Genomic DNA, 56,326 nt, shown 5'->3' on the forward strand with positions numbered 1-56,326 from the left:
CCCCGGCGCCCGACCTGCTACAACGGACAACATTGCTACCCAACCAATGTTGCATCAGATGACAATATTTCCTCATTGCTGAGCGCCTTGATCCGGTCCGGGCGGAACCCCGACCAGTGCTCGCCGTCGGCCACGACGACCGGGGCCTGCAGGTAACCGAGCGCCAGCACGTACTCACGAGCTTCGTCGTCGATGCTGATGTCGACCTTCTCGTAAGCGATGCCCGCCTTGTCCAGCGCCTTGTAGGTGGCGTTGCACTGCACACATGCCGGCTTGGTGTACACGGTGACGGTCATCTCGGTACGACTCCTCTTCGAAGGCCTGGAAGCTGAACTGAACATGGCTGGCAACTGACGGGGTATCGCTTTCCGCTGATATATCCCCATCCGGATCAGCGGCCCGGCAATCCCTGAAATTCCCGCATCTCCGGTCGCCCTGGGCCACCCCGTCAGAACGTCCGAGAATCCTCGTCCGACTGACTTTCCGACCCCGGCCGACCCTCGATGTGTTGGGGCCTGTCGGTCCGTCAAACACTACACCTAGTGGGCGACAAACCGAACAGATACAAGATGTTCTGAACAACATTCGTGAAATTCCCAGGTCGTAAGGCCGATACCGAGACACGCTCTCGGCGTGTCGCACATCACACCCGGGGGCGTGTCGCGCTTCAACTACCGGTTTAGCACCAGCCACCGACAAGTTGCGGCGACGCGCCGTCGGGCCGTGCCCAGCGAAAGTCCGCAGCTACGCCGATTCCCGCGTGCGGGACCCCACAGCTGTGGTACACACGTGACGGACGTGACAAATGCGACTATCGCCCCCGCGCGGCCCGTACCGCCCAGACCCCCGCCGTCAGCACGGCCACCGCTTCGGCGACCACACTGAGGAGTGCATACGGTACCGGCTCCCAGCCCGTCTCCACGAATCCGAACAACCCGACCGTCCGCGACAGCGCGAACGCCGCCAGCGCCCCCGCCGACAGCAGGCCCGACGCCCAGCCGAACCAGACTGGAGCACCCACCGCCAGCAGCACCCCGACAGCACAGAACACCGACGCCTGCACCAGGAAGCCGGTCCCGACCGACGGGATGTGCCCATACCCGTGGACGTAGAGGTACGCGTGCAGCAGGCCGCTCGCGAGCATGGCCGCCGCGATCACCAGACGGTAGACCAGAGTCACAGCAGGGTCCGTTCCTTGAGCGCGAGGTTGTGCTGGCCGGTCTGGTAGGTGACCTCACGGATACCGAGCGCGTCGTGCAGTTTGCCGGCCGGCAGCGTCAGCGGTTTCGGCGCGGGACCGTCACCGGGATGCGGCAGCGGATACGCCGTGGTGGTCCCACTGTGGAAGGTGACGTTGCCTTCGGTCTTGGAAAACACCTGGTGCACATGGCCGTTGAGGCAGGTCACCGACGCGAACCGCTTCAAATAGCTCAGGGCCTGCGCGGAGTCGTCGGTCCCCCAGCCCCAGTCGGGGTACATAGCGAACAGCGGGATGTGGCTGAACACCACGATCGGCGTATCGCTCGACAGCGAGGCGACGTCCTTCTCCACGAACTCGAGTTGATCGACACCGAGATGGCCGAGCTTCTTGAGGTTCAGCGTGTTCACCAGCGCGATGACGTGCACCCCGGCGATATCGAAGCTGTACCAACCGTCGCCGCGGGTACCGGCCCCGAAAGCCTGGCGGTATTTGGCGCCGGCGTCGTCAGCCGAATCATGTTCCCCCGGAACGGTGAACACGTGCGGGGTATGCAGCCCCGTCAGCATCTGCCGGACCTGATCGAACTGTTCTGGCGTGGCCAGATGCGTCAGATCGCCGGTGTGGATGACGAAATCCGGCGTGTAGCCCAGGTTGTTGACGGTGTCGATGGCATGGGTGAACGAGCCGGCCACATCCGTGTTGGCAGCCCCGGTGAAGCCGATGTGGCTGTCACTGACCTGGGCGAAGCGCAGAGTGGGCTGTGGCGCAGGGCCGGACGAGGAGGTGCCCGCGACGTGCGACAACACTTCCCCACCGACCACGGACAGCCCGACGGCGGCGCCGAACCACGCCGTGTGCCGGAGCAATTGGCGACGGTTCATCTGCTGCGGGTCGCCTTGTGAGTCACTCATTTGACCACCACCGTCCCGTGCATGAAGGGGTGGACGCCGCACACGTAGGCGTAGGTACCGGGCATCGCAAAGACATAGCTGAATGTCGCTCCGGAACCCATTGTCGGAGAACGGAACTGCCCACCTTCGGCGACGACGTTGTGCGGGTCCTCGTCGTGGTTGGTCCAGGTCACCGTCGTCCCGGCCGGCACGGTCAGCTCCGCCGGGGCAAAGGCGAAGCTGTCGATGTTGACCGCGTTCGGACCGGCCGGAGCGGGCGCGGGGTGGCCGGATTCCGGTGGCGCCATGGTCATCGAACCCATCGGGCCCATCGCGGGTCCAGAGCCGGCACCAGGGCCGCTCATCCCGGGCGTCCCACTGACATCGGAGCTGAAAACAGGTGTGGGGGCGGCTTTTTGCTGCGGCGCCGTCGAAGTGCATGCGGCCAGCACCAGGGCGGTGCAGGAGAGTGCCACCAGGGATCGTCGCGACACGACGGGAACCTCCGTAGTCGTCGGGCGGGGTGCGCTGCGCACCCTCACCAACAGATACGGCGGCGGGTTACACGCCTCAGACCGGCCGACTCGGAGGAACCGGCGCGAACACCTCGATCACGCCGCCCACCTCACGAATATCGAGCTTCGGCAAGGATTTTGGCGCAATCGGCAACTGATGGGTCAGGACGTGACCGTCGGTGGCGAACGACGTGGAGTGGCACGGGCAGCGCAGCCGGTCGTCGGGTCCGTCGAACCAGAGCCGACAGCCCTGGTGCGTGCAGACACCCGAGATGCCCTGCACATTCCCGTCCACCCTGCGCACGAACCCCACGACCGAGCCCAGGTCGAACGGATGCACCGCGCCCTCCGACACGTCGGAACTGTCGGCCACCTTCTGCCAGCTGCCCGCGGACGGGACGAGTTCACCGCTCGCGGTGTCCTGCTTCGCCGGTTCGCTCCGGCCACTCATCAGCGCCCGGTCAACGGCCACGGCCGCGACTGCGGCGCTGGCCGCCGCCGAGGTCCCGACGATGACCTGACGGCGATTGGCGCGCAGCCACCCGGGCTGCGCCGCCGGTTCGTCGCCGTCGAACTGCCGGGCGAGCCTGCTCTGCAGGTCGGCGAAGAATTCCGGACGCGGCTCGTCGGCACCGGGCCGGGCCGCCTGCAGGTCGATCGCCGTGCGCATCTGCGCGGCGTCGAAGTCGTCGGGCTTGAACCCGGACGGTTTGCGCCCACGCAGCAGATCGTCGAGGTACCGACGCAACCCGCGCGCGTTCATGGCTCGCCCTTCTCGTTGATCTGTGCAGCCAACCGTAATGCCCGGTGCTGCAACACCTTTGCGTTGGCGACGCTGACGCCGAGCTCTGCCGCGGACTCTTTGATGGACCGAGTCTGGAGAAATCGCAGCTCCAGTATGCGTCGATAGTTGTCCGGCAGGGCCGCCAACACCGCGGCGACACGGTCCGGGGCGGTACTGATGGACTGTTCGGCTTCCGGCGGCGCCTCGATATCGAGGTCGATGCAGGTGATCTCCCGCCCCATCGTCTCGCGCCAATGCGCGGCAAGCACCGTGCGTGCAGTGCTCCGCAGGTACGACCGCACCTCTGCGGCACTCGCCGTCAACCGCAGCGGCCGCAGCGCGGCGAGGAACACCTCGGCAGTGAGGTCCTCGGCGTCCGCCTGGTTACCGACCCTCGCGTAGATCGTGCGATAGACCCACTTCGCGTTGTCCTGGTAGACGGACTCCCAGTCGGGATACCGGGAATCCGACGAGACCACGCGCAGCGGGGGTCGGTGCACAGGATCACGCTGTGCAGACACATTGGCCCCGTCTCATCGGTGCGGCCCGGCACGCCCCGGGTCCACTTCGAGAAGTAGATAGCCATCGGGGTTACACGCTGTCGTCGCGGGTGCCATCACGACCCGCCGTCGTCCGCCTGGTCCAGCAGCTGGTCACCGAACAGACTGCACAGCAGCAGCGCGACCTCCACGTCCAGACGGTCGTCCTCGATGGGCCGGCCCCGGCGTTCGATCGCCCGCTGGACCCGGTACTTCACCGAGTTGGTGTGCAGATGCAGCTCCTCGGCTGCGGCCTTGTTGCTACCACCGGCCTTCAGGAAGGCCTGCAGCGTTTCCCGCAGGCGCTGGTCGCTGTCGGTCGAACAGGCCAGTGGGCCAAGCACTTCGGTCGCCCACGCCGACAGCGCATCGACATTCGCACCCAACAGCGCCGCGAGCGCGACCCCGCGGTGGCCGAACGCGGTGAACCGGCGCTGCGGGCCCGACGCCACCGCCACGGTGCGGGCGTCTTCGGCCTGCCGGTACGAGAGCCGAAACCCCGCGACACCGGACTGCGGGGTACCGACGGCCACGTACGGGCCGTCGGCCGGCACCAGGCCGCCCAGCCAGGTCACCGCCTCGTCCACGACCGCCACGGGCACCGCGACCCAGGCCCATGCCGTGGCACGATCCACCGAGATGAACAGCGGAGAATCCGCAGCGCCGATCGATGCGGCGAACTGCCGGACCAGGCGCTCCATCTCGGCCAACCGGTCCGCGGAGTCGTCGCACCACAGCACCACCGCGAGATGAGTGCGCTGCAGTGGGTATCGGATTGCCAGGGTCGCGGCGTCGACGTCAACGTCGCCACCGGCGAGCAGCTCGCGAATCTCAGTGATGCGCACGCTGTTTCGGTTCTCCAGCCAGCTTTCCCGCGCCTGCTGGTACACCTCGACGACTTCTTGGGAGATCCTGTCGATGTAGTTGAACGAGATTGTCGACATTACGTCGAAGACGTCCAGCCCCAGTCCCGGACCGAGGTCCGCGGCCCTGATCTCCTCGAGCACCTCTTTCAGTACCGCCTGATGGCCCAGCCGGTAGGACCGGATCAGCACATTGGCCGAGATGTCCCGCTGGGCCAGCCGGCGCGCGTGTTCGAGCGCGGCCGCGGGGGCATGCAACAGGTCGATCGAGATGCCGTGCCGGACCGCGGCAAAGAACGCATCGATGTTCGCCGTGACCGAATCGTCCAGGACCTGCTGAAGTTGCTCTTCACCGCGCAGTTCGGCGATGTCTGACACCAGCTGCTCTGAGACCGAGCGCGTGATGTCGGTGAGCCGAGCGTCGAGCCGCGTACCGATTCCGGCCACCGCTTGCGTCAACGCGTCATTCGCTCCGCCCCGGTCCGCGCCGCCGGCCACGTCAGCTGCCTGTTTTCCCGGCCACGCCCAAACCGTAGTTCGTTGCCAGTCCTTTTGTGCCCGAAGGACGCGAGCCGACGGGTATTTGAGCGTGCGCACCCGCCACCCGGCACATAGCCCAGGGCCGTCGCCATCCGTTAGCCGATGGCGACGGCCCTGATGGTCATCCGAGCTCTGGTCAGCCGACCTCGGCGGCCAGCTTCGCGATGACGCCACGCACGCCGTCGACCACCTCGGCAGCCTCGCGCGGATGCTTGCCGTCCAACGCCGACGCCGGCAGGGACAGCTTGACGTCCACGACGTCCGCTCCGGCGATGCCGAACGACTTGCGGCTCTCGTCGTGCGCCCAGACACCGCCGTACTGGCCGAGCGCGGTACCGATGACCGCCAGCGGCTTGCCGACGACAGCACCGGCGCCGTACGGGCGCGACAGCCAGTCGATCGCGTTCTTCAGGACAGCTGGGATGGTGCCGTTGTACTCGGGGGTCACGGCCAGGATGGCGTCGGCGTCATCGGCGATCCGGCGCAGCGCCACGACCGCTTCGGATACCGACTCGTTGTCCAGGTCTTCGTTGTAGAAGGGCAGCTCGCCCAGTCCGTCCGCCACGCGTACCGTCACGCCTTCAGGCGCCGATTCGACCGCCACCTCGGCCAGCTGGCGGTTCAGCGAGGCCGCACGCAGGCTGCCGACCAGGACCAGGACCTTGGTTTCTGCCATATTCTTTCCCCTTAGCTCGTGTGTGGCCGGCTCCGACGAACCGATCCTCGCATGAGTCAACCGGACCATGGTCCGATTAATTCCGTCTGAGCTAAAGTTTTTTTCATGAGCGACGGGCTGGCGCAGCTACGGCCGACAAAGCTGCCCATGGCGGGCCTGCCGATGACGCCCGCGGCGCCGGTCGAACGCGGCGATGCGGCGCGCAACCGGCTGCTGCTTCTCGACGCGGCTCGCCGCCTCATCGCCGAGCACGGCGCCGACGCCGTCACCATGGACGACATCGCGGCCGAGGCCGGTGTGGGCAAGGGCACCTTGTTCCGCCGGTTCGGCAGCCGCGCCGGCCTCATGCTCGTGCTTCTCGACGAGGACGAGCAGGTTGAGCAGAACGCCATGATGTTCGGCCCACCTCCCCTGGGTCCAGGCGCACCGCCGCTGGAGCGGCTACTCGCCTACGGCCGCGACCGGCTCCAGTTCGCCTGGCAGCACCGCGCCCTGCTGTCCGACGCGGGGCGCGATCCGCAGAGCCGCTTCGGGGCCGCTGCCGCCGTCCACCGCACCCACGTCCGGATGCTGCTGCACTCGGCGGGCACCACGGGGAATCTGGACGCCCAGACCGATGCCCTGCTGGCCCTTCTCGACGCCGACTACGTCAGCCACCAGCACGACGATCTGGGCCAGAGCCTGCAGGCGCAGGGTGATGCGTGGGAAAGCGTGGCGCACAAGCTTTGTGGGACCTGACGTGAGCGGGTGTCTGAGATGACCAGAGAGCCCTGGGTCCTGCACGTCGACCTCGACCAGTTTCTGGCTTCCGTCGAACTGCGCCGTCACCCCGAGTTGGTCGGGCAGCCGGTCATCGTCGGTGGCAGCGGCGACCCCACCGAACCCCGCAAGGTGGTCACGTGCGCCTCCTACGAGGCACGGGAATTCGGCGTCCACGCCGGGATGCCGCTGCGCACCGCCGCCCGAAAATGCCCCGAGGCCGTCTTCCTGCCCTCCGACGCGGCCGCGTACGACGAAGCCTCCGAGCAGGTGATGGGCCTGCTCCGCGACCTCGGGCATCCGGTCGAGGTATGGGGCTGGGACGAGGCGTACGTCGGTGCCGCCGTGGACGACCCGTTCGAGCTGGCCGAGAAGATTCGGACCGTGATCGCCGCCGAGACCGGGCTATCGTGCAGCGTCGGCATCAGTGACAACAAGCAGCGGGCCAAGGTCGCGACCGGATTCGGTAAACCGGCCGGGGTTTTCGCGCTCACCGCCGAGAACTGGATGACAGTCATGGGCGACCGGCCGGTCGACGCGCTCTGGGGCGTGGGCCCCAAGACCACGAAAAAGCTTGCGGAACTGGATATCACCACCGTCGCAGAGCTGGCCCGAACCGATGCCGAACTGCTCACCTCGACCTTCGGCCCGACCACCGGATTGTGGATTCTGTTGCTGGCCAAGGGCGGCGGCGACAGCAACGTGACGGCCGAACCGTGGGTGCCGCGGTCGCGCAGCCATGTGGTGACGTTCCCGGAAGATCTCACCGACACCGCCGAGATGGAAGAAGCGGTCGTCGATCTGGCGCGGCGGACCCTGGCTGAGATCGTCGGGCAGGGCCGGATCGTCACCAGGGTGGCCGTGACCCTGCGCACCAAGACGTTCTTCACCCGCACCAAGATTCGCAAGTTGCCGGTGGCCGGTACCGACCTGGAGGCCATCACCAGGACCGCGATCGATCTGCTGCACGACTTCGAACTGGACCGGCCGGTGCGACTGCTCGGGGTACGGCTGGAACTGGAGATGCCACAGTAGTGCTGACCACTATCGCCATCCGGGGCTACCGGTCGCTGCGCGAGATCGTCCTGCCCCTGTCGGAACTGACCGTGGTGACCGGAGCCAACGGCACCGGCAAGTCCTCGGTGTACCGGGCGCTGGGCTTGCTGGCCGACTGCGGGCGCGGTGAGGTCATCGGGTCCCTGGCCCGCGAAGGCGGGTTGCAGTCGGTGCTGTGGGCCGGGCCGGAGAACACCAGTGGCGCCCGCCGGACCGGCGCCACCGAGGGCACCACCCGGACCCGGCCGGTGTCGCTCGAACTCGGCTTTGCGGCAACCGATTTCGGATATTTCATCGATCTCGGCCTGCCGCAGGACCCGGGCCACAACTCGATGTTCGGCCAGGACCCCGAGATCAAGCGGGAGACGGTGTTCGCCGGGCCGACTCTCCGGCCCAGCAGCACCCTGGTGCGTCGCACCCGGACCTACGCCGAGGTGGCCTCCGACTCGGGCCGCGGCTTCGACGAATTGACCCGCGCCTTGCCGAGCTACCGCAGCGTGCTGGCCGAGTACGCCAATCCCGAGGCACTGCCCGAGCTCGCCGTGGTCCGGGATCGGTTGCGCGACTGGCGCTTCTACGACGGCTTCCGGGCCGACCGGGACGCGCCGGCCCGCCGCCGCCAGGTGGGCACCCGGACCCCGGTGCTCAGCGACGACGGCAGCGACCTGGCCGCCGCCGTACAGACGATCCTCGAAGCCGGGTTCGACGATCTGGCGCGCGCGGTCGCGGATGCGTTCGACGGCGCCGAGATATCGGTGAGTTCCGACGGCGGGCTGTTCGAATTGCAGCTGCACCAGCGTGGCATGCTCCGTCCGTTGCGTTCGGCCGAATTGTCCGACGGCACACTGCGATTCCTACTCTGGGGCGCGGCCCTGCTGTCTCCGGAACCGCCTCAGCTGATGGTGCTCAACGAACCGGAGACGTCGCTGCATCCCGACCTGGTGGGCCCACTGGCGGACATGATCGCCGCGGCCGCGCGCAAGACACAGCTCGTCGTGGTCACGCACTCGGCACGGCTGCGCGAGCGGCTGGCCGCGTGCGACGCGAGCGAAGTCGAGCTGGTCAAGCAGTGGGGCGAAACCCAGATCGACGGCCAGACGATGATCAGCGCGCCACCGTGGGACTGGGGAAAGCGCTGAAGCGCAGCAGTTTCGGGTTCAGCGCCGCTTCGGCCGCAAAGCCCGCGTGAACAACACGTTCACCTGGCGCATCGCCACACTGTAGGGCCACCATGCGAGCCGCTTGAACAGGTACAGCGCCCGGATGTCCGGCGAGGTGTAGATCATGAACTTGTTCTTGGCCACGCCCGCGAGAAGTTTGTCCGCGGCCTGCTCCGGCGACACCGCGTGTCCGGCGAACCGGGCCACCCACCGCTGCACCTGTGGATGCTCGCGGTCCACGCCGGCGATGTGAACCGTCTGCACCAGAGGGGTCTTCACCGCGCCGGGCACCACGACCGACACCCCGATGCGATGCCGGGCCAGATCAAAGCGCAGTACCTCGCTGGCGCCGCGCAGGCCGTACTTGCTCGCGCTGTACGCGGCGTGCCACGGCAGCGCGACGATGCCCGCGGCCGACGACACATTGGCCACGCGTCCGCCGCGGCCGGCGGCCACCATGGGCGGCACCATGGTCTCGATGACGTGGATGGGGCCCATCAGGTTGACGTCGACCATCGAGCGCCAGTGCTGATGGGTCAGGGTGCTGACGGTGCCCCACGCCGAGATTCCTGCGATGTTGAGCACCACGTCCATGGCCTCATGCCGGCTTTGGATGTCCGCGGCAAAGGCCGCGACCGCGTCGTAGTCGGAGATGTCCAGCGCGCGGTACTCGGCCACCTCACCACCGAGCGCGCGAGCGTCGGCGACGGCCTGTTCCAGGCCCGCGGCATCACGGTCGGTGAGATACAGGACTGCGCCCTGCTGGGCCAGCTTGAGCGCGGTCGCCCGGCCGATGCCGCTGGCTGCCCCCGTCACGAAACACCGCTTGCCTGCGTAGCCGCTCCACCGCGTCATGGCCCGACCCTACACAGGCCCCGCCTTTAAACAGGGAGTTGGTCGCCGCCCCATAACGCGCTGAGCCACAGTCGCTCCACGACGTCGACGGCGCGTTGCGGGTCCCCACCGCGCCCGATGAAGGCGCTATCGCGCGACAACGTGTAGGCCGTCGTCGACACCAAGGTGCGAACCAGCGTCGGCAGGTCGTCGGAAATCGGGCGCCGGCCGGCGTCCTGCTCGACGAGCCCGACGATCTTGGCGATCACGCCGTCTTCGAAGTCGGCCATCAAGTCACGAATTTCGGCATCCGTGTTCTGCGCGGCGGTGCACGCCGCCATGATCGGGTCGTTGATCGCATAGACGGCGGCGGCGCTGCCCACCATCCGCTTGGCGAAGGCCGCCGGCGTCTCGTCCGGCTCACGCGGCGCGAAGTTGTGGGTGAGCGCGTCGAGTTCCTCCATCGCCTCGGACACGATCCGGGCCAGCACGGAGTACTTGGAGTCGAAGTAGAAGTAGAAACCTGACCGCGCCACACCCGCCCGCGCACTGATGGTGCTGACGGACAGTTCGGCGAACGGCCGCTCCTGCAACAGTTCGCGCACCGCCTCGATGATGGCGTCGCGTTGCTTGTCGCCGCGACTGCGGCCCTTGTCGGCCGTCTCGACTTCAGCACTCATGGCGCACACGATGTCATCGCCGACACGCCAAATCAAAACTTGACACGCGTCAAGTGTGCCAGCCAAGATGACATCTGGTGGTGACTTTCACCACAAACATCGCATTCAGGAGTGGTACATGGCGACCATCAGCACCCCTCGCTACCTGCTCGATCAGGCCTGGCGCCGGCTCAAGCCGACGCCGGTCACGGTGCCCGGAATGGGCATCGTCGAACAGCGACTTCGGGCCAAGCAATGGAATGAATTCATGTTCGCCGAGCCGCCTGCGGGCAGCGGCCTCAAGGCGATCATGGGCGACTCGGGACTACCGGTCATCGGCCACCTGATCGAGACCTTCCGGGGCGGCCCTGACTACATCCTCGAGCAGTACCGCAAACACGGTCCGCTGTACTTCTCCGATTCACCCGCGCTGTCGGCCGTGATGGCGGTCGGGCCGGACGCCACCCAGGCCGTCTTCTCCAACCGCAACAAGGACTTCTCCCAGCGCGCCTGGGATCCGGTCATCGGACCGTTCTTCGAGGGCGGCCTGATGCTGCTCGATTTCGACGAGCACATGTTCCACCGCCGCATCATGCAAGAGGCGTTCACTCGTACCAAGCTGTCCGGCTACGTCTCGCACATCGACTCGGTGGCCAGCTCGGTGCTGGCCAAGGATTGGGTGGCCAACGACGCCCGGTTCCTGTTCCACCCCTCGGTCAAGGAGCTGACCCTGGACATCGCCGCGGAGGTCTTCATGGGCATCCCGGCGGGTACCGACCACAAGCTGGTCACCACCATCAACCAGGCCTTCACCACCACCACCCGGGCCGGCAACGCCATCGTCCGGACCTCGGTACCACCACTGACCTGGTGGCGCGGCATTCAGGCCCGCAAGACGCTGGTCGACTACTTCTCCCGTTCCATCGCCGAGAAGCGCCGCAGCGAGAGCACCGATATGTTCAGCGTGCTGTGTCACGCCCAGGACGAGGACGGCGGGAGCTTCACCGACGACCAGATCGTCAGCCACATGATCTTCCTCATGATGGCCGCGCACGACACCTCGACGTCGACCATGACCACCATGGCGTACCACCTGGCCGCCAACCCCGAGTGGCAGGACAAGCTGCGTGCCGATTCGGCCCGCATCGGCGATGGCCCGCTGGACATCGAAGCGCTGGAGAAGCTCGAGACCTACGATCTGGTGATCAACGAAGCGCTGCGGATGATGACGCCGCTGCCGTTCAACTTCCGCCGCGCCGTGCGGGACACCGAACTGTTGGGCTACTTCATTCCGGCGGGCACCGACGTCGTCACCTGGCCGTCGGTCAACCACCGACTCCCCGAGTTGTGGACAGACCCGGAGAAGTTCGACCCGGACCGTTTCGCCGAACCGCGCAACGAGCACAAGAGGCACCGGTATGCGTTCGCACCGTTCGGCGGTGGTGCACACAAGTGCATCGGCATGGTGTTTGGTCAGCTCGAGATCAAGACCGTGATGCACCGGCTGCTGCGCCGCTACCGGCTGGAGTTGCCGCACCCCGGTTACCAGCCCTGGTACGACTACGGCGGCATGCCGGTACCCGTGGACGGCATGCCGATCGTCTTGCGGCCACTCACCTAGGACGTCGAGAGGCCAGCTGCCGCACGGTTTGTTCGCAAACCTGTGCGGCAGCTGGCCTCTCAGCGTTTACGCGTGCAACCGGTTGGCGCAGGCGATCATCGCCCGCAGCGCCGACTGGACCGAGTCTCGTGCCCAGCCCATGGCCCACTCGGAGCGGACGCCGTCGGTGCCGTAGATGAACGTCGCGATGCCACCCCCGACGGCCGGCAGCTGGTGGAACTTGATCATCTCGACGGCCACGCCACGCTCGTGCAGCATGGCGGTGAGGGCGGCGACGGGGCCTGTCGCCGCTGCCGTGGAGGTCGCGATGCGGTCGCCGACGGCGATGCTGGCCCGATACCGCCGGACGGCGGTGACCCCACGGCGGCGGTCGTCGTCTCCCGCGGCGCCCCAGCTGCCCAGGCGGATCGGCCCACGCTGTTGTCCGTAGTGGTCGATGAAGGTGTCGTGGCACATCGCTTCTGCGTGTTCACGCAGGCCACGAGGCACGGGGCGGTCAAACAGATCCGCAAAACGCGACGTGGTGGAGATGGCGGTGGAGGTGAACATGCGTCGGTCTTTTCTGCTCGAAAGGAGTGACCGACAGGTAGTAGCGTCCGACCCACAGCGAGGGGTCGGTCAGGATCAGACCCCGCTGTGGGTACTGGCTACTACGAGCATGTGAAGCATGGTCGCCGAGGTTAGTCCGCGATCCCGTCTCGGGTCAAGGCGATTTCACCGCACGGTTCAGCAGCCACAGGAACGGCCGGTGGCCGGGGTGTCCATCGCGATGCAGCGGCATGCTGTCCCGGGAAGCCGAATACCAGGCGGCACGGGTGACGTGGGTGAAGTCCAGTTGCCGCCCGCACCGGCCGGCGAGCGCGTGCAGCAGCAGCATCCCGGTGCGCCCGTTGCCTTCCCGGAACGGGTGAATCTGGTTATACCGGGCGTACAGCCGGGACAGTTCCCACGCCAGCCTCGCGTTGTCGTATCCAGCTCCGACGTCCGCCAATGCCGTTGCGGCAAACTCGATTTCGCCAACTCCCCCGGCGACGTCCACCTGCCAGGTGAAGGCGGAGCCCCCGCGGCGAAGGTCGACGGTACGCAGCTTTCCTGCCCACGGGTACACGTCACCGAAGAGCTCCCCGTGCAGTGCGCGAACGTCGAGGCTCGTCTCTGGCGTGCACTGCCGAACGTGCCACAGCACCATGCGGCCCGCCGTCACCTCATATTCCGCGGCCGCCAGATCAGGTCCGTGCTGGATCCCGAAGTTGTTGCGCAGCACCGATGTTCCGGGGATCAGGTACGGCGCTCGGCGCCGGAGGAATCGGCGACGCGCCGGCGCCGCCGGGTACCGCTCGCGACACCGCGCGAGATAGTCACCGAACGCCAATGCTCCGGAAGCCAGGGCACCGAGCTCGACGATGTGGGTGGGCGCGGGGTCCCAGCCTTCGATGCGCTGAGCGGCGAGCGTCTGCTGCACCGCGTGGTGTGCGGCGATCACGGCCGCGGTGGCCTCTGCCATCAGCGGAACGCCGATGTCGAGGCGAGGAACGTCAGTTTGCGGCTGATGCCGGCCACCTCGCGGGCCACGCTGCGCAGCATGGCTCGCTCTTGCGGTGGCAACTCCGACAAGACCACCTGATCGGCGCCCGCGCGCGACGTCCACCGAAATCTCAGCAGCGCGGTGAAACACTCGCGCAAGCTCGAAACATCGTCGGCATCAAGTACATTCGCGGCACCGGCGGTGTCGAGCCGGCTCAGTGTGGACAGGTCGGCGGCGCCGGCCGACAGCGCCGCCCATCGCGCGATCTTCACTATTGGATCGATCGCCGCCAGTTTGAGGTCGACGGTGTCGGATTGGTTGGTCAGCATGCGCAACCGGGAGGGAAACGTTGCGCGCAACGTTGTGGCGTCCTGCAGCAGATACTGGCGGGCCGGATAGTGATCGCCGGCGGCGCGCACCACCTGGGCGCGCAGTAAATCCTCGGCCAAGGTCGAGTCGGCCAGATGGACGGCGCGGGAGTCGGCCAACACACCGGTCATCACCACGCCACGGTCCGCCCGCGGATCGGATGTCCAGTGCGTGATGCCGTCGGACCAGGCATTCGCCGATCGGCAGAACCTGGGCCGGCTGGCCAGTACCCCATTGGCGTCGGCGCGCACCCCGCACCGTTCCAGCACGGCATGCACCACGGCCGCCGCTTCCAGTGCCTCGTCGAGCTCAGTGCCGCCCGTCAACACGATCAGCGTCTCGACATCGGATCCGGCCACCGCCTCACCCCGCGCGACGCTGCCGGAGACGAACCACGACCACGGCAAGTTCGTGGACGTCAGCCGCACGGCCGCTGCCACACCGGATCGCAGAATGTGCGACCACGAGGCGGCGACATCAACAGCCGGCGTGGACGCGCGCGCCGCGGCCCGCACCGCCCGCAGGCCCTGCTCGATGCCCGACCGCAGCGCGCCCTCGCCGTCCGCCGCGTGGATCGCGGCGAGGACGGCGTCTACGCCAAAATCAGCGGAGGGCATGCAGATGTTTCTATCGGACGACAGTTAATTTCGCGATTCGTGCACGATTTTCCGCGCTCAGCGCGGATTCTCGTGCACAAATCGCGAGGTTGTAGGGTGTGCCGCGATGAGCTGGCAGCACGCACTACTTCTGCTCGCCGCCGGTATCGCAGGCGGCCTCACCGGAAGCATCGCGGGTCTGGCTTCCGTCGCGACCTACCCAGCGCTGCTGATGGTCGGGCTGCCGCCGGTGGCGGCGAACGTCACCAACACCGTCGCGCTCACCTTCAACACCATCGGGTCGGTGTGGGGCTCGCTCCCCGAGCTCGACGGCATGGGTCCCTGGCTGCGTCGCGTCCTGCCGGTCGCCGCGCTCGGCGGGGCGGCGGGAGCCGCACTGCTGCTGGCCCTTCCGGCGGAGGGCTTCGAGGTGGTGGTTCCGCTACTGCTCGGGCTGTCGTCCGTCACCATCGCCATCCCCCAACGGCCGGGCGCCGACACCGAACCCGGCCGGGGACGGGAACTGCTGATCGCCGCCGCGATCTTCGTGATCTGTTTGTACGGCGGTTATTTCGGCGCCGCCGCCGGCGTGGTGCTGCTCGCCCTGATGCTGCACAGCGGCAGCGAGTCGATGGCCCACGCGAACGCCGCGAAGAACGTCATCCTCGGTGCGGCCAATGGTGTGGCCGCCGTGGGATTCATCGCGCTCGCGCCGGTGAACTGGATTGCCGTACTGCCACTGGGCATCGGGTGCCTGGTGGGCTCCCGGCTGGGGCCGGTCGTGGTGCGGCACACACCGGCGACGCCGCTGCGCGTGACCATCGCGGTGGCCGGTCTGGCGTTGGCCGTCAAGCTGGGCTGGGATACCTACCGATAGACGAACGGATTGTCGCCCTTGGCAACCCGCACACCGAGGTGGATCAGCTCGGTGGCAGAGCCATGCAGCTTCTCCCCCGCCTCGCGGTCGGCCAATCCTGCCAGGAACCGGGACCAGGTGCCCTCGATGACGATGCCCAATTTGAAGCAGGCCATCGCGATGTACCAATCCAGATGCTCGGTGCGCCGACCACCTGCGGCCAGATAGGCATCCAGCAGTTCGTCCCGTCCCGCGAGGCCACCGGCCTCGGCCAGCGCGGCGCCGACCACGATGGCATTGGGCGCCGTCGGCCAGCACACCAGCATCCAGCCCAGGTCCAGCAGCGGGTCGCCGACGGTGCACATCTCCCAGTCGACGAATGCCGCCAGTTCCGGCCGGTCATGGCGCAGCATCACGTTGTTCAGATGGCAGTCGCCGTGCATGATCCCAGGCTCGCCATCAGGTGGCCGATTGTCGGTCAGCCAGGTCGCCAGTTCCGCTACCCCGTCCAGCGATTCAGGGTCGTAGTTGTCATGCCGATAGCTCTGCAGCAGTCCGGCGAACTGCGGAACCTGTCGCGCCACAAATGATCCCGGCTTGCGGATGGCCGCCAGTGGGCTGCCTTCCCAGGCCACGTTGCCCAGCTGCGCCAGGCTCGCCGCGTACGACACTCCCACGTCGTGCCGCAGTGTGGCTTCGGTGGCGTACGCGGGCGACAACTCCTCGCCTGGATTGAAGCCGTCGACCTCAGCCATCAGGTAGAAAACGACGCCGAGTACCGACGGGTCCTCGCAGCCGGCGATGAACGCGGGATGTGGCACCGAGGTTCCGGCCAGGGTCCGCAGCACGGCGATCTCGCGCTGCATGGTCTTGTCGCTGGTCGGCCGTGGATGAAGCGGCGGTCGGCGCAGTACCACCGGCCGGCCGTCGATGTGCAACCGCACCACGATGTTCTGGGTACCGCCGGTCAGCGGCTCGACGTCGGTGAGGTGCTCACCCAATCCCTCGGCGCGGATCCAGTTCTGGACGATGTCTCGGTCACGGTCGGTCAGGGTCGGCTGCATGATGCAGTGATTCTGGCCCGGAATCGGTCAATCGGGCAGGTAATTCTTACGATCCGTTTTCATTCGGGCTTGCCCACTGATGCGCCCGTACTGTGGCGGTGTGGCACTTCGACTGGACCTGAACCGATCGCTCGCCGGCCTGGCGGCCGCAGCCGTCGCGCTCGGCGTGGCTGCGCTCCTGGCGGTTCCGTTCGGGCCGCACGCCGATTCCCGCACCGCGGTCGGGTCGGTGATCATCGACCTCACCCCGGGACCGGTCAAAGAGTGGGCCATCCAGACCTTCGCCACCAACGACAAGCTGTTCCTGACCGTCGCGGTACTCGTGGCCATCGCGGTGATCGCCATGGCGACAGCACAATTCGAGGATCGGAAGATCGGCAGCGTCGCCCTCGGGCTGGCCGGGGTGCTGGGCAGCGTCGCGGTGCTGTCCCGCACCGGCGCTCGACCCATCGACATCGTCCCGTCGCTCGTCGGCGCGGCGGCGGGCGTCGCAGTACTGCGGCTGCTGGTCTCTGAGCGTCTCGATCCCTCGACGCCGGTCACCAGCCCGGACACCGATGCCGCGGCCGATCCCGGCCGGCGCCGATCGCTGGCGACGCTGGGCTTCCTGGCCGCCGGCACGGTGGCCGGCGTCATCGGGGTGGTGCTGGGCCGCGCGGCGGCGTCGGTCTCGGGCGACCGCAGCGCCTATACCCCGCCGGCCCCCAAGGTTCCCGGCCCGCCGATACCGCCGGATGTGCAACCCGCTGGAGTGGACCTGCCGCCGTTCATCACTCCGGCGGCCGACTTCTACCGGATCGACACGGCGCTCTCCGTCCCCCAGGTGCAGCGGCAGGATTGGCGGCTGCGGATCCACGGCATGGTCGACCGCGAGGTGACCTTCCGGTTCGATGAGCTGGCCCAGTTCGAGGCGGTCGACAAGGTGGTCACGCTGACCTGCGTGTCAAACCCCGTCGGCGGCAACCTGATATCGAACGCCACCTGGACCGGCTATCGCGTGCGCGACCTGCTGGCACGGGCCGGCGTGCACGCTGATGCCGACATGGTGTTGTCCACGTCCGTGGACGGCTTCACCGCGGGCACGCCCGTGGAGGCACTGACCGACAACCGTGATGCCTTGCTTGCTGTCGCCATGAACGGCGATCCGCTGCCCACCGAGCATGGCTACCCGGCGCGGCTGGTGGTGCCCGGTTTGTACGGCTACGTGTCCGCGACCAAATGGCTCGTCGACCTCGAACTCACCAGATTCGATCGGGCCCAGGCCTATTGGACGAAGTTGGGTTGGTCGGCTCACGGCCCGATCAAGACCGAATCACGCATCGACGTGCCCCGCGCCGGAGCCGGCGTGCCGACGGGGACTGCGACTTTCGGTGGCGTCGCCTGGGCACAGCACCGAGGGGTCAAAGCGGTGGAAGTCCGGATCGACGACGGCCCGTGGCGGCCCGCGACGCTGGGCGCCGCGTATTCGAACGACACCTGGCGGTTGTGGAGCTACACCTGGCAGGCCACCGAACCCGGGCGCCACACCATCACCGTCCGGGCCACTGACGGCACCGGCGCGGTTCAGACGGCCGACGTCGCCGGCGCCGTTCCCGATGGGGCGACCGGCTGGCACTCGGTGTCCTTCACCGTCGCCTGAGTCCGAAATACTCGCTTGGCGAGGCGAATCCACATCGCTACGGTGACCGGATGACCGAACCGGCCCAGCAGTGGCGCACCGACCTCCGGGTCCGGCTGACTGCGGCACGCAAGTCGAAGGACGGCATTTCGACCGCGGCGATCCGCAGTGCGCTCAGCGCCATCGACAACGCGGAGACCCCGGACGTGCCGGTGCCCCGGGCCGAAGCCGCAGTCTTGGATGGATTACTCAGCGCCGGCTGAAGATTGTCGGTCCCCCGTGCCAAGCTGGGTTCGTGCTTCTCACCGACGTCGCCGTGGCCTCAGCAGACGTCAGCGCGGTGGCTGCCCGGTCGGCGAAGATCAGCCGCATCGCGGCTCTGCTCGGCGCCGCGGCCGGTGATCCGGCCACTGTCGCCATCGTCGTCGACTGGCTGTCCGGTGAGTTGCCACAGCGGCAGATCGGGGTCGGCTGGGCGACGCTGCGTTCGCTGCCGCCACCGGCCGACAGCCCGACACTGAGTGTCATCAAGGTCGACGCCGCGCTGTCGGCCATCAAGGCCGTCACCGGCCGAGGTTCGGCTGCCACCCGCACCGAACTGCTCCACGACCTGTTCGGGGCCGCCACCGCGGCCGAACAGACGTTCCTGCGCGGACTGCTCAGCGGCGGGCTCCGGCAGGGCGCACTGGCCGGGGTGATGGCGGACGCCGTCGCCAAGGCTGCGGGCCTCCCGGCCGCCGACGTGCGGCGCGCCGCGATGCTCAACGGCGAACTGGCCACAGTGGCGGCCGCCGCGCTGTCCGATGGCGCCGACAGCCTGCAGCGCTTCACCCTGACCGTCGGCAGGCCGGTGAGTCCGATGCTCGCGCAGACAGCCACCGGTGTGGGCGACGCACTCGAAAAGCTGGGTGGCGCGGCAATATTCGAGACGAAGCTCGACGGGGTTCGACTGCAGATTCACCGGGCCGGTTCCGAGGTATCGGTCTTCACCCGCAGCCTGGATGACATCACGGCCCGGGTGCCCGACGTGGTGAACGCGGTGCTGGCCCTGCCCGTCGCCGACCTGATCGCGGATGCCGAAGCCCTCGCCCTACGGGCCGACGGTCGTCCGCACCGGTTCCAGGTCACCTCCTCCCGGATCGGCAAACGCTCCGACGACGGGGCGCAACCGCTTTCGGTGTTCTTCTTCGACATCTTGCACCGCGACGGCACCGACCTGCTGGATCAGTCGGCAGCCCAGCGCCGGAACGCACTCGAGGAGGTCGTTCCCGAGCCGCTCCGGGTACGCCGCTGCGTCACCTCCGATTCGGTTGTCGCCCAACAGTTCCTCGAGCAGACTCTCGCCGCCGGTCACGAAGGCGTGATGGCCAAGCACCCCGCGTCGCCCTACGAGGCGGGCCGGCGCGGCGCCGGCTGGCTGAAGGTCAAACCGGTGCACACCCTGGATCTGGTGGTGCTGGCCGTCGAGTGGGGTTCTGGCCGGCGCACAGGCAAGCTGTCGAACATCCATCTGGGCGCCCGCGACCCGGATACCGGCGGATACGTCATGTTGGGCAAGACCTTCAAAGGGATGACCGACGCGATGCTGGACTGGCAGACCGCACGGTTCACCGAATTGGCCGCCGGCCCGATGGACGCATATGTGGTGCGGCTGCGGCCCGAGCAGGTGGTCGAGATCGCGTTTGACGGCGTCCAGGGCTCGAGCCGCTATCCCGGCAAGATGGCGCTGCGATTCGCTCGGGTGCTGCGCTACCGCGACGACAAGCGGCCGGAGGAGGCCGACACCATCAACACCGTCAGGTCCCTGTACGAACGCTGAGTGTTACCCCGCGATTCGGCGCCACCGGATGACAGGATGTGGGGCATGTCGCCAGCCACCGCACTCCCCGACGAATCCGTCGGGGATGTCACCTATGTGCGTACCGACCCGGACCTACCCCCGGTCGCGATCATCGACCGCTCGCCCATCACTGCCCGGCATCGGGTGATCTTCGGCGTCATCGCAGTCCTCGCCGCCGTGGCGTGGGCCGTCATCGCCTTCGCCCGCGGCGAGACCGTCAACGCGGTGTGGTTCGTCATCGCCGCCATCTGCACCTACGTCATCGGCTACCGGTTCTACGCGCGGCTGATCGAGATGAAGATCGTCAAACCGCGCGACGATCACGCCACCCCGGCAGAGTTTCTCGAGAACGACATCGACTACATGCCGACCGACCGCCGGGTGCTCTTCGGCCATCACTTCGCCGCCATCGCCGGCGCCGGGCCGCTGGTCGGGCCGGTGCTGGCCATGCAGATGGGTTACCTGCCCGGGACCATCTGGATCATCGTCGGCGCGGTCGTCGCCGGCTGCGTGCAGGACTACCTGGTGCTGGTCATCTCGACACGGCGCCGCGGTCGCTCCCTCGGCCAGATGGCGCGTGACGAACTCGGGCCCATCGGCGGCGTCGCCGCCATCGTCGCCGTACTGGTGATCATGGTGATCCTGCTGGCTGTGCTGGCGCTCGTCGTGGTCAACGCACTGGCCGAGAGTCCGTGGGGTGTGTTCTCCATCGCGATGACCATTCCGATCGCCATCTTCATGGGTCTGTACCTGCGGTTCCTGCGGCCCGGCCGGGTGTCCGAGGTGTCCCTGTTCGGTGTCGCACTGCTCCTGCTGACGGTGATCTCCGGCGGCTGGGTCGCCGAAACATCATGGGGCGCAGACTGGTTCACGCTGTCGAAGGTGACGTTGTCGTGGTGCATCATCGGTTACGGACTGGCCGCCTCGGTGCTGCCGGTGTGGTTCCTGCTCGCGCCGCGCGACTACCTGTCGACGTTCATGAAGGTCGGCACCATCTCGCTGCTCGCGGTCGGCATCCTGGTCGCGCAGCCCGCTATGTCTGCTCCCGCGGTGTCCCAGTTCGCCACCCGGGGCGACGGTCCGGTGTTCGCCGGTGCGCTGTTTCCGTTCCTGTTCATCACCATCGCGTGTGGTGCGCTGTCCGGCTTCCATTCCCTGATCTCGTCGGGCACCACACCGAAGCTCCTGGAAAAGGAAGGGCAGACGCGGCTGATCGGCTACGGCGGCATGCTGACCGAGTCGTTCGTCGCCATCATGGCGCTGATCACGGCGGCGATCCTCAACCAGCATCTGTACTTCGTGATCAACTCGCCGGCCACGGCCACGGGCACCAGTGCCTCGACCGCGGCCGCCTATGCCAACGGGCTGGGCCTGTCGGGAGCCCCGATCACCCCCGGCCAGATCACGTCGGCCGCGACGGAAGTCGGTGAGCACTCGGTGATTTCGCGCACCGGCGGCGCACCCACGCTGGCGCTGGGTATGTCCGAAGTCCTGCACCAAGTCTTCGGCGGCTCCAGCATGAAGGCCTTCTGGTACCACTTCGCGATCATGTTCGAGGCGCTGTTCATCCTCACCACCGTGGACGCCGGCACCCGGGTCGCCCGCTTCATGTTGTCCGATGCCCTGGGCAATCTCGGTGGACCGCTGCGCAAGCTGCGCGATCCCAGCTGGCGCATCGGCGCATGGGCCTGCAGCCTGCTCGTCGTCGCGGGTTGGGGCAGCATCCTGCTCATGGGCGTCACCGATCCCCTCGGTGGCATCAATACCCTGTTCCCGTTGTTCGGCATCGCCAACCAATTGCTCGCCGCCATCGCGCTGACCGTCGTCACTGTCGTGGTGATCAAGAAAGGCCTGCTGAAATGGGCCTGGATTCCGGGGCTGCCGCTGTTCTGGGACGCCCTCGTGACGCTCACCGCGTCGTGGCAGAAGATTTTCTCCCGCGACCCCAAGATCGGCTACTGGCAACAGCATTCGCAGTATCTGGCGGCCAAGGCCGCCGGCAAGACGACGTTCGGCTCCGCCAAGAATCCTGACCAGATCGACGCCGTCATCCGGAACACGTTCATCCAGGGCACGCTGTCCATCATCTTCGCGGTACTGGTGGTCATCGTCGTCCTGATGGGCGTCATTGTTGCCGTGCAAGCCGTCCGCGGCGGCGGCCGGCCACTGACCGACGACGAATCGGTGCCGTCACGGCGGTTCGCCCCGCGCGGCCTCTTCCCCACCGACGCCGAGAAGGAGGTGCAGAAACAATGGGACGCGCTGCCGAGGTCGTACGTCAGATCCGTTGGTACTGGTCATCATTGATGGGCGACAACCACTACGCCCGGTACCTGGAACACCACCGTCGCGCCCACGCCGGTGAGCCGGCGGTGAGCGAGCGCGACTACTGGAAGGCCCGGCACCGCGCCGCCGACGTCAATCCCCAGGGCCGCTGCTGCTGAGCCACGGGGCAGGCGATCCTCGCCGGTGCCGGCCAACCGCCCTGCACCCGACCGTCCGCACAGTGGACGCATACGGCTGTTGCATTGGCACAGGGGTGGTACCACAAGAGGCGACCCGCACTCCGTGGTACTAAATAAGTGTATGGACAGTTGTCCAGTTTTTGCCCCGCCAGCCTTAGGAGAAACGTGCTGTTCACGGTTTCCGACGTCACCGACGCCGTCGCTGCAGCCATCCCGGACCGTACCCTCATCATCCAGGGCGACCGCCGCTTCACCTACGCCGAGGTTGTCGCCCGGGCCAACCGCCTCGCCGCCTACCTGCACGCCCAGGGCCTGGGCGTGCACACCGAGCGCGACCAGCTGGCCGGCCACGAAGTCGGCCAGGACCTCGTGGGCATCTACGCCTACAACGGCCCCGAGTTCGTCGAGTCGCTGCTCGGCGCGTTCCGGGCCCGGGTGGCGCCGTTCAACGTCAACTACCGGTACGTCAAGGCCGAGCTGCAGTACCTGCTGAACGACGCCGGCGCCTCGGCTCTGATCTACCACGCCGCTTTCGCGCCGACCCTGGCCGAGGTGCTGCCGGACCTGCCCAACCTCAAGGTGCTGATCCAGATCGGCGACAGCTCGGGCAACGAGCTACTGCCCGGCGCCGTCGACTACGAGACCATCGTGAACACCGAGGTCTCGCCGCCGCCCGTGACGCCGTCTCCCGACGACCTCTACGTGCTGTACACCGGCGGCACCACGGGCATGCCCAAAGGCGTGCTGTGGCGCCAACACGACATCTTCATGGCCTCGTTCGGCGGACGTAACGCGATGACAGGCGAGCCCGCCGAGTCCGCCCAGGAGATCGTCGACCGGGCCTCAGCTGCCGCCGAGATGCGCATGATGATCCTGCCGCCGCTCATGCACGGTGCCGCCCAGTGGGCGGTGATGACCGGCATCAACAACGGCCAGACCATCGTCTTCGCCGAAGACGTCGAAGGTTTCAACGCCAAGGAGATCGTCCAGACCATCGCCCGCGAGAAGATCGCGATTGCGACGGTCGTCGGGGATGCCATGGCCCGGCCTCTGGTCACCGCCATCGAGGAGGCCATGGCCGACGGCAGCCACGACCCGACCTCGCTGGTCGTGGTGGCCAACGGCGGCGCACTGTTCACCCCGGCCGTGAAGGGCCGCCTGGTCGCCGCACTGCCGAACGCCATGGTGATCGACGCTGTCGGTGCATCCGAGACCGGCGCGCAGATGTCGCACGTATCGACCAAGGCCAACGTATCCAGCGGTACCTTCACCGCCGGGACCGCCACCCGGATCGTCTCGGAGGACTTCACCGCACTGCTGGCCCCCGGGCACGAGGGCAACGGCTGGCTGGCCCAGGAAGGCCACGTACCGCTCGGCTACAAGGGCGATGCGGCCAAGACGGCCAAGACATTCCCGGTGATCGACGGTGTCCGGTACGCCGTGCCCGGCGACCGCGCCCGACTGCTGGAGGGCGGCACCGTCGAGCTGCTGGGCCGCGACTCCGTGACCATCAACTCCGGCGGCGAGAAGATCTTCGCCGAAGAGGTCGAGTCCGCCATCGCCTCGCATCCGGCCGTGGTCGACGTGGTCGTCGCAGGCCGACCCAGCGAACGCTGGGGCAATGAGGTGGTCGCAGTAGTGGCTCTCGCCGAAGGCGCCGTTGTCGCTGCCACCGACCTCATCAAGCACGCGGCGGAATCCATCGCGCGCTACAAGCTGCCGAAGGCCATCGTGTTCCGGCCGAGCATCGTGCGCAGCCCCGCAGGCAAGGCCGACTATCGCTGGGCCAAGGAGCAGGCGCTCCAGGACTGAGTTCAGCGAGCCGGAGGTACCTCCTGCGCGCCGGGGAACGTCAGCCTGCAGCCCACTCCTTGGCACGGTCGAGTTCGTCGTTCCCGAAGACCTGGAGCTCGCCCGGGATCATCCAGGCGACGGCGTGCAAGGTGTGCGCCACCCAGGCTTTGTCGGACACCACCGCGATGCGTTTGAACGCCGAGTGGTGTTTGAACAGCGCACCGAACCCGACCTTCAAGTCCTCGGCCAGTCCGCCCGGCCCGTAGCCCTCGTAGTCGGGTGCGATCACCTCGACGATCCGGATCTCGCCATCGACGACGAGGTCGTCCATGGCGGGCTCGAACTCGCGGATGTCGTCACCACTCAGTCGCCCCGAAACGCGAATGCCGGTCACACCGTCGGGCATGTCTGCCAGCTTTTCGATCATGTCGCCAGCGTACGACGACGGCGCGTGAGCCGGAGGTACTCCAGCTCGCGGAAAAAGATCACGCCCCGAACCGGGCCAACGGATCGGCCGTCGCTTCGATCTTGGCGACGAGTCCATCGCGAATCGTCAGGACCACCACCGCGAAAAGCTGCCGGCGGGCGAACGCCAGCAGGACGGGTTGGCCGAGCGGACCGGCTACCACGGTCGTGCCCGGGCCGAGGTACAGCATCAGGTTCTCGGCGACCCGCTGGCGTCCGTGGTTGACGATCGGCGGGATCGGCGGATCGCTCAGCACCGTACCGACGCCCCAGACCGTCGGGTCCAGCACCGCGGCCAATGACTGCACGTCGCCGCCGGCGCAGGCGGTGATGAACTTTTCGGTGACGAGCTGATGTTCGGTCACCTCCACGTCGTCGGCGCGCAGGTCCGTACTCGCCACCTTGGCCCGCGCCCGCCGGGCCAGTTGCCGACAGGTGCCGACGGGCCGGCCGACGGTCTCTGCGATCGAATCGAACGGCACCTGGAACACGTCGTGCAGGATGAACGCGACGCGCTCGCCGGGACTCAGCTGCCGCAGCACCCGCAGCAAGGCGCCCGAGATCTCGTCGTCGAGCGTGATCCGGTCGGCGGGGTCCGGCTCACTGGAAACCAGTGGCGGCATCTGGTCCTGCTCGGTCGGTTGTTCCCGTCGCGCCCGCGCCGACCGCACCACGTCAAGGCACAACCGGCCCGCCACGGTGGTCAGCCAGGCACGGACATCTTCGACCTCACCGGGCGCCGTGCGGGACAGCCGCAGAAACGCTTCCTGCGCAACATCTTCGGCGTCACCGACATCGCCGAGCATCTGGTATGCGAGATTGACCAGATACGGGTGGTGGTGGCGCCAAGCCGCAGTAAATCCAGTGGTTTCTGTCATCAGTTAAAGACGATCCAGGGTGGTGAAAAGTTACCGCACTGCCTCATCCCGCGGATCGTAACTTTCTGGGACGGACTTCCGTCCTTGGTTCATGACCATTCTCATCACTGGGGCCACCGGCAACGTCGGTCGCCCACTCGTCGAACAGTTGCACGCCGCGGGCGCGAAAGTCCGTGCCGTCACCCGTAACCCGTCTCCGCACTTCCCGCCCGGGGTCGAGATCGTCACGTCGGTACGCGACGGCCTGGCCGGTACGGACGCGGTGTTTCTCAACTCCCGCGCCCTCGGGCCGGACCTGGCGTGGACGGTCGAGGCAGCCAGGGATACCGGAGCCAAACTGGTGGCGCTGTCCGCGATGAACGTCGACGAAGACTTCACCCGCCAGCCGTCGCGCCTGCGGGGTGACCGCAACAAGGAGGTCGAACAGCTGGCCATCGACTCCGGGCTGCCGTGGGTGAGTCTGCGGCCGGCATTGTTCGCCACCAACTTCATCGGCATGTGGGCCGGGCAACTGCAGGCCGGCGATGTCGTGGCCGGCCCATTCGCCTCGGCCTCCAGCGCCCCGATCGTCGAGTCGGACATCGCGGCCGTCGCCGCCCACGCACTGCTGACCGACGAGCTGAACGGCCGCAAGATTCCGTTGACGGGACCGCAGTCCCTCACCAATGCCGAGCTGCTGGCCGTCGTCGGCAAGGTGCTGGCGCGCGAGCTGTTCTACCGCGAAATCCCGGTCGAGCAGGTCCGTGAGCGGTTCGTCGCCATCGGCTTCCCCGCCGAGTTCGGCACCGCCTACACCGCGCTCCTGGCCGAGACCGTCGACCGCCCAGCACCGGTGAGCGACGAGGTCGGCCGCATCCTCGGCCGCCCGGCGCAGACGTTCGCCGAGTGGGTGGGCCACCACCGCGAGGCCTTCTCACGCACAGAGGAGACCAGCCATGTCTGAGCCGCGCACATCGAATCCACGCCCGCCGCGCTACCTCAAACCGATGAACAAGGTCGTTGTGGCAGTCGGGAAGCTCGGCATTCCGGTCGGCCCCGCGATGGTGCTGACCGTGCCCGGCCGCAAGACCGGCACGCCGCGCAGCACCCCGATGACACCGTTCGTCGTTCACGGCGCGATGTATGCCGTGGCCGGCTATCCGGGCGCGCACTGGGCCCTCAATGCCCGTGCCGCCGGCACCGGTACGTTGACACGCGGGCGTAAGTCCCGGGCGGTGAAGATCACCGAGCTGACGGTCGACCAAGCGCGGCCGGTGCTGCGTGAGTTCCCCGTGCAGGTGCCCGTCGGCGTCAAGTTCGCGAAGAGCTCCGGCATGGTCACGGACGGCACACCCGACGAATTCGAGTCGCTGGCAGGCAGACTCGCCGTCTTCCGGTTCGACCCGCTGGGCTGATCTGGAGCACTTCGCGAAGTCCGCAAGGCATGATGGGTGCACCGAAGTCGAGAACGGGAGCGCCCATCATGGCACCAGAGCAACCGGCTGCGGCCGAAGAACAGGCCGAGGCGCAGGCTGCGAAACCGGCACGATCCGTGGCCGGCAACGTGATTCGTGGTTCGCTGGGCAACCTGATCGAGTGGTACGACTGGTACACGTACGCCGCGTTCAGCGTCTACTTCGCCAGCGTGTTCTTTCCGTCCGGGAATCAGACGGCACAGCTGCTCAACACCGCCGGAATCTTCGCCGTCGGTTTTCTGGTACGGCCGCTCGGCGGTTGGGTCTTCGGTCGCTACGCCGACCGGTTCGGCCGACGCGCGGCTCTCACCCTGTCGGTGACCCTGATGGGTCTCGGCTCCCTCGGAATCGCGGTGCTGCCGGGATACGCACAGATCGGTACCCTTGCGCCGATCCTGCTCGTCGTCGCCCGCCTCTTGCAGGGGCTGTCGCTGGGCGGCGAGTACGGCACATCCGCAACGTATTTGAGCGAGGTCGCCACCCCGCACCGGCGCGGCTTCTACTCCTCGTTCCAGTACGTCACGCTCACCAGCGGCCAACTGCTGGCGCTCGGCGTCCAGATCATCCTGCAGCGCTTCCTCACCCCCACCCAGATGCATTCCTGGGGGTGGCGCATCGCCTTCGCGATCGGCGCGGTGGCCGCGGTGACCGTGATGTGGCTGCGGCGCACCATGGACGAATCAGAGAACTTCAAGCTGGCAGCGGAAGACGCTGCCGCCGAAGGTGATTCCGCACAGCAGGGCAGCCTGCGCGTCCTGCTGTCCTACCCGCGCGAATGCCTGACTGTCGTCGGCCTCACCCTGGGTGGCACCATCGCGTTCTACACGTTCACGACGTACATGCAGAAGTTCATGATCAACACCGCGGGTCTGGCCAAGGAAGAGGTGGCGTGGATCAACTTCATCGCCCTAGTCCTCTTCGTGCTGCTGCAGCCGGTGTTCGGCGCACTGTCGGACCGCATCGGCCGGCGACCCCTGCTCATCGGATTCGGCATCTGCGCAACGCTGTTCAGCGTCCCGCTGCTCTCGACCGTGGCGCACACCCACACCGCGCTGCCCGCTTTTGGGTTGATGATGCTCGGCCTGATCATCGTGTCCGGCTACACGTCGATCAACGCGGTCGTGAAGGCCGAGCTGTTCCCGGCACGAATCCGCGCGCTCGGCGTGGGGTTCCCATACGCCCTCACCGTCGCAGTCTTCGGCGGCTCCACCGAATACATCGCCCTGTGGCTCAAGCACATCGGGCGCGAGTCGTGGTTCTTCTACTACGTGGCGGGCTGCGCCCTGATCTCGCTGCTCGTCTACGTGTTCATGGGTGAGACGTCGCGGCGCTCGCACCTGGAGCAGGAAGCCGACGAACTGCGCTCGTCGGCTTAGCCCTCGCGGATCACACCGCGTTCCGAGAGGTGCTCGGTGAGCGGCAGGACTCCGACCTCGAAGTGTTCAGCCATCGCCGTTCGGGCCGCATCGCCGTCGCCTGCTTGTAGCGCGGCAATGACCCGGCGGTGGTCCCGGATCGACAGATCCGGCCAGCCCTCGAGCGTCGGGAACACCGCCTCTGGTGCGTAACGCGTTATGCCTGACATGAATTGGGTCAGCTTGGGCGAATCGGCGATGACGTTGATCAGCCGGTGGAACTCGTGGTTGAGCCGCACCATGCGGTCGACATCGGTGTGCTGGTAGGCCTGTTCCAGCGCGTTCTGGATCCGGGTCAGTTCGACGACCTGGTCGGCGGTGATGTTCGCCGCGGCGCGGGCCGCCAATTCCCCACCGACGAACGCCTGCACCATGGCCACGTCCGACACGTCGCGCGCGGTCACCTCCAGCACCATGAAGCCGCGCCGCGGATGCTGCACCAGCAGTCCCTCGGCCCGCAGGTTCAGCAACGCCTCCCGGACCGGGGTGACGCTGACGCCCAGTTCGGTGGCCAGCTGGTCCAGCCGCAGGTACTCCCCCGCCGGATATGTGCCATTGAAGATGCGCCGGCGCACGTACCGCGCCACGTCATGAGAAAGCTGTGCTGGCGCGGCGAATTCGGGTTCAGATGCGGTATTCATGGAGCAGGCTCTTGCTGATGATTGTCTTTTGGATTTCGCTGGTGCCCTCACCGATCAACAGGAACGGCGCGTCCCGCATCAGGCGTTCGATCTCGTACTCCTTGGAGTAGCCGTAGCCGCCGTGGATCCGGAAACTCTGCTGAGTGACTTCCGAACAGAACTCACTGGCAAGGTATTTCGCCATCCCGGCCGCGACATCGTTGCGCTCACCCGAGTCCTTGAGCCGGGCGGCGTTGACCATCATCAGATGTGCTGCTTCGACTTTGGTGGCCATCTCGGCGAGTTGGAACGCGATGGCCTGGTGGTCGGCGATCGGCTTACCGAACGTCTCCCGCTGCTGGGCGTAGCGCACCGCCAGTTCGAAGGCGCGGATGCCGACACCGCAAGCCCGCGCGGATACGTTCACCCGACCGACCTCGATACCGTCCATCATCTGGAAGAAGCCCTCGCCGGGCTTGCCGCCGAGCACGTCCTCGGCGCCTGCGCGGTACCCGTCGAAGACGAGCTCGGTGGTGTCGATGCCCTTGTAGCCCAGTTTGTCGATCTTGCCCGGGATGGTCAGGCCCGGCTTGACCTCACCGAAACCGGTCGGCTTCTCGACCAGGAAGGCTGTCAGGTTGCGGTGCGGTTTGTCCGCTCCCTCATCGGTTTTCACCAGCGCCGCCACCAGAGTCGAACTGCCGCCGTTGGTCAGCCACATCTTCTGGCCGGTGATGGTGTAGCCACCGTCACCGTCGCGCACGCCCCTGGTGCGGATCGCGGCGACGTCGGAGCCGAGCTCGGGCTCGGACATCGAGAAGGCGCCGCGCACCTCGCCGGTTGCCATGCGGGGCAGGTAACGCTGCTTCTGCTCGTCGGTGCCATGCTGACGGAGCATGTAGGCGACGATGAAGTGGGTGTTGATGACGCCCGAGATGCTCATCCACCCCCGGGCGAGTTCTTCGACGCACAAGGCATATGTCAGCAGCGACTCACCGAGCCCGCCGTACTCCTGCGGGATCATCAGGCCGAACAGACCCAGGTCTTTCATCTGATCGACGATGGCCTGCGGGTAGGAATCCGAGTGCTCCAGTTGCTGGGCCGCCGGAATGATCTCTCGGTCGACGAATTGCCTTACCGTGGCGATGATTTCGCGTTGTACCTCGCTGAGACCGGCGGTCTGGGCCAGACGTGTCATGGTGTGATCCGTTCGAATACGGCAGCCAACCCCTGGCCGCCTCCGATGCACATGGTTTCCAGTCCGTAGCGAGCGTCCCGCAGGTGCAGTTCGTGTGCCAGCGTCGCGAGCATCCGGCCGCCGGTCGCGCCGACGGGGTGGCCGAGCGAGATGCCCGACCCTCGCACATTCGTGCGCTCCCAGTCGCCGTCGGTGAACTTCCATTCCCGGGTGCACGCCAGCGCCTGTGCGGCGAAGGCCTCGTTGAGCTCGATCAGATCGATATCAGCAAGAGCCAGTCGGGCTTTGGCCAGCGCGACCTCGGTGGCCGGAACCGGGCCGAGGCCCATCACATTCGGCGGTACCCCGGCCACGCCCCACGACACCAGTCGCACCAGTGGCGCCAGCCCGAGGTCGGCCGCCCGCGCCGGGGTGGTCACGACGCACATCGAGGCCGCGTCGTTCTGCCCGCTGGAGTTGCCCGCCGTCACTGTGGCCTCCGGATCACTCTTGCCCAGAACGGGTTTGAGCTTCGCCAACGCCTCGACGGTGGTATCTGCCCGGGGATGTTCGTCGGTATCGACAACGGTGCCACCCGTCCGCGACGGCACCGTCACCGGGACGATCTCGTCGGCCAGCACGCCACTGCGCTGTGCCGCAACGGCTTTCTGATGGGAGCGCACGGCCAGGGCATCCTGCTCCACGCGAGAGATCGCGTACTGCCGGCGCAGGTTCTCCGCGGTTTCGAGCATGCCGCCGGGCACCGGGTAGTTCTTGCCACCGGCAGTGGTCCGCCCACGCGCCAGTCCGTCATGCACCGTGATGCCGCCCCGCGAGCCGCCCCACCGCATGTCGGTCGAGTGAAAGGCAACGTTGCTCATCGACTCCGCGCCACCGGCGATCACGAGATCGTTTGCGCCACTGGCCACCTGCATGCAGGCCTGGATCACGGCTTGCAGGCCCGACCCGCAGCGTCGATCGACCTGCATGCCCGGCACCGTGACGGGCAATCCGGCGTCGAGCGCCACCACGCGGCCGATTGCCGGGGCTTCACTGGACGGGTAGCAGTGCCCGAGAATGACGTCCTGCACCGCGTCCAATGGAATCCCGGTGCGCTGCAACAAACCCTGCAGCGCCGCGACACCGAGCTCGACCGCGGTCAGGGACTTGAACATGCCGCCGTAGCGGCCGATGGGGGTACGTACCGGCGCGCAGATGACGGGACTGGTCGCAGCCATCTAGATGTGCCGTCCCCCGGTGATTTCCAGGACGCAGCCCGTCATGTACGACGACATGTCCGATGCCAGGAACGTGACCACCGACGCCACTTCACTGGGTTCGGCAGCCCGTCCCATGGGGATCTCTGCCAACTTCTGGTCCCAGATCCGTTGCGGCATGGCCTCGGTCATCGCGGACCGGATCAAACCCGGCTGCACAGCATTGATCCGCACGCCGAGGTGGGCGACTTCCTTGGCGGCCGCCTTCGTCAGGCCGACGATGCCGGCCTTGGCCGCTGAGTAATTGGTCTGGCCGACCAGGCCGACCTTGCCCGAGATGGACGAAATATTGATGATGGCACCGCTTTTCGCCTCCCGCATGACGCCGGCGGCCAGCCGGGTGCCGTTCCAACAGCCTTTCAGGTGGACGGCGATGACCTGGTCGAACTGCTCCTCGGTCATCTTGCGCATGGTGGCGTCGCGGGTGATACCGGCGTTGTTGACCATGACATCGATGGTGCCCAAGCCGCCGAACTCGACGGCCGCATCGATCAGCGCCTGCACGTCGGCGGCAGAGGTCACGTCGCACCGCACCGCCCTGGCCACGTCGGCGCCACCGAGCTTGGCGACGGCCGCTTCGGTCGCGTCGAGGTTCAGATCGCCGATCACCACGCGGGCACCTTCGGCGATGAATCGCTCCGCGATCGCGTAACCGATCCCCTGAGCACCACCGGTGATCACCGCGATACGTCCGTCCAGCAGCGGCATGGTCGTCCACTCCCTCTCGATCGTCAGGGCCGGCCACGGCCCTGACGGCCGCGGTGGCCTCATACATAAAATATGATATTTCTGGCATCAAACCAGACTCACGCTCGTGTTGTGCAAGGAGACCCCCGACATGGCCGAACCCACCGGTGCGCCCACCGCCACCCACTCAGTCAGTGAGCAGGATTTCCGAGACATCCTCGACGCGACCCGCCGGTTCGTCCGCACCGCGGTGGTGCCGCGCGAGCTGGAGATCATGAACGACAACCGCGTGCCCGACGACATCCGCGACCAGGCGAAGGACATGGGGCTGTTCGGCTACGCGATCCCCCAGGAATGGGGCGGCCTGGGACTGAACCTCGTCCAGGACGTCGAGATGGCAATGGAACTGGGTTACACCACCCTGGCCGTGCGCTCGATGTTCGGCACCAACAACGGTATTGCCGGGCAGGTGCTCGTCGGGTTCGGCACCGACACGCAGAAGCAGCGCTGGCTGGAGCCGATCGCCAGTGGCGACTGCGTCGCGTCCTTCGCGCTGACCGAGTCGGGTGCCGGCTCCAACCCCGCAGGTTTGCGCACCAAGGCCGTCCGCGAGGGTGACGGCTGGATCATCAGCGGCCACAAGCGATTCATCACCAACGCTCCTACCGCGAACCTCTTCGTCGTGTTCGCCCGAACCCGGCCCGCCGACGCCGAGGGACCCGGCATCGCGGTCTTCCTGGTACCCGCCGACGCGCCCGGCGTCGTGGTTGGGCCCAAAGACGCGAAGATGGGCCAGGAAGGAGCCTGGACCTCCGATATCACGTTCGACGACGTCCGCGTCGGTCCCGATGCTCTCATCGGCGGCAACGAGGACATCGGTTACCGTGCCGCGCTGACCTCGCTGGCCCGAGGGCGGGTGCACATCGCCGCGGTGGCGGTGGGGGCGGCACAACGCGCCCTCGACGAGTCGGTCGCGTATGCCGCGACCGCCACCCAGGGCGGCACCGCGATCGGCGAATTCCAGCTGGTGCAGGCCATGCTGGCCGATATGCAGACCGGCGTCATGGCCGGCCGGACCCTCGTCCGCGACGCGGCGCAGCTGTGGGTCAGCGGCACGGACCGCCGCATCGCGCCGTCCGCCGCCAAGCTGTTCTGCACCGAGATGGTCGGCAAGGTCGCCGACCTTGCCGTGCAGGTGCACGGCGGCAGCGGCTACATGCGCGACGTGCCCGTCGAACGGATCTACCGCGACGTCCGTCTGCTCCGCCTGTACGAGGGCACCAGCGAGATTCAGCGTCTCATCATCGGCGGCGGACTGGTGAAGGCCGCCCAGCGCGTAGCCTCGGGCCGCTGACCGGAGCCGGCAGCCCCGAGATCAGCGGCCCATCCAGCAATCATCCGATGATTCGCACGATCGACTCGACCACCGCAGCCGGCTTTTCCGATCCTTCGATCTCGACCGTCACCGTCATGGTCGCTTGAACCGCACCATCGAGCTCATCGACTTTCGAAATGACGGCATTCGCGCGCACATTTGCTCCGACCTTGACCGGTGTGATGAACCGGACCTTGTTATAGCCGTAATTGATCGCCAATGCGACGTTGTCAACGCGATACAGCTGGTGCGTGAAATGCGGTAGCAGGGAAAGCGTCAGCAAACCATGAGCAATTGTGCCGCCGAACGGGCCCGCGGCGGCGCGTTCAGGATCGACGTGAATCCACTGATGGTCGTCGGTGGCTTCGGCGAACAGATTCACCCGGTCCTGGGTGATTTCCATCCACTCCGTCGGCCCAAGCTGACTACCTGCTGCTGCGACGAACTCGGACAGATTGTCGAAGACCTTCACACCTACTCCTCTCGGGCTCGGCCACTTCCCGAGCCGCACCGCTAATACTTCTAACGCGTCCGCCAGGGCGGCACAATGCACAGATTTTTGGCCGGCGTCTCGTACTTGGCTGCTCAAAGTTCGCCCTCTTCGCGCACCGTCGGGGTTAACCTGCAAATATAGAGATATCTGGGATTGCCAAGATCCATCGCGGCAGCACACTTGTTTGGCCAATTCTTCGGTACCCCGAAGGTCGACAGACAACGTTTCATGGCTAGCTGGGTGTAGGACCTCAACAACCCCGATACTGAATTAAGGAATACAGTCCGCGCGAGATGCGTTTACCGCAACCGACTGCCAACTGATGTTGCAGTGACTGCTGGGAAACGAATGGGGCAACGATGTCGGTGGAGTATGTCGAATACGAATCGAACGTTGACATTCGCTTTGCCGAAAACATCGCGTGGTCCGACTCCGACTCCGACACCGATTGCAGTGTCCGACAACCGCGCGAGCCAGCACGCCATCACCAATCTCCTGGCCCGCACCGCCTATCACGCGACCAGCGTCATGGGCGTGCGGTTCGTGATGGCCACGGCAGCCCAGCACGTCCTGGAGTTATGGAAATCCGGCGGTGGCGTGGTGGCACCCATTCCGGCCACGCCGTACCCGGACGGGCGCTACCGCACCAAGATGATGTGGTGGGATCGAAGGACCATGGTCAATCATTCTCAGCCGGAGCAGATTACGAAGGCGCTGCACGAGATCGACGCGATATCAACCAGGCTGGTCGCCGGTTGACGGCAGATTTGGGCGCTAACCGCATCTCTATCATCGATCCCCACTACGGGGCATATTCAACGCATTGACCAGCAAAGGGCAAGACGAGTCCATGGTGCTCACGCTCCGAATATCGGATGCGCCACCGGCTTCGGTGTCGAGCCGCAGGAGCACAGCCTTTGAGGTCAGCGCGGGTTAAGCTGATCGCCTCATGTCCATCGACGAGTCTCCCCCTTCACTGGATCGCGTGGTGACAGAGGTTGCGACGCGGCTGATGGCGGCGGACTCCACCAACTACACCAAGGTGTACACGGACGTCCTGGAGATTCTCGTCGACTACTTCGGGGTCGACGTCAGCTTTCTGCGCCACAACGATCATGAGATCGGTGCCTCGATACTCGTGGCGGAATGGCCACTGCGACCGGAGATTCCGGACCCCGATCCGCTGCGCGTCGTGTACTTCGCCGACGCCGACCCGGTTTTCGCGGAAACCGAACATCGCAAGACCCCGCTGATCGTGCACCCCGACCCGAAGCCCAACGACTACCAGCGCCGTATCGCGGCGGGCCGCAACGTACCCCAGATATCACTGGCAGCAACGCCTTTGGTGGCAGGCGAGCGCACCACCGGCGCGCTGGGCTTCGTCAAGTACGGCGACCGTGACTGGCTCACCGAAGAGATCAATGCGCTGCAGGCCATCGCTTCGCTGTTGACCCAGGCGCAGTCTCGGGTCCACGCCGAGGAGCAGCTTCGATACCTGGCCGAACACGACGACCTCACCGGGCTGAACAACCGGCGCGCCCTCATCGCCCACCTCGATGCCCGGTTACAGCCGGAACAGCCCGGCCCGGTGACCGCCCTCTTCTTCGACCTCGATCGGCTCAAGGCCATCAACGACTACTTGGGGCACAGCGCGGGTGATTCGTTCATCCGCGTGTTCGCCCAGCGCCTCACCGAGGGGGTCGACAGCAAGACGGTGATCGCCCGCCTCGGCGGTGACGAATTCGTCGTCGTCCCGGCTGAACCGATATCCGCGAGCAAGGCCGAGGCTCTCGCCTATCAGCTCCAGGACTCGTTGCGGCGCCGGGTGTGGATCGACGGCGAACGGCTCACGCGGGCAGTGAGTGTCGGCGTCGCCTCCGGCATTCCCGGCTCCGACAGTTCTTCCGACCTGCTGCGCCGGGCCGACCAGGCTGTCCTGAGCGCGAAGTCTGCCGGCGGGGACCGCGTCGCGGTGTTCACCAACGCGATGTCCCTGGAAACGGCCTACCGCAACGACATCGAGTTGCATCTGCAGGACGTCATCGAGAACGGTGCGCTGCTGCTCAACTACCTGCCCGAGATCGACATGCGCACCGGCAAGCTGCTCGCCACCGAAGCGCTCGTGCGCTGGGACCACCCCACGCGCGGGCTGCTCCCCCCGGCCGCCTTCATCGGTATCGCCGAATCGATCAATCTGGCAGGCGAATTGGGCCGCTGGGTGCTACGCACCGCCTGTCGCGAATTCGCGCGATGGCGTGCGGACTTCCAGGCGCACAAGGCCGCCACCGGCGACTCCGATGATCGCGACGATTTCGAATTGCGCGTCAACGTCTCCCCCGTGCAACTGGTCACCGATGGCTTCGCCGAGTCCGTGGCCGACATCCTCGACGAATTCGGTCTCGACCGCGGTTCGGTGTGCTTGGAGATCACCGAGAACGTCGTCGTCCAGGACAGCGAATCGTCCCGCGCAACCCTGGCCGACCTCCGGAAAACCGGGGTGCGGTTGGCAATCGACGACTTCGGCACCGGATACAGCGTGCTGTCCCACCTCAAGTCGCTGCCGGTCGACATCCTCAAGATCGATCGCAGCTTCGTGACCGACCTCGGCTCCAACCCCGGCGATCTGGCGATCGTCCGGGCGATCATCGCGCTGGCCGATTCATTCGGCCTGCAGATCGTCGCCGAGGGTGTCGAAACCAAGGCCGCCGCAACGACATTGCTGCGCCATGGCTGCCACCGGGCGCAGGGGTTCCTGCTGTCGCGGCCGCTACCGAGCGATCAGATGGCAACGCTCTATCGCAAAGGCCGCGTTCCGGTCCGGTTCACCAGCGAGATGTGACGCCGCACAGCGCTACCGTGCAACAAGTTCCACTCGGGCGAACCTACTGGCGGGGCTGCCCACGATGCAGACCTCGAGCGTCCCGGCGGGCGGGCCGCCGTCCCCAGCCGGTGCGCCCACATCACCAAAATCGGGCGAAATCACCACTCCGTGGCGGGCGCGAACGAAGTACAGCCCATCGGGCGTGTCCAGTTCCGCACCGATGATTCGCCGGTCCTCGAAAAGGAGCGAACGAAGTGTGCTGGCCGGGCTGACCGCGATGTCACGTTCGGCGGCGGCCGCCGCCAGCCAGTCGAACAGTTCGCCGAGGCCGCCGGCGTGCCAGTCGATGGCGCCGAGCGAAGAGATGCGCAGCGTCTTGTCCGACGAGTCGCGCACCGTGTCGGCAGTCCAGCCCCGAACCGTGCTGTAGAGCGCACCGGTGGCGGAGCCTAAACACACCCGGGCCCAGTCGAGGAGTCCGGCACCGAAGAACGTCTCGATGCCCCGGGTGTGCGTTTCGGACTCCGTCAGCTCGCGCACGGTGCGAGTCGGCACCGACCAACCGCGCGATGGTTCCGCGTTTCCGTCGGCGTCTACTTCGGCGGTCACCGCCGCGAAATAGACGGCGGTGGCATCGAGATGCTCATCCATTTGCGGCTCGCCCGATCCAGGTTCGCCCAGCTCGCCGGCCTTCTCGGATGCCGGCTCGGGCGCGTCGTCGGCGGGTCCCCGTGGCACCCCGAACTCGTCGATCCGGGCATCAAGGACGGCGCCCAAAGTGGCGCAGCGCACTTGGTCGCCGCGCACCCAGTGCCCATCGTCGGCATGCAGCGCTCCGGCAACCACCACATCTGCGGCGGCGTCGACCGCGGCAATGGCTGTGGCCAGGCCACCGATACCGGCGCCGACGCACAGCACGTCAACTTCTGCGTCCCAATCCAACCTGAATTCCCTGAGTTAAGTGTCAGCGAACTGCAACAATCCGACAGCCAGGGATCGATTTCGCCGTTCGGCTACTTTACATACTCTCGGAATGAACGACACCACCAACGGCCTACGCTATGGCACCCTTAGGATGATCCCGGGGGGCTAGCCACTGAACGCGCGCTGACGGAAGGTAAATCGACGAATGGGGCGCCAGCCGCGATCCGAAGTGACCCGACGCAAAATCATTGACTCAGCCGTCGATTTGATCAACGAGATCGGTTATCCCGCCGCCGGATTGGCTGACATCATCGAACGCGCCGAGCTGACCAAAGGCGCGCTCTACTACCACTTCGACTCCAAGGAAGCCCTGGCCACTGTCATCATCGAAGAGGCAATGGTTTTGCTGCACAACGTGTTCCAGTCGGCGCGGGACTCGGAGCACAGTGCGATGGAGTCACTGATCGTCGGCACGTTCATCACCAGTGATCTGCTGGCGACCAACCGGACCGCCCAAGCGGGTACCAAACTGCTGCGCACGTTTGCCGGGTTCAATCCGACGGCACGACACAGTTACGTCAACTTCGTCGACCAGTTCACCTCCGACATCAAGCGGGCCGACGCAGACGGCGACCTGCGCCCCGGCGCAGATCCCGCCGATGTCGCCAACACCCTGGTGGCCTGGATCCTCGGCGCGGAATTGATGTCCAGCGCCGCGTCCGACGGCGACGACCTGCGGGACCGATTCACCAAGCAGTGGCGGGTGCTGATGCCGGCGATCGTGACCGCGGAATCGCTCGACCGCCATCTCGCCTTCATGGTCGCCGCGTCCACGCGACAGACGAACGCCGTGGAGCGCACCGCCACCTGAAACCCACATCGCTAACTAAGTTCACTTCTTTGTTGTTAGGCTGCCGTCAGCCCAAGCGACAGAGGAGTCTGTATGGACCTCAATTGGTCGGCCAGCGATCTGGCATTCCGTGACGAAGTACGCACGTTTCTGCAGGAGAACCTGACCCCGGAGATTCAGGAAGCCGGGCGTCTGATGACCAGCGTCTACAGCGATCACGACGCGAGCCTGGCCTGGCAGCGCATCCTGCACGGGCGCGGCTGGGCGGCGCCGGCCTGGCCGGTCGAACACGGCGGCTGCGATTGGAGCCTGACCCAGCACTACATCTTCAGCCGGGAATCGATCCTGGCCGGAGCGCCGTCGCTGTCCCCGATGGGCATCCGGATGGTGGCCCACGCGATCGTCCGGTTCGGCACCACCGAGCAGAAGGACTACTTCCTGCCCCGCATCCTTACCGGGGAGGTGTTCTTCTGCCAGGGCTACTCCGAGCCCGAAGCCGGATCCGACCTGGCCGCCCTGACCATGGCGGCCGTGTCCGACGGCGACGACCTGGTGTGCACCGGCAGCAAGATTTGGACCACCCACGCCACCGAAGCGAACTGGATGTTCGCGCTGGTGCGCACCACCCGTACGGCAAAGAAGCAGCAGGGCATCACCTTCGTGCTGATCGACATGAGCACGCCGGGCATCGAGATCCGGCCACTGGTGATGACCTCCGGCGAGGAGGTCCAGAACCAGGTGTTCTTCGATGAGGTCCGGGTTCCCAAGAGCAACGTCATCGGCCAGATCGACGACGGCTGGACCGTCGCGAAGTATCTACTCGAGTTCGAACGCGGCGGTGGTGCCGCGGCCCCGGGTCTGCAGGTGCTGGCTGACGAGATCGCCACCGCGGCGGCGCAGGCGCCCGGCCCCGACGGTGGTCTGCTGGCCGACGACGCCGCGTTCTCCCGCAAGCTGGCCGACGCCCGCATCCGCACCGAGGTGCTCGAAATCCTCGAATACCGCGTGTTGGCCGCGCTGGCCGGAGGCGGACATCCAGGCGCAGCATCGTCGATGCTGAAGGTGCTCTCCACCGAATTGAGCCAGACCTTGACCGAACTGGCCATGGAAGCTGCCGGACCCCGCGGCCGTGCGTACCAACCGCACGCCACCCGCCCCGGCGGGCCGGTGGCCGAATTCACGCCTCCCCCAGACGGTTACGTCAGCGGCGAGCCGTGGCAAGCGGTCGCGCCGCTGCGGTACTTCAACGACCGCGCTGGGTCGATATACGCCGGCAGCAACGAGATTCAGCGCAATATCCTCGCCAAAGCAGAACTGGGGCTGTAGATGGACTTCACCTTCTCCGCGGAACAGGAACTTCTCCGGGACGGCCTGTCCAAGTTCCTGTCCAGCCGTTATGACCTGGAAACCAGCCGGGCGGCAGCCAAATCCGGCCCCGGCTGGCAGCCCGAAATCTGGCAGTCGTTCGCCGAGGAGCTCGGCATTCTCGGCGCCGCACTTCCGGAGAATGTCGGCGGCATCGGCGGTGGTCCGGTCGAGGTCATGCTGATCGCCGAAGCGCTGGGCCATGCGCTGGTCATCGAACCGTACGTGGATACCGCAGTGGTCGCCGCCGGCCTGCTGCTGCGTTCGGGCAGTGCCGCCGCGGGTCCGATCCTGGAGGAAATCGCCGGCGGCACAGCGGTTGTCGCACTCGGTGCAGCCGAGGCCCACAGCGGCGACCGGTGGCAGGACGTCCAGACGGCCGCCGTACGCGACGGCGACGCCTGGGTGCTCACCGGCGAAAAGATCATGGCCGTGAACGCACCGGTGGCGACCCACCTGCTGATCACCGCCCGGACAGACAACGGCATCTCGCTGTTCCTGGTCGACATCTCCGAGCCCCGCGAGGGACTGGTCCTGCACGGCTATCGCACGGTCGACGATCGTCGGGCAGCCGATCTGGAGCTACGCGGACTCCGACTGCCGGCCGACGCACTGCTCGGAACCGACGGCCAAGCCTGGCCGTCGCTCGCCCAGGCCCGTGACGAAGGCGCCGCCGCCGTGTGCGCAGAGGCCGTCGGCAACATGCGAAAGGTATTGGCCGACACCGTCGAATACGCCAAGCAGCGTCAGCAGTTCGGCCAGCCCATCGGGAGTTTCCAGGCCCTGCAGCATCGCATGGTCGACATGCACATGGAGCTCGAGCAGTCCGTGTCCGCGGTCTATCTGGCCGTACTCAACCTGGAGTCCGACGCACGCACCCGGGCCCGTTCGGTGTCCGCAGCCAAGGCCACGATCGGCCGTGCGGCGCGGTTCATCGGTCAGAACGCGGTGCAGCTGCACGGCGGCATGGGCATGACCGAAGAGCTCGCCATCGGCCATTACTTCAAGCGGCTCACCGCCGTCCAGTACGAATACGGCTCAACCGACCACCACGTGGCCCGGTACGCCGAACTGACCCGCGGCTGAGTTCAGCGCGACCAGTACGCATTATCGCTCTCGCCCGGTCCGGCCGCGGCCGGATCAGGTGAGAGTCATCTGCTTCTGCGCGTACAGCTTTGCCCACTCGGCGCGCGGCCGGATCGACACGTCGACATCAGCGCCCTTGGCCCGCAAGGCGCCCGCCGTCGCCTGGTCCTTTGGCGTCAGCTTGAATGGATCCCAGCCGAAGAACCGGCAGGAGTTCTCCCAGGTGATCTTGTTGATGTCGGAATCCGAAGCGCCGGCGGCGTTCAACTCCGCGAGAACCTGCTCGGGGGCGTCGGGCCAGAAGCAGTCCGAGTGCGGGTAGTCGCACTCCCAGGCGATGATGTCGATACCGATCTCGTGGCGCAGCTTCAGCGACGTCTTGTCGGTAACGTAGCAGGCCAGCGAGTGCTCGCGGAAGACGTCGCTGGGTAGCTTGTCCCCGAAGTCGCGGCGCAGCCATTTCTGGTTGGTGTAGTGCCGGTCGCTGCGATCCAGATAGAACGGGATCCAGCCGATGCCCCCCTCGGAGAACGCGAATTTCAGGTCCGGATAGTTGCGCATCGCCGGGCCCCACAACAAGTCCTGGGCGCACATCGCCGACACCTGCGTGGCCAGGATGATCAGGTTGTCGATCGGCGCGTCCTTGGCCATCGAGATGGCACCGAAGCCGGTGCCGATGTGCAGACACATCACCACGTTCTGCTCGGACAACGTCCGGAACACGGGGCCCCAGTAGTCCTCGTCGAAATAGCTTGGCAGCCCTTCCAGGTGCGGCAGTTCGGGCATCGTGACAGCCCGGCAGCCCTTGGCGGCCACCCGGCGGATCTCATGGCACATCGCCTCGGGATTCCACGTCGGAAGGATTGCGATAGGGATGAATCGGTCCGGGTACGAACCTGCCCATTCATCGATGTGCCAGTCGTTGTAGGCCGAGACCATCACCAGGGTGGCCTCTTCGCGGTGCATGTTGAGGTGTCGGGCCGAGAAACCCGTGAAAGTCGGGAAACACATCGAGGCGAGGATGCCGTTCCGGTTCATGTCGCGCACCCGCTCGTGGACGTCGTACACGCCGGGACGCATTTCGGCGAAGCCGGCGGGATCGCGGCCCCATTCCTCGGCCGGCCAGGACACCACGGCGTTGAGCCCGCTCACCCCTTGGGGACGGCCCTGATACATCCACTGGTCGACGCCCTTGTCGTCGGTGACGACGATCGGCGCCTCGGCCTTGTACTTGTCCGGAACATGGTTGACGAACATGTCGGGAGGTTCCACCACATGGTCATCGATGCTCACCAGAATCAGGTCGTCGGTATTCACATTTGCTCCTCACGTCCGCGCCTGGACACCCCTGCACACCCCAGTAGTACCGTCTAGAGGCATGACCGTCTCTGCACTTTCGGACAGAGGTTTATCCCAAACGGCCAACCTGCCCGCGCGGCCGGTGATCGAGCTGCGCCGCGGCGGGCGCGCGCTCGGCGGCAGCTACCTCTACGAGGGCGACGCGCTGGTCACCGGCTGGCACTCCCACGAGGTGCATCAGATCGAATACGCCCTGCACGGCCTGGTCGAGGTGGAAACCGATGTCGCCCACTACCTGCTGCCGCCACAGCAGGCCGCCTGGATACCGGCGGGTCTGCCCCATCAGGCGGTGATGAACCCCGACGTGAAGACCGTTGCCGTGATGTTCGATCCCGGCCTGATCTCGGACCGGTCGGACCGGGCACGCATCATCGCCGTGTCACCGCTGATCCGCGAGATGATGATCTACGCCTTGCGGTGGCCCATCAACCGGCCCCACGGCGACGCCGTCTCGGACGGTTTCTTTCGCACCCTCGCACATCTGGTGGCCGAAGCGTTGGACCACGAAGCGCCGCTGAGCCTGCCGACGTCCGAGCACCCGATCGTTGCCGCGGCAATGGCTTACACAAAAGAACATCTGGCATCGGCAACGGCCGAGCAGGTGAGCCGGGCGGTGTCGGTATCGCAGCGGTCGCTGCGCCGGATGTTCCAGGAGTCCATCGGATTATCTTGGCGGACTTACCTTCTCAACGCCCGGATGCTCCGGGCGATGGCGTTGCTGACAGAGCCGGAACAGTCGGTACAAGCCACGGCCACCGCGGTCGGTTTCGAGAGCCTCAGCGCGTTCACCCGCTGCTTCACCCAGTTCAGCGGGCAATCACCCTCGGGTTACCGCCGCCGGACCGCGGAGACGGCACAATCGCTGCCCGGGTCCAGGTAGGGGTCACGATCACGGCCGCGGGCCGTCACCCATCTCCCAGGTGCGATCACATCGCTCCTCGGTGCCGGCGATCAGCTGCGCGTTCGGTTCGTCGACCGCACGTACCCAATGCTCGGCGGCGATCAGGCTCCGCCCTCCGGCGATATGGCGCGCGAGCAGCCGTTTCCGCCGCACGTCGTCCACGCCCCTGAGGTAGTACAGCCGATCGATCAACTCACGCGCACCGGAGAAGCCGGTGGTGGGCAGCGCAAGGTAATTGCCCTCCGTGACCACCAACCGAGCCGATGCCGGCACCACCAGCCTGGCGGCGATGGACTCTTCGAGCATCCGATCGAACTGTGGCACATAGACATCAGCGGTCTGGTAGGCGTCCCGCACCCGCGTCAGCGATACCAGAAAGCCGGCCGCATCGAACGTATCCGGGGCACCTTTACGACCTTTACGACCGAGCCGCGCCAGCTGTGCATTGGAGAGATGGAATCCGTCCATCGGCAGCAGGGCGGCGAAATCGCGCTGGGCGGAATTGAATTCATCGACGAGCAACGCCGCCGCCGTCGACTTGCCGACACCAGGTGGCCCGGTCAGACCGACGATGACCCGGCCCGACCGTACTTCGAGCAGTCGGGCGACATCGTCTGCCAATGCGGCCATTCCGCGGACACTAGCCGCTCAGCGCGCCCAAGTCGAAGCCGCACAGCGGCTGGATCGGAGAATGCCACCGGCGCGGCTTCCGCACGCCGAAGAACTGGCGGCGGCGCCGGCCACTACGTCGAGGCCCGCCACGTGCGTGGAAGTCATCCCCGCGACACCTGCCGACTGAAGACCTTCCGGCCAAAACCATTGGGACGGAGAAGCATCGGCCGCCGAACCTGGTAGCGTGATGCGGACATTCAGGCTGAGACCCGGGAGGCGTTGTGGGGCACGGTGAATTGCTCCACCAGATCGTGGCCGACGCCGCTGCTGTCGTCCCCGACCGCCCGGCTGTCATCGCCGAAGACGGCACCGTCACGACGTTCGCGCAATTCGACCGATCGATCACCGCGGCTGCCGGCTGGATCGCATCCCGGACCACCCGCGGCGACCGCGTCGCGGTGATCGCCGACAACAGCCCCGACTACGCGACGCTCTACTACGCGGCGCCTCGCGCCGGATGCATCCTCGTGCTGATCAATCAACGGCTCAGTGCCGACGAACATGTCGCGCAACTGGCCGCCGCGTCACCCACCCTGGTCCTGGGCGATGCCCGCTACCTGAATTCCCTGAACCGGCCTGACGCGATCTCGTTCGACGACGACCAATGGGCTGCGGCAACGCAATCGACGGGGTCGCCGCTGCCCGCTGAGCCGGACGTGGACGACCCGGTCTGGCTGCTCTTCACCAGCGGGTCAACTGGGGTACCGAAAGGTGTTGTGCACACGCATCGTTCGATCGCCGCAGCGGTGCAGGGCAGCATCGTCGGCAGGTCGGTCCGTTCCGGCGGCGTCTATCTTCTGCCATTCCCCATGTGCCACATCGCCGGGTACAACATGCTGGTGCACCACGCCGCACAGTCGACAGTGTTGCCGGTGGCTGCCTTCCGGCCGGATGCCTTCGCCGCCGCAGTGAACCGGTACCAGGTGACGTCGTGTTCCCTGGCCCCGACCATGCTGCACAGCCTGCTGGCCCATCTCGACGAGACCGGCACCGGCCTGCCGTCATTGCGGGACATCGCCTACGGCTCGTCGGCCATCCCGGCCGGCCTGCTTCGGCGTGCCCTCGACCGCCTAGACGTCAGCTTCCACCAGGGCTATGGGATGACCGAAACCGGTGGCAACGTCACGTTTCTCGGTCCCGACGACCATCGTGCCGGCGCTGCGGGCGACACTGCCGTGCTCGCGACGGCCGGCCGTCCGCACGCCGACGTGCAGCTCCGGATTGCCCCGAACGGCGAAATCCTGGTTCGCGGAGACCAAGTGGCCGTCCGGTACTGGCCCGACACGGCTACGACCGACGAGGGCTGGCTGCACACGGGCGACGTCGGATACCTCGACGACGATGGTCGGCTCGTGGTGTCCGACCGGCTGAAGGACATCATCATCACCGGCGGCGAGAATGTGTCCTCACGGGAAGTCGAAGACGTGCTGTCGTCGCATCCCGACGTGGATCAGGTTGCGGTTGTTGGGGTTCCCGATCCGTACTGGGGCGAGGCGATCTGCGCGGTCGTCGTGCCCACCGACAGCAGCCGGCCCGACGCCGAGGCCCTCGTCGCGCACGTACGCGAGCACATCGCGGCCTTCAAACGGCCGCGTCACGTCCTGTTCGTCGACGCACTACCTCTCACGACCAACGGCAAGATCGCCAAACAGGTACTGCGCGAACAACTCCGGGACCACTTCGCCGGCTAGCTCAGGCCGGCGGCCTCACGAAGTGGCGGTCGCCAGGCCCGCCCGCTCGACGCTCATCAGACTCTCGGTCTCGTGTTCCCGCCGGTAGGCCGTGCCACCGCCGTTGAGCCCGAACAGCCGCTTGCTCCACAACAACCAGAGCACCGCAATGATGTTCACCAGCAGCATCGCCAACCGCAACGCGGTGACCTTCTCGGTCAGCTCGTAGATCTCCAGCGGCAGAAAGACGCTGGTGGCCACCACCGCGAAATACTCGCCCCAGCGCCACATTCCCCACAGCCCGACGGCTTCCACCAATTCGATCAGCGCGTACACGGCAATGCCGATGGCGATCAGCAACAAGGTGCTGCTCGACATGGTGAAGGCGTCGTTGATGTGACGGACGATCTTGGAGCTGTCGAGGTTCCAGCCAATCTGGTCGGCCAGTGGCCGCAGCAGTGGCAGGTCCTTCTCGAACATGTCCTGCAGGTGGACCCGCGCCGCGCGCACCCGGAACACGCCATAGGACATCAGAGCCAGCAACAGGAATCGGAAGACCCGCTCCACGGCCAGCGCACGCATCAGCACGCGGTCGCGCAAGAGCCGGCCGCGGGGCACTTCAGGCGCTGATTCCGCCGGTCCCTTCCCTCGCGGCGGACCGACCACGAAGGTCTCGCACCGCAGGCACCGCCACGCCTCGCCGACCGGCGTCTGCACATGCAAGCGAGCAGCCAGCTCCGGTTCGTCGGGGGCGAACGTTGCATGACCGCGGAGTCCACAGGAACGCAGGGCGAAGTCGACCATGTTCGTACCGTATCGACACGGACCGACCGAAGCACGCTGATCCGTCCGCCACCGTTCGGGCGGTTCATACGATGATGGACCTGTGCCGTCCCTACTGTGGTTCCGCCGCGACCTGCGGCTGCATGACTTGCCGGCCCTGGCGGCCGCCATCGCCCAGGACCGCGACGTACTCGGGTGCTTTGTCCTCGATCCGCAGCTGGAAGCGTCCTCGAGTGCGCGGCGGCTGCAGTTCCTGGGCGACTGTCTGAGGCATCTGCACGCGGAGCTGGATGGCCGGTTGCTGATCACCCGCGGGCGACCAGAAGAGCGAATTCCGCTGATTGCCAGGGAGATCGGTGCCCGTGCCGTTCACGTCTCGGCAGATTTCGCCCCGTTCGGCCGGCGTCGTGACGAGCGCGTCCAGGAAGCGCTCGATGGCATCCAGCTGGTCGCGAGCGGCTCCCCGTACCTGGTCTCGCCCGGTCGCGTCACCAAAGACGACGGCGCGCCCTACCGGGTGTTCACGCCGTTCTTCCGGCGCTGGCGTGATCACGGTTGGCGGCAACCGGCCCACACCGGTCCCGAATCGGCCCAGTGGATCGATCCGAGCGGTCTTGCTGCCGCAGTCACCAAACCCGCCGACATCCCGGACCCTGGTTCGCCGCTCTGCTTCGCCGCCGGTGAGGAGGCGGCGCGGCACCAGTGGCGCCGATTCCTTGACGCCGGCCTCGGCGACTACGCCGAGAATCGCGACCTGCCCGGTGTCGACGGCACCAGCCATTTGTCGGTGCATCTGAAGTTCGGCACGATTCACCCGCGCACCATGGTCGCCGGCCTCGATCTGAGCCACAGCAGTCATGTTGCGTACTTGCGCCAGATCGCTTTTCGCGACTTCTATGCCGCCGTGCTCCACCACTGGCCGGACAGTGCCTGGCACAACTGGAACCGTGACTTCGACGCCATCGAAACCGATACCGATGCCACCGCAGAACGGCTCTTTGACGCCTGGAAGGCAGGCCAGACCGGCTTCCCGTTCGTCGACGCCGGCATGCGGCAACTGCGCCAGACCGGCTTCATGCCCAACCGGGTGCGGATGATCACGGCATCGTTTCTGGTCAAAGACCTGCACCTGCCGTGGCAATGGGGTGCCCGCTGGTTCTTGGGGCAGTTGATCGACGCCGACATCGCCAACAATCAACATGGCTGGCAATGGTGCGCGGGCAGCGGCACCGACGCCGCACCGTATTTCCGGGTGTTCAACCCGACCGCGCAAGGACAGAAATTCGACCCCAACGGTGCTTACGTCCGCCGTTGGGTTCCCGAATTGGCCGACGTCTCCGACGCCCACCTGAAGGCAGCATCGCGACCACCCAGCTACCCGGCACCGATCGTCGACCACGGCGAGGAACGCGCCGAAGCTCTTCGGCGCTATCAAGCGCTCGGTGCCAGTCGCCCCGCGGGGCACGCGCCGCGAAAGCCATAGCGAGGCTCCGACGTATGGCAGCATCGAATGTGAGTGCTCGCCAATTGGCCAGTGCCGTCGCGGTTTTGAAGTGCTGAGGGAAGGACATCCATGCGGATCACCACCTTGCTGGTCACGGGAGCGGCGACCATCGCCACAGCGGCACTCGGCGGCGCGGCAACAGCGCCCGCAGTCCAGTCGAAATGGTATGCGCAGCTGCGAAAGCCGGCTTATCAACCGCCACGTCAGGTATTTCCCGTCGTCTGGCCGGCTCTCTACACCGACATCGCCGTGGTGTCGGCAGCCGCGATCGACGAATTGGGCGCAACCGGCCGCGACATCGAGCGTCGTGCCTACCGGAACGGACTCGCGCTGAATCTCGCTCTCAACGCTGCGTGGTCCTGGTTGTTCTTCAACCGCCGTCGCTTCGGCGCCGCGACCGCCGTCAGCGCTGCGCTCACGGTGAGCAGCACCGATCTGACGCGACGGGCCATCGACGCCATCGGCGGACGGGCCGCACCATTGGCGCTCTATCCCCTATGGTGCGCCTTCGCCACCGTGCTGTGCGGACATATCCGGCAACTGAACAGGTGAGCAGGCCAGCCGCAGCCTCAGCGAGGCCTGGCACATAGCGGGCCCATCGCCTTACGCTGACGACCAACACGCTCGACCACGCGGAGGCCAGGTTGCAGAATCCGGAAGCTTTTCTCGACCAGTTCGCCGACGACGCGGCCGGCCGGGCATTCGCCGAGCCGTACCACACGCCCGACGGAGCGACCGTCCTTCCCGTGGCGAAGATCGGCCGCGGCGGCACCGGCACGACGGCAAAACCGCTCGGTGTGTTCGTCATTCGCGATGGCGGCACAACGTGGGTACCGGCGGTGGATGCCGATCGCATCGCGCTGATCGGTGTCGTGACCGGCCTGGTGACCGCGGTGATCGGCTGTCTGGCGATACTGCGCCGCCCACCGTGGCCTGACCTGTCCGACCACGGGAGTCCGGCGTCGCGTCGCCGCCGACTCAATCCATAACTCCTTCGTCGCGTGGTTTCGCGATCCCGCGCCCGGGTATCTGGAGTGCGGGGGTCGTGGAGTTGTTCTGCCGCGGGACAGCGCGGAAGAGCGATTCCTTCCAAAAACGAGCACACGCAAGGAGTTCAACCCATGACCTTGAAGAAGACCGCAGCACGCGCAATCGCAACCAGCATGCTTGGCCTGGCGGGACTCGGTGTCGGCGCAGGTCTCGCGCAGGCGGATTCGCATACCCCGATGCCGCCACCGCCGCCGGTTCCCGGCATGACCGGGCCTGGAGTGAACGCCGGAACCCCGGGCAACCCGCTGCCGCCGGGACAGGGCTACCTCCCGCCTCCGGGGCACGGTGGGCCGATGCCGCAGGACCGCATTCCGTTCACCGCGACGCCGTCGTGGGTCCAGGTTCCGGTGGTGCCGCCCATGGGCACTCCGCCGGCGCCGCCGCTGCCGGCCTGGGCCACCGGTATGCAGGTCGTTTGGAACCCTGACCTGGGCGCCTGGGGCGTTTGGGACATGGGAACCAGCACGTTCATTCGGCTCTAGCACCCCAAGAAGCGGCCGCCATCTCGTCGTGACGACGGGGTGGCGGCCCGCATTCATCTACCGCCACGAGTTGTCATCACCAAAATCACCGGAAACTGTACGCATACTCCCAGCTTCATTTCAGGCGGAAATGCTAACTCCTACGTCAATTCTCTCTACCGTTACCGCCGGACGTTGGCAGCGGGCAGACGGAGGGGATGGCCATGGGTTGCGCACGGTATATCGGTCGGGTCGGGGCCCTGGCGGTGTTCCTCGGGGTGGGTGTATCGGTCACGACAGCGCAGGGCATCGCCTACGCCGAGCCGACATCGTCGTCCAAATCGACATCGACCAACACCTCACATGCCACGGATGCGGCGAGCCCGGAGAAGCCGGCATCCAAACCCGCGCCCACGCCGGCCACCGCCACACAGCCCGGCGCCACGCCGGCATCGACAACAGCGGATTCCACGCCGTCCTCGGGCCACAATCCCACAGCGCGGCCGGGCAAGGTCAGCGATAACAAGAACAGCGACAACAAGGGCACCGAAACAGCCGACCGACACCGTAACGCGAATCTCAATCGTCACGCGGGAAGCGTCACCGCAACCGCGGCAACGTCGACGCCCGTCGGCGAATCCGTCGGCACCACAAAGAAACTCAGTCAGCCGCAACCCACCGCTGCCACGATCAACCACTCCCCCGCGCCCGCGCTCGCTGCGACGGCGGCCGTGCCGGCCACCGCATCCGTAGCCCATACCACGACGACGACCCCGTTGGCGGCGACTCTGACCCCGACACCGACCGTGACCGCCCCGACCGCGACCAACGTGATCGGCCAAATCATAGGTGCGGCAAAACAACTCATCGGCATCGCCCTGCAACCCTTGGTGTCGGCCCTGCCGTCGAACGTGCCCGCCAACTCACCGGCGCTGTGGACGGTGCTCGCCTGGGTGCGCAAGCAGATCGAGACGAATCTCCTTCCACCACATGTGGTTTCCGCCTGGAACGTAACCAGTCCGAATCTGCTGACCAACCCGGGCGCAGAGCTCGGTGACCCGTCACTGTCCGGCGGCAGCACGGTGTCCATTCCCGGCTGGACCGTCACTGGCACGCCTACCGTGATCAAGTACGGCACCGTGCGCCAGATCCCGTTGGGGCTCTCGACGCCGGGCCCGACGCTTCCCGCCATCTTCAATTTCCCGAATGACCCTGCTGCCCCTGGCGACAAGCAGTTCTTCGGCGGCGGGAATGTCGCGACCTCGACCTTGAGCCAGACCGTCGATCTGAGCGGCGCCGCATCGAGCATCGATGCCGGCTCGACGCCGTTCAAACTGAGTGGGTATTTGGGCGGCGCGATGATCGACCCATCAGAAGCATTGGTGAATGTCCGCTTCCTCGACGCCAGCGGAACCCAGCTGGGCGTCGGTAACCTTGCGCCCGTCGGCCCGCTCGACCGCTGGTTCCAGACCGGACTGCTCGAACGCAGTACCGAAGGCACCGTTCCCGTCGGCACGCGCTCTGCGCAGGTGACCGTGACGCTGCAGGACTTGAACCCGTTCACGGGTGGCTACAACAACGCGTTCGCCGACAACCTGTCATTCACCGTCGGGGCGGCCCTGCCCGCACCGCCGCCACCCACCCCGCCGAAGTCCACGGTCGGCGCACTGGATCACGTGTTCATGGTCTATCTGGAGAACAAGGGCTACGGCGATATCGTCGGCAGCCCCAATGCGCCGTACCTCAACAGCTTGATCAACACCTACGGTGTCGCGACCGACTACTACGCGCTGACCCATCCGAGCGATCCGAACTACTACCCGATCCTCGGCGGCTCGGACTTCGGCCTCAGCTACAACTGCGCGACCAACTGCATCAACGCCACGAACCTCGCCGACAGAATCGAAGCCGCCGGCAAGACATGGGCCGGATATGCGCAGGGCATGTCCGCGGCCGGACCGTACGTCTCGACAAGTGACTACGCGCCCGACCAGTTGCCGTTCCTGGCGTACAGCGATATCTACAACAACCAGGCTCGGGCCGACGCCCATCTGCATCCGCTGACCCAGATGGCGACCGATCTCTCGTCGTCGGCCACAGCACCCAGCTTCGCCTGGTTCGCGGCCAACGAGGCCAACAACGGTGAAGGGCCGCTCGACTTCCCCGCCGGTTACCTGAACTTCATCGGCAGCATGCTGACCAACCACCAGTACAACGTGAAGGCGGCCGACCAGTTCGCGCAACAGACCGTCCCGACCATCCTGAATTCGGCGGTGTGGAACGACCCGACACAGAAGTCGGCCATTTTCATCACGTTCGACGAAGACACCGACAATCTGTCGCTCGGCTTCGGCAATGGCGGCAATCGCGTTGTCACCGTGGCGATTCCATCGCCGGGCGCCGTCAGCGCAGGAATGCGGTCGGGCAACTTCACCGACACCAGCTACGCCAACCACTACAGCTTGCTGCGCACCATCGAGGATTCGCTCGGTTTGGCACCGCTGACCAACAACGACGCCTACGCCGCACCTCTCAACGACTTCTGGGGTACGCCACCGGTCATGCCGTAACCGGCGGGGTACCCACCCCCAGAGGTGAACGTAGGACCCGAGAAACCTCGGGTCCTACGTTCACTTCAGCAGGGGTCAGCAGATCAGAACCAGTCGACCTGCGCCTCGACGGTGGTGCGGTCCAGGCTGGCCAGCAGGTCCAGCTGAGTCGTCACCTTGGGCAGCTCGTAGCGGAAGAAGTACTGCGCGGCAGCACGTTTCCCGTCGTAGAAGTTGCCGGTGTTGCCGCCGACGGCGTTCAGCTGCTCCAGCCAAATCCAGGCCATCACGACGTGGCCGGCGGCCTCCAGGTACGCAGTCGAGTTCGCCAGGGTGGTCTCGGGATCGCCGGCGGCCCACAGCGTCGCGGTCACCTCGACCAGGCGCTCGGTCTGGGCCTGCAGCTCCCGTGCGTAGCCGGCAGTAGCCTCAGATTGCAGTGCGGTCTGGACGGTTTCGTTGATCCGGCGCTGCAGCAGCTTCAAGCCGGCGCCGCCGGACATGACGACCTTACGGCCCAGCAGGTCGATGCCGTGGATACCGTGCGTGCCTTCGTGAATCGCGTTCAGGCGGTTGTCGCGGTACTGCTGCTCCACGTCGTATTCGGTGGTGTAGCCGTAACCGCCGTGGATCTGGATGCCCAGGTTGTTGGCTTCCAGGCACCACTGCGACGGCCAGCTCTTGGCGATCGGGGTGAGGACCTCGAGCATCAGGTTGGCCTCGTCGAGCTCGGCACCGGTGAAGATCCGCATCTCGTCGACCAGCCGGGCGCAGTACAGGCCGAGCGCCAAAGCGCCTTCCACATAAGACTTTTGAGCCAGCAGCATGCGCTTGACGTCGGCGTGCTCGATGATCGCGATCTGCGCGCGTGACGGGTCCTTGTCGCCGACCGGACGGCCCTGGGTGCGCACCTTGGCGTACTCCAGCGACGTGAGGTAGCCGGCGTAACCGATGGCGGTGGCCATGGAGCCGACGGCGACACGGGCCTCGTTCATCATGTGGAACATGTAGGCCAGGCCGCGGTGCTCCTCGCCCACGAGGTAGCCGACAGCACCCGGCTCGTCGGTGGGTCGGTGGCTGCCGTCACCGAAGTTCAGCAAGGCGTTGGTGGTGCCGTGGTTGCCCATCTTGTGGTTGAGGCTGACGAGTGCGACGTCGTTGCGGGTGCCGTCGGTCAGGAACTTCGGCACGACGAACAGCGAGATGCCCTTGACGCCGGGACCGCCGCCGGGGACCTTGGCCAGCACCAGGTGGACGATGTTCTCGGCCAGCTCGTGATCGCCACCGGTGATCCACATCTTGGTGCCGGTGACGCGGTAGGTGCCGTCGGCGGCCTTGGTGGCCTTGGTGCTGATGTCGGCGAGCGAGGAACCCGCGTCCGGCTCCGAGAGGCACATGGTGCCGAAGTAGCGGCCTTCGAGCATCGGGCGAACCCAGGTATCGATCTGCTCTTCGGTGCCGTACTCGGTCAGCAGGTTCGCGTTGCCGACGGTGAGGAACGCGTACGAGAAGGTGGCGGGGTTCGCGGCGCGGAAGAAGGCCGCCGAGGACTGCGCGACCACGTTGGGCAGCTGCATGCCGCCGACGCGCTCGTCGAACGAGCTGGCCATCAGGCCCGCGGCGTTGAAGTCGTCCAGTGCCTGCTTGATCTCGTCGATCAGCACCACTTTGCCGGTCTCGTCGACGAACGGCGGGTTGTGGTCGGCCTTCTTGTTGTGCGGCGCGAAGCGCTTGGTCGCAATGTCGGCGCTCAGGTCGAGGACGGCGTCGAAGGTGTCACGCGAATGCTCGGCAAAGTGCTCGTGCTTGGTGAGCTCGACGACGTCGAGCCACTCGTACAGCAAAAAGTCCAGGTCGCGCCGAGACATGAATTCAGTCACGTGGTTCTACCTTCCAAAGCAGCCGAACATTAGCAGTCGCTCATTTTCTAAGCGATTGCTATTATCGCCTATTGACCAGGCCTGTGTCAACTGTGTGTACGATCACGTGCACATGAAGACCGACCGGACGACCGATTCGGCCGCAGCCGAACGCATCCGGCGCGCGGCCATCGAGGCGTTCGCCGAGTCCGGCTACGGCGGCACCTCCACCCGCCAGATCGCCAAGCGCCTCAACATGAGCGCAACGGCCATGTACCCGCACTACCGGTCAAAGGAAGAGCTGCTCTACGCCATCACGCTCGAAGGTCACGGCAGCCTCTTGGCGACCTTGCGCGCCACGGACGACGCCGCCGCACCATGCGCCGAACGCTTTCATGCGGTCGTCGCGGCGTTCGCCACCTGGCACGCGGAGAACAGCAAGCAGGCCAGGGTAGTGCAATACGAACTGCACGGCCTGACCCCGGCCCACTACCGCACCATCGCCCCACTGCGCCATCAGGTCACCGCGGTGATCGCCAACATCATCGAAAGCGGTATGGCGACAGGCGAATTCCACGTCGACAACCTCGACGACGTCGTCATGGCAATCTCGTCGCTGTGCGTCGACGTCTGCCGGTGGTTCCCCTCGCGCACGCACCGCGATCCCCACAAATTGGGCGAAATCTACGCCCAGGTCGCCGCCCGCCTGGTGCGCTGACCGTCCTCCTCGGCGCTCCTGCCGAAAGGCCATAGAGCGGCGTATTTTTCACGCTCTACCTGCCATTACCGGTGGGTGATCGGCGGCGGTCGTGATGTACTTGCTGCCGACGACAGGAGGCCCGATGGTCAACCCTCCACCAGAGGTCCGCAATGAGGTCGCGACGGCAGCCACCGACGTTCCCTCCGCCCCGGGCGCCGAGCCGCTGCCTGAGGTCCGGTTGCGGCGCGTGCGCGGGAGATTCAGCATCCAGTCGAAGCTCATCGCGATGCTGCTGGGCGCCAGCATCGTGTCAGCCGCCGTGGTGGGATTCATCGGGTACCAAACCGGGCAGGCGTCCCTGCGGAACGCTGCCTTCGACCGCCTCACGCAGGTCCGCGAGACCCAGGCCCGCCAATTCGTCGTCCAGGTCTCCACGCTGAAGAAGGCCTTGCTCGTCTACACCAGTGGACCGGCGATGGCCGAGGCAGTGCAGGCATTCGGCACCGGGTTCGACGAGTTGGCGGGCGCCCCAATCGATCCCGCCCAGCAGCAAGCCATCGTCAACTACTACAACCGCGATCTGATCGACCCGATCGAGCGTGCGACGGGAGCCAAGCTCAACCTCGACGTGCTGCTGCCATCGTCCAACGCGGCCAGGTACCTCCAGGCCCGCTACACCGTCCCCGCGGGACAACAGGGTGCGTCGCCTCCTGCCCCGGGCCCCAGCGCCTGGGCGGCCGCCGCCAACCGATACGACCCGTTCTTCGAGAAGATCGTGAGCCTGTTCGGATACGGCGACGCATTGCTGATCGACCTGGCGGGCAACGTCGTCTACTCGGCGAAGAAGTGTGCCGACCTCGGGACCAACGTCGTGTCCGGGCCGTACGAGCAGGGAAATCTGCACGAGGCCTACGCGAAAGCGATGGGCGCTGACCGAGTCGACTACGTCGCGGTCACCGACTTTCAGACCTATCATCCGGCCGGCGATCATCCCGTTGCGTGGATGGGAGCGCCGGTCGTGGCGGGCGGCCGCACGATCGGCGTGCTGGCACTGCAGCTACCGATCACCGGGATCAACGCGCTGATGACCTTCAACGGGAGGTGGCAGGAGAACGGCCTCGGCGCCACCGGCGAAACCTACCTCGCCGGAGCCGACGACCTCATGCGGTCGAATTCACGGCTGTTCGTCGAGAACAAGCAGGCCTTTCAGCGCGACGTCACCGCGGCCGGAACGCCCGCGGAGCTGGCCGAGCGGGCAATCCGACTCGGCGGCACGACCCTGATTCAGCCCGTCGGCGGGGACGCCACCCGGGCGGCACAGCGCGGCCAGACCGGCGTGCGGATCACCATCGACTACCTCGGTCGGGAGACCCTGCAGTCCTACGCGCCGGTGTCGGTGGGGCCCGACGTGACGTGGACGATCGTGGCCAAGATCGATACCGCCGAAGCCTTTGCACCCGAACGGGTCTTCACCAGGACCATGGGCGTGGCGCTGACCGCGATCGTCATTCTGGACTGCCTCGCCGCCATGGCGTTGGCGCAGTTGTTCGTGCGCCCCATCCGCCGGCTCGAGGCCGGCGCCCAGCAGGTCAGCCGCGGCGACTACGCCGCCGTGATCCCGGCGCGGACCCGGGACGAATTCGGTGATCTGACAAAGACTTTCAACGACATGAGCCGGCTCCTGGGCATCAAAGACGATCTGCTGCG

The 56,326-nt window shown here is 66.4% G+C and carries 55 protein-coding genes (1 of these 55 cut by a window edge); 29 read left to right on the forward strand and 26 right to left on the reverse strand.

What is annotated here, in order from left to right:
- Positions 1 to 35: 35 nt before the first annotated feature.
- From nrdH to AC3WTE_RS05595, 8 genes are all read right to left on the reverse strand, one after another.
- Positions 36 to 296, reverse strand: a complete 261-nt coding sequence (gene nrdH, locus AC3WTE_RS05560) for a glutaredoxin-like protein NrdH (protein WP_492436318.1) — start codon at positions 294 to 296, stop codon at positions 36 to 38.
- A 515-nt stretch (positions 297 to 811) separates the two neighbouring features.
- Positions 812 to 1,180 (reverse strand): hypothetical protein, encoded by a 369-nt coding sequence (locus tag AC3WTE_RS05565; protein ID WP_492436320.1) that lies wholly within the window; start codon positions 1,178 to 1,180, stop codon positions 812 to 814.
- The gene (locus AC3WTE_RS05570) at positions 1,177 to 2,112 is read right to left on the reverse strand and encodes a metallophosphoesterase family protein (protein WP_492436322.1); all 936 of its coding nucleotides are present in this window, start codon (positions 2,110 to 2,112) and stop codon (positions 1,177 to 1,179) included. The genes AC3WTE_RS05565 and AC3WTE_RS05570 overlap by 4 nt, the downstream gene beginning before the upstream one ends.
- On the reverse strand, positions 2,109 to 2,585 hold the full coding sequence (locus tag AC3WTE_RS05575) for a cupredoxin domain-containing protein (protein WP_492436324.1): 477 nt from the start codon (positions 2,583 to 2,585) through the stop codon (positions 2,109 to 2,111). Before AC3WTE_RS05575 ends, AC3WTE_RS05570 begins: the two co-directional genes overlap by 4 nt.
- 76 nt (positions 2,586 to 2,661) lie before the next feature.
- Positions 2,662 to 3,369 (reverse strand): Rieske (2Fe-2S) protein, encoded by a 708-nt coding sequence (locus AC3WTE_RS05580; protein WP_492436326.1) that lies wholly within the window; start codon positions 3,367 to 3,369, stop codon positions 2,662 to 2,664.
- Positions 3,366 to 3,911: an RNA polymerase sigma factor gene (locus tag AC3WTE_RS05585; RefSeq protein ID WP_492436327.1), complete on the reverse strand. Its 546-nt coding sequence runs from the start codon at positions 3,909 to 3,911 to the stop codon at positions 3,366 to 3,368. The genes AC3WTE_RS05580 and AC3WTE_RS05585 overlap by 4 nt, the downstream gene beginning before the upstream one ends.
- Positions 3,912 to 4,006: 95 nt before the next feature.
- Positions 4,007 to 5,290: a PucR family transcriptional regulator gene (locus AC3WTE_RS05590; RefSeq protein WP_492436329.1), complete on the reverse strand. Its 1,284-nt coding sequence runs from the start codon at positions 5,288 to 5,290 to the stop codon at positions 4,007 to 4,009.
- A 178-nt stretch (positions 5,291 to 5,468) separates the two neighbouring features.
- Positions 5,469 to 6,008 (reverse strand): NADPH-dependent FMN reductase, encoded by a 540-nt coding sequence (locus AC3WTE_RS05595; RefSeq protein WP_492436331.1) that lies wholly within the window; start codon positions 6,006 to 6,008, stop codon positions 5,469 to 5,471.
- A gap of 147 nt (positions 6,009 to 6,155) precedes the next feature.
- On the opposite strand from AC3WTE_RS05595, the gene AC3WTE_RS05600 reads away from it, so the two are divergent.
- The 3 genes from AC3WTE_RS05600 to AC3WTE_RS05610 are packed head-to-tail and all read left to right on the forward strand — an operon-like array spanning position 6,156 to position 8,962.
- Entirely contained in the window at positions 6,156 to 6,746 is a 591-nt protein-coding gene (locus AC3WTE_RS05600) for a TetR/AcrR family transcriptional regulator (RefSeq protein ID WP_492436814.1), read from the forward strand.
- A gap of 18 nt (positions 6,747 to 6,764) precedes the next feature.
- A complete protein-coding gene (locus AC3WTE_RS05605) occupies positions 6,765 to 7,802 on the forward strand; it encodes a DNA polymerase IV (RefSeq protein ID WP_492436333.1) in 1,038 nt (345 codons plus the stop codon).
- The gene (locus AC3WTE_RS05610; RefSeq protein ID WP_492436335.1) at positions 7,802 to 8,962 is read left to right on the forward strand and encodes an AAA family ATPase; all 1,161 of its coding nucleotides are present in this window, start codon (positions 7,802 to 7,804) and stop codon (positions 8,960 to 8,962) included. Before AC3WTE_RS05605 ends, AC3WTE_RS05610 begins: the two co-directional genes overlap by 1 nt.
- Positions 8,963 to 8,980: 18 nt before the next feature.
- Here AC3WTE_RS05610 and AC3WTE_RS05615 read toward each other — a convergent pair whose 3' ends face one another.
- Positions 8,981 to 9,838: an SDR family oxidoreductase gene (locus AC3WTE_RS05615; RefSeq protein WP_492436337.1), complete on the reverse strand. Its 858-nt coding sequence runs from the start codon at positions 9,836 to 9,838 to the stop codon at positions 8,981 to 8,983.
- 26 nt (positions 9,839 to 9,864) lie between these two features.
- On the reverse strand, positions 9,865 to 10,497 hold the full coding sequence (locus tag AC3WTE_RS05620) for a TetR/AcrR family transcriptional regulator (protein ID WP_492436338.1): 633 nt from the start codon (positions 10,495 to 10,497) through the stop codon (positions 9,865 to 9,867).
- A gap of 118 nt (positions 10,498 to 10,615) precedes the next feature.
- On the opposite strand from AC3WTE_RS05620, the gene AC3WTE_RS05625 reads away from it, so the two are divergent.
- Positions 10,616 to 12,097, forward strand: coding sequence for a cytochrome P450 (locus AC3WTE_RS05625; RefSeq protein ID WP_492436340.1), 1,482 nt, complete (start codon positions 10,616 to 10,618; stop codon positions 12,095 to 12,097).
- Positions 12,098 to 12,163: 66 nt separating this feature from the next.
- Here the strand turns inward: AC3WTE_RS05625 and AC3WTE_RS05630 are convergent, their stop codons facing one another.
- The 3 genes from AC3WTE_RS05630 to AC3WTE_RS05640 form a co-directional block, all read right to left on the reverse strand.
- The gene (locus AC3WTE_RS05630) at positions 12,164 to 12,646 is read right to left on the reverse strand and encodes a homocitrate synthase (RefSeq protein WP_492436342.1); all 483 of its coding nucleotides are present in this window, start codon (positions 12,644 to 12,646) and stop codon (positions 12,164 to 12,166) included.
- A 154-nt stretch (positions 12,647 to 12,800) separates the two neighbouring features.
- On the reverse strand, positions 12,801 to 13,601 hold the full coding sequence (locus AC3WTE_RS05635) for a Fic/DOC family protein (RefSeq protein ID WP_492436343.1): 801 nt from the start codon (positions 13,599 to 13,601) through the stop codon (positions 12,801 to 12,803).
- Positions 13,601 to 14,608, reverse strand: a complete 1,008-nt coding sequence (locus AC3WTE_RS05640) for a putative nucleotidyltransferase substrate binding domain-containing protein (RefSeq protein ID WP_492436345.1) — start codon at positions 14,606 to 14,608, stop codon at positions 13,601 to 13,603. The genes AC3WTE_RS05635 and AC3WTE_RS05640 overlap by 1 nt, the downstream gene beginning before the upstream one ends.
- 106 nt (positions 14,609 to 14,714) lie before the next feature.
- Between AC3WTE_RS05640 and AC3WTE_RS05645 the strand changes: the two genes are divergently transcribed.
- Positions 14,715 to 15,464, forward strand: a complete 750-nt coding sequence (locus AC3WTE_RS05645) for a sulfite exporter TauE/SafE family protein (RefSeq protein ID WP_492436346.1) — start codon at positions 14,715 to 14,717, stop codon at positions 15,462 to 15,464.
- Here AC3WTE_RS05645 and AC3WTE_RS05650 read toward each other — a convergent pair.
- The gene (locus AC3WTE_RS05650; RefSeq protein WP_492436348.1) at positions 15,455 to 16,507 is read right to left on the reverse strand and encodes a phosphotransferase family protein; all 1,053 of its coding nucleotides are present in this window, start codon (positions 16,505 to 16,507) and stop codon (positions 15,455 to 15,457) included. The two genes, AC3WTE_RS05645 and AC3WTE_RS05650, sit on opposite strands and share 10 nt — an antisense overlap.
- A 79-nt stretch (positions 16,508 to 16,586) precedes the next feature.
- On the opposite strand from AC3WTE_RS05650, the gene AC3WTE_RS05655 reads away from it, so the two are divergent.
- The 6 genes from AC3WTE_RS05655 (at position 16,587) to AC3WTE_RS05680 (ending at position 24,242) form a co-directional block, all read left to right on the forward strand.
- Positions 16,587 to 18,146 carry a molybdopterin-dependent oxidoreductase gene (locus tag AC3WTE_RS05655; RefSeq protein ID WP_492436350.1) on the forward strand — a complete coding sequence of 520 codons (1,560 nt, stop codon included), beginning with the start codon at positions 16,587 to 16,589 and terminating at the stop codon, positions 18,144 to 18,146.
- Positions 18,147 to 18,196: 50 nt separating this feature from the next.
- Complete coding sequence (locus AC3WTE_RS05660) at positions 18,197 to 18,388, forward strand: hypothetical protein (protein WP_492436351.1); 192 nt, start codon at positions 18,197 to 18,199, stop codon at positions 18,386 to 18,388.
- A gap of 32 nt (positions 18,389 to 18,420) precedes the next feature.
- Positions 18,421 to 19,944, forward strand: a complete 1,524-nt coding sequence (locus AC3WTE_RS05665; protein WP_492436352.1) for an ATP-dependent DNA ligase — start codon at positions 18,421 to 18,423, stop codon at positions 19,942 to 19,944.
- A 45-nt stretch (positions 19,945 to 19,989) separates the two neighbouring features.
- Positions 19,990 to 22,272 carry a carbon starvation CstA family protein gene (locus tag AC3WTE_RS05670; RefSeq protein ID WP_492436353.1) on the forward strand — a complete coding sequence of 761 codons (2,283 nt, stop codon included), beginning with the start codon at positions 19,990 to 19,992 and terminating at the stop codon, positions 22,270 to 22,272.
- Positions 22,272 to 22,409 (forward strand): CstA-like transporter-associated (seleno)protein, encoded by a 138-nt coding sequence (locus AC3WTE_RS05675; RefSeq protein ID WP_492436355.1) that lies wholly within the window; start codon positions 22,272 to 22,274, stop codon positions 22,407 to 22,409. Before AC3WTE_RS05670 ends, AC3WTE_RS05675 begins: the two co-directional genes overlap by 1 nt.
- Before the next feature lie 186 nt (positions 22,410 to 22,595).
- Positions 22,596 to 24,242, forward strand: a complete 1,647-nt coding sequence (locus AC3WTE_RS05680; protein ID WP_492436356.1) for an acyl-CoA synthetase — start codon at positions 22,596 to 22,598, stop codon at positions 24,240 to 24,242.
- 40 nt (positions 24,243 to 24,282) lie between these two features.
- Here AC3WTE_RS05680 and AC3WTE_RS05685 read toward each other — a convergent pair whose 3' ends face one another.
- Together AC3WTE_RS05685 and sigI are read right to left on the reverse strand one after the other, a co-directional pair.
- Positions 24,283 to 24,651, reverse strand: a complete 369-nt coding sequence (locus AC3WTE_RS05685) for a SpoIIAA family protein (RefSeq protein ID WP_492436357.1) — start codon at positions 24,649 to 24,651, stop codon at positions 24,283 to 24,285.
- A 58-nt stretch (positions 24,652 to 24,709) separates the two neighbouring features.
- Complete coding sequence (gene sigI / locus AC3WTE_RS05690) at positions 24,710 to 25,567, reverse strand: RNA polymerase sigma factor SigI (protein WP_492436359.1); 858 nt, start codon at positions 25,565 to 25,567, stop codon at positions 24,710 to 24,712.
- Between the two features lie 91 nt (positions 25,568 to 25,658).
- Between sigI and AC3WTE_RS05695 the strand changes: the two genes are divergently transcribed.
- The 3 genes from AC3WTE_RS05695 to AC3WTE_RS05705 all read left to right on the forward strand — a co-directional run bounded on the left by AC3WTE_RS05695 (position 25,659) and on the right by AC3WTE_RS05705 (position 28,397).
- A complete protein-coding gene (locus AC3WTE_RS05695) occupies positions 25,659 to 26,510 on the forward strand; it encodes an NmrA family NAD(P)-binding protein (RefSeq protein ID WP_492436361.1) in 852 nt (283 codons plus the stop codon).
- Positions 26,503 to 26,961 carry a nitroreductase/quinone reductase family protein gene (locus tag AC3WTE_RS05700; RefSeq protein ID WP_492436363.1) on the forward strand — a complete coding sequence of 153 codons (459 nt, stop codon included), beginning with the start codon at positions 26,503 to 26,505 and terminating at the stop codon, positions 26,959 to 26,961. The genes AC3WTE_RS05695 and AC3WTE_RS05700 overlap by 8 nt, the downstream gene beginning before the upstream one ends.
- A gap of 68 nt (positions 26,962 to 27,029) precedes the next feature.
- The gene (locus AC3WTE_RS05705) at positions 27,030 to 28,397 is read left to right on the forward strand and encodes an MFS transporter (RefSeq protein ID WP_492436365.1); all 1,368 of its coding nucleotides are present in this window, start codon (positions 27,030 to 27,032) and stop codon (positions 28,395 to 28,397) included.
- Here AC3WTE_RS05705 and AC3WTE_RS05710 read toward each other — a convergent pair.
- The 4 genes from AC3WTE_RS05710 to fabG are packed head-to-tail and all read right to left on the reverse strand — an operon-like array spanning position 28,394 to position 32,218.
- Positions 28,394 to 29,077 (reverse strand): GntR family transcriptional regulator, encoded by a 684-nt coding sequence (locus tag AC3WTE_RS05710; protein WP_492436366.1) that lies wholly within the window; start codon positions 29,075 to 29,077, stop codon positions 28,394 to 28,396. The genes AC3WTE_RS05705 and AC3WTE_RS05710 overlap by 4 nt on opposite strands.
- Positions 29,061 to 30,254 (reverse strand): acyl-CoA dehydrogenase family protein, encoded by a 1,194-nt coding sequence (locus AC3WTE_RS05715; RefSeq protein WP_492436367.1) that lies wholly within the window; start codon positions 30,252 to 30,254, stop codon positions 29,061 to 29,063. Before AC3WTE_RS05715 ends, AC3WTE_RS05710 begins: the two co-directional genes overlap by 17 nt.
- On the reverse strand, positions 30,251 to 31,471 hold the full coding sequence (locus AC3WTE_RS05720; protein WP_492436369.1) for an acetyl-CoA C-acetyltransferase: 1,221 nt from the start codon (positions 31,469 to 31,471) through the stop codon (positions 30,251 to 30,253). Before AC3WTE_RS05720 ends, AC3WTE_RS05715 begins: the two co-directional genes overlap by 4 nt.
- Positions 31,472 to 32,218, reverse strand: a complete 747-nt coding sequence (fabG, locus tag AC3WTE_RS05725) for a 3-oxoacyl-ACP reductase FabG (protein ID WP_492436371.1) — start codon at positions 32,216 to 32,218, stop codon at positions 31,472 to 31,474.
- Between the two features lie 130 nt (positions 32,219 to 32,348).
- Between fabG and AC3WTE_RS05730 the strand changes: the two genes are divergently transcribed.
- Positions 32,349 to 33,551, forward strand: a complete 1,203-nt coding sequence (locus AC3WTE_RS05730) for an acyl-CoA dehydrogenase family protein (protein ID WP_492436372.1) — start codon at positions 32,349 to 32,351, stop codon at positions 33,549 to 33,551.
- A 40-nt stretch (positions 33,552 to 33,591) separates the two neighbouring features.
- Here the strand turns inward: AC3WTE_RS05730 and AC3WTE_RS05735 are convergent, their stop codons facing one another.
- Positions 33,592 to 34,044, reverse strand: coding sequence for a MaoC family dehydratase (locus tag AC3WTE_RS05735; RefSeq protein ID WP_492436373.1), 453 nt, complete (start codon positions 34,042 to 34,044; stop codon positions 33,592 to 33,594).
- 474 nt (positions 34,045 to 34,518) lie between these two features.
- Here AC3WTE_RS05735 and AC3WTE_RS05740 point away from each other — a divergent pair, with 474 nt between their 5' ends.
- Together AC3WTE_RS05740 and AC3WTE_RS05745 are read left to right on the forward strand one after the other, a co-directional pair.
- Positions 34,519 to 34,824: a hypothetical protein gene (locus AC3WTE_RS05740; RefSeq protein ID WP_492436375.1), complete on the forward strand. Its 306-nt coding sequence runs from the start codon at positions 34,519 to 34,521 to the stop codon at positions 34,822 to 34,824.
- Between the two features lie 190 nt (positions 34,825 to 35,014).
- Entirely contained in the window at positions 35,015 to 36,904 is a 1,890-nt protein-coding gene (locus tag AC3WTE_RS05745; protein ID WP_492436377.1) for a putative bifunctional diguanylate cyclase/phosphodiesterase, read from the forward strand.
- A 12-nt stretch (positions 36,905 to 36,916) separates the two neighbouring features.
- Here the strand turns inward: AC3WTE_RS05745 and AC3WTE_RS05750 are convergent, their stop codons facing one another.
- Positions 36,917 to 37,828, reverse strand: a complete 912-nt coding sequence (locus tag AC3WTE_RS05750; protein WP_492436378.1) for a hypothetical protein — start codon at positions 37,826 to 37,828, stop codon at positions 36,917 to 36,919.
- A 187-nt stretch (positions 37,829 to 38,015) separates the two neighbouring features.
- On the opposite strand from AC3WTE_RS05750, the gene AC3WTE_RS05755 reads away from it, so the two are divergent.
- The 3 genes from AC3WTE_RS05755 (at position 38,016) to AC3WTE_RS05765 (ending at position 41,111) form a co-directional block, all read left to right on the forward strand.
- Positions 38,016 to 38,681: a ScbR family autoregulator-binding transcription factor gene (locus AC3WTE_RS05755; protein WP_492436379.1), complete on the forward strand. Its 666-nt coding sequence runs from the start codon at positions 38,016 to 38,018 to the stop codon at positions 38,679 to 38,681.
- A gap of 72 nt (positions 38,682 to 38,753) precedes the next feature.
- Positions 38,754 to 39,986 carry an acyl-CoA dehydrogenase family protein gene (locus AC3WTE_RS05760; RefSeq protein WP_492436381.1) on the forward strand — a complete coding sequence of 411 codons (1,233 nt, stop codon included), beginning with the start codon at positions 38,754 to 38,756 and terminating at the stop codon, positions 39,984 to 39,986.
- Complete coding sequence (locus AC3WTE_RS05765; RefSeq protein WP_492436382.1) at positions 39,987 to 41,111, forward strand: acyl-CoA dehydrogenase family protein; 1,125 nt, start codon at positions 39,987 to 39,989, stop codon at positions 41,109 to 41,111. It abuts the gene before it with no gap.
- Between the two features lie 54 nt (positions 41,112 to 41,165).
- Here AC3WTE_RS05765 and AC3WTE_RS05770 read toward each other — a convergent pair whose 3' ends face one another.
- Positions 41,166 to 42,428, reverse strand: coding sequence for an amidohydrolase family protein (locus tag AC3WTE_RS05770; RefSeq protein ID WP_492436384.1), 1,263 nt, complete (start codon positions 42,426 to 42,428; stop codon positions 41,166 to 41,168).
- 61 nt (positions 42,429 to 42,489) lie between these two features.
- On the opposite strand from AC3WTE_RS05770, the gene AC3WTE_RS05775 reads away from it, so the two are divergent.
- Positions 42,490 to 43,350, forward strand: a complete 861-nt coding sequence (locus AC3WTE_RS05775; RefSeq protein WP_492436386.1) for an AraC family transcriptional regulator — start codon at positions 42,490 to 42,492, stop codon at positions 43,348 to 43,350.
- 9 nt (positions 43,351 to 43,359) lie between these two features.
- Here AC3WTE_RS05775 and AC3WTE_RS05780 read toward each other — a convergent pair whose 3' ends face one another.
- Positions 43,360 to 44,001: a nucleoside/nucleotide kinase family protein gene (locus tag AC3WTE_RS05780; RefSeq protein ID WP_492436388.1), complete on the reverse strand. Its 642-nt coding sequence runs from the start codon at positions 43,999 to 44,001 to the stop codon at positions 43,360 to 43,362.
- A 263-nt stretch (positions 44,002 to 44,264) separates the two neighbouring features.
- Between AC3WTE_RS05780 and AC3WTE_RS05785 the strand changes: the two genes are divergently transcribed.
- A complete protein-coding gene (locus AC3WTE_RS05785; RefSeq protein ID WP_492436390.1) occupies positions 44,265 to 45,734 on the forward strand; it encodes an AMP-binding protein in 1,470 nt (489 codons plus the stop codon).
- Positions 45,735 to 45,749: 15 nt separating this feature from the next.
- Here AC3WTE_RS05785 and AC3WTE_RS05790 read toward each other — a convergent pair whose 3' ends face one another.
- Positions 45,750 to 46,517 (reverse strand): DUF2127 domain-containing protein, encoded by a 768-nt coding sequence (locus AC3WTE_RS05790; protein ID WP_492436392.1) that lies wholly within the window; start codon positions 46,515 to 46,517, stop codon positions 45,750 to 45,752.
- 82 nt (positions 46,518 to 46,599) lie between these two features.
- On the opposite strand from AC3WTE_RS05790, the gene AC3WTE_RS05795 reads away from it, so the two are divergent.
- The 5 genes from AC3WTE_RS05795 (at position 46,600) to AC3WTE_RS05815 (ending at position 52,081) form a co-directional block, all read left to right on the forward strand.
- Positions 46,600 to 47,979, forward strand: coding sequence for a cryptochrome/photolyase family protein (locus tag AC3WTE_RS05795; protein WP_492436393.1), 1,380 nt, complete (start codon positions 46,600 to 46,602; stop codon positions 47,977 to 47,979).
- A gap of 90 nt (positions 47,980 to 48,069) precedes the next feature.
- Entirely contained in the window at positions 48,070 to 48,552 is a 483-nt protein-coding gene (locus tag AC3WTE_RS05800; RefSeq protein ID WP_492436394.1) for a TspO/MBR family protein, read from the forward strand.
- A 92-nt stretch (positions 48,553 to 48,644) separates the two neighbouring features.
- Positions 48,645 to 48,989 (forward strand): hypothetical protein, encoded by a 345-nt coding sequence (locus AC3WTE_RS05805; RefSeq protein ID WP_492436396.1) that lies wholly within the window; start codon positions 48,645 to 48,647, stop codon positions 48,987 to 48,989.
- A 132-nt stretch (positions 48,990 to 49,121) separates the two neighbouring features.
- Entirely contained in the window at positions 49,122 to 49,532 is a 411-nt protein-coding gene (locus AC3WTE_RS05810) for a hypothetical protein (RefSeq protein ID WP_492436398.1), read from the forward strand.
- Positions 49,533 to 49,735: 203 nt separating this feature from the next.
- Positions 49,736 to 52,081 carry an alkaline phosphatase family protein gene (locus AC3WTE_RS05815; RefSeq protein ID WP_492436399.1) on the forward strand — a complete coding sequence of 782 codons (2,346 nt, stop codon included), beginning with the start codon at positions 49,736 to 49,738 and terminating at the stop codon, positions 52,079 to 52,081.
- Positions 52,082 to 52,164: 83 nt separating this feature from the next.
- On the opposite strand, the gene AC3WTE_RS05820 is transcribed toward AC3WTE_RS05815, so the two are convergent.
- Positions 52,165 to 53,928: an acyl-CoA dehydrogenase gene (locus AC3WTE_RS05820; RefSeq protein WP_492436815.1), complete on the reverse strand. Its 1,764-nt coding sequence runs from the start codon at positions 53,926 to 53,928 to the stop codon at positions 52,165 to 52,167.
- Between the two features lie 124 nt (positions 53,929 to 54,052).
- On the opposite strand from AC3WTE_RS05820, the gene AC3WTE_RS05825 reads away from it, so the two are divergent.
- Together AC3WTE_RS05825 and AC3WTE_RS05830 are read left to right on the forward strand one after the other, a co-directional pair.
- Complete coding sequence (locus tag AC3WTE_RS05825) at positions 54,053 to 54,637, forward strand: TetR/AcrR family transcriptional regulator (RefSeq protein ID WP_492436400.1); 585 nt, start codon at positions 54,053 to 54,055, stop codon at positions 54,635 to 54,637.
- A gap of 124 nt (positions 54,638 to 54,761) precedes the next feature.
- A protein-coding gene (locus AC3WTE_RS05830; protein WP_492436402.1) for an adenylate/guanylate cyclase domain-containing protein crosses the window boundary here: on the forward strand, positions 54,762 to 56,326 show its 5' portion. 634 nt of this gene lie beyond the right edge of the window; 1,565 of the gene's 2,199 nt are visible here — the first part of the coding sequence; its start codon is at positions 54,762 to 54,764; its stop codon lies off the right edge, out of view.

Source organism: Mycobacterium sp. FW102-FHT13B02 (genome assembly GCF_058790275.1).

Bases quoted from the DNA above. Each gene is read 5' to 3' on its own strand.
- nrdH (WP_492436318.1), bottom strand. From the start codon at position 296: ATGACCGTCACCGTGTACACCAAGCCGGCATGTGTGCAGTGCAACGCC.
- AC3WTE_RS05570 (WP_492436322.1), bottom strand. From the start codon at position 2,112: ATGAGTGACTCACAAGGCGACCCGCAGCAGATGAACCGTCGCCAATTG.
- AC3WTE_RS05580 (WP_492436326.1), bottom strand. From the start codon at position 3,369: ATGAACGCGCGCGGGTTGCGTCGGTACCTCGACGATCTGCTGCGTGGG.
- AC3WTE_RS05595 (WP_492436331.1), bottom strand. From the start codon at position 6,008: ATGGCAGAAACCAAGGTCCTGGTCCTGGTCGGCAGCCTGCGTGCGGCC.
- AC3WTE_RS05600 (WP_492436814.1), top strand. From the start codon at position 6,156: ATGGCGGGCCTGCCGATGACGCCCGCGGCGCCGGTCGAACGCGGCGAT.
- AC3WTE_RS05605 (WP_492436333.1), top strand. From the start codon at position 6,765: ATGACCAGAGAGCCCTGGGTCCTGCACGTCGACCTCGACCAGTTTCTG.
- AC3WTE_RS05615 (WP_492436337.1), bottom strand. From the start codon at position 9,838: ATGACGCGGTGGAGCGGCTACGCAGGCAAGCGGTGTTTCGTGACGGGG.
- AC3WTE_RS05620 (WP_492436338.1), bottom strand. From the start codon at position 10,497: ATGAGTGCTGAAGTCGAGACGGCCGACAAGGGCCGCAGTCGCGGCGAC.
- AC3WTE_RS05625 (WP_492436340.1), top strand. From the start codon at position 10,616: ATGGCGACCATCAGCACCCCTCGCTACCTGCTCGATCAGGCCTGGCGC.
- AC3WTE_RS05630 (WP_492436342.1), bottom strand. From the start codon at position 12,646: ATGTTCACCTCCACCGCCATCTCCACCACGTCGCGTTTTGCGGATCTG.
- AC3WTE_RS05635 (WP_492436343.1), bottom strand. From the start codon at position 13,601: ATGGCAGAGGCCACCGCGGCCGTGATCGCCGCACACCACGCGGTGCAG.
- AC3WTE_RS05640 (WP_492436345.1), bottom strand. From the start codon at position 14,608: ATGCCCTCCGCTGATTTTGGCGTAGACGCCGTCCTCGCCGCGATCCAC.
- AC3WTE_RS05645 (WP_492436346.1), top strand. From the start codon at position 14,715: ATGAGCTGGCAGCACGCACTACTTCTGCTCGCCGCCGGTATCGCAGGC.
- AC3WTE_RS05650 (WP_492436348.1), bottom strand. From the start codon at position 16,507: ATGCAGCCGACCCTGACCGACCGTGACCGAGACATCGTCCAGAACTGG.
- AC3WTE_RS05655 (WP_492436350.1), top strand. From the start codon at position 16,587: ATGCGCCCGTACTGTGGCGGTGTGGCACTTCGACTGGACCTGAACCGA.
- AC3WTE_RS05660 (WP_492436351.1), top strand. From the start codon at position 18,197: ATGACCGAACCGGCCCAGCAGTGGCGCACCGACCTCCGGGTCCGGCTG.
- AC3WTE_RS05670 (WP_492436353.1), top strand. From the start codon at position 19,990: ATGTCGCCAGCCACCGCACTCCCCGACGAATCCGTCGGGGATGTCACC.
- AC3WTE_RS05675 (WP_492436355.1), top strand. From the start codon at position 22,272: ATGGGCGACAACCACTACGCCCGGTACCTGGAACACCACCGTCGCGCC.
- AC3WTE_RS05685 (WP_492436357.1), bottom strand. From the start codon at position 24,651: ATGATCGAAAAGCTGGCAGACATGCCCGACGGTGTGACCGGCATTCGC.
- sigI (WP_492436359.1), bottom strand. From the start codon at position 25,567: ATGACAGAAACCACTGGATTTACTGCGGCTTGGCGCCACCACCACCCG.
- AC3WTE_RS05695 (WP_492436361.1), top strand. From the start codon at position 25,659: ATGACCATTCTCATCACTGGGGCCACCGGCAACGTCGGTCGCCCACTC.
- AC3WTE_RS05700 (WP_492436363.1), top strand. From the start codon at position 26,503: ATGTCTGAGCCGCGCACATCGAATCCACGCCCGCCGCGCTACCTCAAA.
- AC3WTE_RS05705 (WP_492436365.1), top strand. From the start codon at position 27,030: ATGGCACCAGAGCAACCGGCTGCGGCCGAAGAACAGGCCGAGGCGCAG.
- AC3WTE_RS05710 (WP_492436366.1), bottom strand. From the start codon at position 29,077: ATGAATACCGCATCTGAACCCGAATTCGCCGCGCCAGCACAGCTTTCT.
- AC3WTE_RS05715 (WP_492436367.1), bottom strand. From the start codon at position 30,254: ATGACACGTCTGGCCCAGACCGCCGGTCTCAGCGAGGTACAACGCGAA.
- AC3WTE_RS05720 (WP_492436369.1), bottom strand. From the start codon at position 31,471: ATGGCTGCGACCAGTCCCGTCATCTGCGCGCCGGTACGTACCCCCATC.
- fabG (WP_492436371.1), bottom strand. From the start codon at position 32,218: ATGCCGCTGCTGGACGGACGTATCGCGGTGATCACCGGTGGTGCTCAG.
- AC3WTE_RS05730 (WP_492436372.1), top strand. From the start codon at position 32,349: ATGGCCGAACCCACCGGTGCGCCCACCGCCACCCACTCAGTCAGTGAG.
- AC3WTE_RS05745 (WP_492436377.1), top strand. From the start codon at position 35,015: ATGTCCATCGACGAGTCTCCCCCTTCACTGGATCGCGTGGTGACAGAG.
- AC3WTE_RS05755 (WP_492436379.1), top strand. From the start codon at position 38,016: ATGGGGCGCCAGCCGCGATCCGAAGTGACCCGACGCAAAATCATTGAC.
- AC3WTE_RS05760 (WP_492436381.1), top strand. From the start codon at position 38,754: ATGGACCTCAATTGGTCGGCCAGCGATCTGGCATTCCGTGACGAAGTA.
- AC3WTE_RS05765 (WP_492436382.1), top strand. From the start codon at position 39,987: ATGGACTTCACCTTCTCCGCGGAACAGGAACTTCTCCGGGACGGCCTG.
- AC3WTE_RS05775 (WP_492436386.1), top strand. From the start codon at position 42,490: ATGACCGTCTCTGCACTTTCGGACAGAGGTTTATCCCAAACGGCCAAC.
- AC3WTE_RS05780 (WP_492436388.1), bottom strand. From the start codon at position 44,001: ATGGCCGCATTGGCAGACGATGTCGCCCGACTGCTCGAAGTACGGTCG.
- AC3WTE_RS05790 (WP_492436392.1), bottom strand. From the start codon at position 46,517: ATGGTCGACTTCGCCCTGCGTTCCTGTGGACTCCGCGGTCATGCAACG.
- AC3WTE_RS05800 (WP_492436394.1), top strand. From the start codon at position 48,070: ATGCGGATCACCACCTTGCTGGTCACGGGAGCGGCGACCATCGCCACA.
- AC3WTE_RS05810 (WP_492436398.1), top strand. From the start codon at position 49,122: ATGACCTTGAAGAAGACCGCAGCACGCGCAATCGCAACCAGCATGCTT.
- AC3WTE_RS05815 (WP_492436399.1), top strand. From the start codon at position 49,736: ATGGGTTGCGCACGGTATATCGGTCGGGTCGGGGCCCTGGCGGTGTTC.
- AC3WTE_RS05820 (WP_492436815.1), bottom strand. From the start codon at position 53,928: ATGTCTCGGCGCGACCTGGACTTTTTGCTGTACGAGTGGCTCGACGTC.
- AC3WTE_RS05825 (WP_492436400.1), top strand. From the start codon at position 54,053: ATGAAGACCGACCGGACGACCGATTCGGCCGCAGCCGAACGCATCCGG.